At 72.2% G+C, this 56,127-nt stretch carries 61 protein-coding genes and 1 pseudogene (1 of these 62 only partly in view); 34 read left to right on the plus strand and 28 right to left on the minus strand.

Translation table 11 applies throughout. The features are described 5' to 3' along the window. Together AC162C_RS01485 and AC162C_RS01490 are read left to right on the plus strand one after the other, a co-directional pair. Positions 1–894 (plus strand): malate synthase (locus AC162C_RS01485; protein WP_484096005.1); only part of this gene is annotated, 894 nt, incomplete at its 5' end. Further along, a complete protein-coding gene (locus AC162C_RS01490) occupies positions 891–1,568 on the plus strand; it encodes an SDR family oxidoreductase (RefSeq protein ID WP_484096006.1) in 678 nt (225 codons plus the stop codon). The genes AC162C_RS01485 and AC162C_RS01490, both read left to right, overlap by 4 nt. Positions 1,569–1,588: 20 nt before the next feature. Here AC162C_RS01490 and AC162C_RS01495 read toward each other — a convergent pair whose 3' ends face one another. The 11 genes from AC162C_RS01495 to AC162C_RS01545 all read right to left on the minus strand — a co-directional run bounded on the left by AC162C_RS01495 (position 1,589) and on the right by AC162C_RS01545 (position 12,001). After that, on the minus strand, positions 1,589–2,335 hold the full coding sequence (locus AC162C_RS01495) for an alpha/beta fold hydrolase (RefSeq protein ID WP_484096007.1): 747 nt from the start codon (positions 2,333–2,335) through the stop codon (positions 1,589–1,591). Further along, positions 2,326–3,285, minus strand: a complete 960-nt coding sequence (locus tag AC162C_RS01500) for a quinone oxidoreductase family protein (RefSeq protein ID WP_484096008.1) — start codon at positions 3,283–3,285, stop codon at positions 2,326–2,328. Before AC162C_RS01500 ends, AC162C_RS01495 begins: the two co-directional genes overlap by 10 nt. Continuing rightward, positions 3,285–3,686 carry a cupin domain-containing protein gene (locus tag AC162C_RS01505; protein ID WP_484096009.1) on the minus strand — a complete coding sequence of 134 codons (402 nt, stop codon included), beginning with the start codon at positions 3,684–3,686 and terminating at the stop codon, positions 3,285–3,287. Before AC162C_RS01505 ends, AC162C_RS01500 begins: the two co-directional genes overlap by 1 nt. 18 nt (positions 3,687–3,704) lie before the next feature. Continuing rightward, positions 3,705–4,526, minus strand: coding sequence for a phosphoenolpyruvate hydrolase family protein (locus AC162C_RS01510; protein ID WP_462974136.1), 822 nt, complete (start codon positions 4,524–4,526; stop codon positions 3,705–3,707). Positions 4,527–4,590: 64 nt separating this feature from the next. Beyond that, a complete protein-coding gene (locus AC162C_RS01515; protein WP_484096010.1) occupies positions 4,591–5,808 on the minus strand; it encodes a Tm-1-like ATP-binding domain-containing protein in 1,218 nt (405 codons plus the stop codon). Beyond that, entirely contained in the window at positions 5,808–6,722 is a 915-nt protein-coding gene (locus AC162C_RS01520) for a TolB family protein (RefSeq protein WP_484096011.1), read from the minus strand. Before AC162C_RS01520 ends, AC162C_RS01515 begins: the two co-directional genes overlap by 1 nt. 33 nt (positions 6,723–6,755) lie before the next feature. After that, positions 6,756–7,529, minus strand: a complete 774-nt coding sequence (locus tag AC162C_RS01525) for an ABC transporter ATP-binding protein (RefSeq protein ID WP_484096012.1) — start codon at positions 7,527–7,529, stop codon at positions 6,756–6,758. Then, positions 7,522–8,307: an ABC transporter ATP-binding protein gene (locus AC162C_RS01530; protein ID WP_484096013.1), complete on the minus strand. Its 786-nt coding sequence runs from the start codon at positions 8,305–8,307 to the stop codon at positions 7,522–7,524. The genes AC162C_RS01525 and AC162C_RS01530 overlap by 8 nt, the downstream gene beginning before the upstream one ends. Positions 8,308–8,311: 4 nt before the next feature. Beyond that, a complete protein-coding gene (locus tag AC162C_RS01535; protein WP_484096014.1) occupies positions 8,312–9,709 on the minus strand; it encodes an ABC transporter substrate-binding protein in 1,398 nt (465 codons plus the stop codon). 97 nt (positions 9,710–9,806) lie between these two features. Further along, entirely contained in the window at positions 9,807–10,880 is a 1,074-nt protein-coding gene (locus AC162C_RS01540; RefSeq protein ID WP_484096015.1) for a branched-chain amino acid ABC transporter permease, read from the minus strand. Then, positions 10,877–12,001, minus strand: a complete 1,125-nt coding sequence (locus AC162C_RS01545) for a branched-chain amino acid ABC transporter permease (RefSeq protein WP_484096016.1) — start codon at positions 11,999–12,001, stop codon at positions 10,877–10,879. Before AC162C_RS01545 ends, AC162C_RS01540 begins: the two co-directional genes overlap by 4 nt. 149 nt (positions 12,002–12,150) lie before the next feature. Here AC162C_RS01545 and AC162C_RS01550 point away from each other — a divergent pair, with 149 nt between their 5' ends. The 8 genes from AC162C_RS01550 to AC162C_RS01585 all read left to right on the plus strand — a co-directional run bounded on the left by AC162C_RS01550 (position 12,151) and on the right by AC162C_RS01585 (position 20,597). Next, positions 12,151–13,578: a lactate racemase domain-containing protein gene (locus AC162C_RS01550; RefSeq protein WP_484096017.1), complete on the plus strand. Its 1,428-nt coding sequence runs from the start codon at positions 12,151–12,153 to the stop codon at positions 13,576–13,578. Beyond that, a complete protein-coding gene (locus tag AC162C_RS01555; RefSeq protein ID WP_462974145.1) occupies positions 13,575–13,919 on the plus strand; it encodes a hypothetical protein in 345 nt (114 codons plus the stop codon). The genes AC162C_RS01550 and AC162C_RS01555 overlap by 4 nt, the downstream gene beginning before the upstream one ends. 58 nt (positions 13,920–13,977) lie before the next feature. Continuing rightward, on the plus strand, positions 13,978–14,724 hold the full coding sequence (locus tag AC162C_RS01560) for a cupin domain-containing protein (RefSeq protein ID WP_462974146.1): 747 nt from the start codon (positions 13,978–13,980) through the stop codon (positions 14,722–14,724). Between the two features lie 86 nt (positions 14,725–14,810). Next, on the plus strand, positions 14,811–17,147 hold the full coding sequence (locus AC162C_RS01565; RefSeq protein WP_484096018.1) for a xanthine dehydrogenase family protein molybdopterin-binding subunit: 2,337 nt from the start codon (positions 14,811–14,813) through the stop codon (positions 17,145–17,147). Then, complete coding sequence (locus tag AC162C_RS01570; RefSeq protein ID WP_484096019.1) at positions 17,144–17,983, plus strand: FAD binding domain-containing protein; 840 nt, start codon at positions 17,144–17,146, stop codon at positions 17,981–17,983. Before AC162C_RS01565 ends, AC162C_RS01570 begins: the two co-directional genes overlap by 4 nt. Beyond that, the gene (locus AC162C_RS01575) at positions 17,980–18,447 is read left to right on the plus strand and encodes a (2Fe-2S)-binding protein (RefSeq protein ID WP_484096020.1); all 468 of its coding nucleotides are present in this window, start codon (positions 17,980–17,982) and stop codon (positions 18,445–18,447) included. Before AC162C_RS01570 ends, AC162C_RS01575 begins: the two co-directional genes overlap by 4 nt. Next, the gene (locus AC162C_RS01580; RefSeq protein ID WP_484096021.1) at positions 18,444–19,802 is read left to right on the plus strand and encodes a class I adenylate-forming enzyme family protein; all 1,359 of its coding nucleotides are present in this window, start codon (positions 18,444–18,446) and stop codon (positions 19,800–19,802) included. Before AC162C_RS01575 ends, AC162C_RS01580 begins: the two co-directional genes overlap by 4 nt. Positions 19,803–19,826: 24 nt before the next feature. Then, positions 19,827–20,597: an enoyl-CoA hydratase/isomerase family protein gene (locus AC162C_RS01585; RefSeq protein WP_484096022.1), complete on the plus strand. Its 771-nt coding sequence runs from the start codon at positions 19,827–19,829 to the stop codon at positions 20,595–20,597. A 33-nt stretch (positions 20,598–20,630) separates the two neighbouring features. Here AC162C_RS01585 and AC162C_RS01590 read toward each other — a convergent pair whose 3' ends face one another. The 8 genes from AC162C_RS01590 to AC162C_RS01625 all read right to left on the minus strand — a co-directional run bounded on the left by AC162C_RS01590 (position 20,631) and on the right by AC162C_RS01625 (position 27,528). Then, positions 20,631–21,743 carry an amidase gene (locus tag AC162C_RS01590; protein WP_484096023.1) on the minus strand — a complete coding sequence of 371 codons (1,113 nt, stop codon included), beginning with the start codon at positions 21,741–21,743 and terminating at the stop codon, positions 20,631–20,633. Further along, on the minus strand, positions 21,740–22,126 hold the full coding sequence (locus tag AC162C_RS01595; RefSeq protein ID WP_484096024.1) for a RidA family protein: 387 nt from the start codon (positions 22,124–22,126) through the stop codon (positions 21,740–21,742). The genes AC162C_RS01590 and AC162C_RS01595 overlap by 4 nt, the downstream gene beginning before the upstream one ends. Then, the gene (locus AC162C_RS01600; protein WP_484096025.1) at positions 22,123–22,518 is read right to left on the minus strand and encodes a RidA family protein; all 396 of its coding nucleotides are present in this window, start codon (positions 22,516–22,518) and stop codon (positions 22,123–22,125) included. The genes AC162C_RS01595 and AC162C_RS01600 overlap by 4 nt, the downstream gene beginning before the upstream one ends. A gap of 96 nt (positions 22,519–22,614) precedes the next feature. Beyond that, complete coding sequence (locus AC162C_RS01605) at positions 22,615–24,282, minus strand: thiamine pyrophosphate-binding protein (protein WP_484096026.1); 1,668 nt, start codon at positions 24,280–24,282, stop codon at positions 22,615–22,617. Positions 24,283–24,289: 7 nt separating this feature from the next. Next, positions 24,290–24,841 carry a cupin domain-containing protein gene (locus AC162C_RS01610; RefSeq protein WP_462972466.1) on the minus strand — a complete coding sequence of 184 codons (552 nt, stop codon included), beginning with the start codon at positions 24,839–24,841 and terminating at the stop codon, positions 24,290–24,292. A gap of 148 nt (positions 24,842–24,989) precedes the next feature. Then, complete coding sequence (locus AC162C_RS01615) at positions 24,990–25,736, minus strand: SDR family NAD(P)-dependent oxidoreductase (RefSeq protein ID WP_484096027.1); 747 nt, start codon at positions 25,734–25,736, stop codon at positions 24,990–24,992. A gap of 14 nt (positions 25,737–25,750) precedes the next feature. Further along, the gene (locus tag AC162C_RS01620; RefSeq protein WP_462972468.1) at positions 25,751–26,065 is read right to left on the minus strand and encodes an NIPSNAP family protein; all 315 of its coding nucleotides are present in this window, start codon (positions 26,063–26,065) and stop codon (positions 25,751–25,753) included. Further along, entirely contained in the window at positions 26,062–27,528 is a 1,467-nt protein-coding gene (locus AC162C_RS01625) for an NAD-dependent succinate-semialdehyde dehydrogenase (RefSeq protein WP_484096028.1), read from the minus strand. Before AC162C_RS01625 ends, AC162C_RS01620 begins: the two co-directional genes overlap by 4 nt. A gap of 106 nt (positions 27,529–27,634) precedes the next feature. Between AC162C_RS01625 and AC162C_RS01630 the strand changes: the two genes are divergently transcribed. From AC162C_RS01630 to AC162C_RS01645, 4 genes are all read left to right on the plus strand, one after another. After that, positions 27,635–28,006 (plus strand): cupin domain-containing protein, encoded by a 372-nt coding sequence (locus AC162C_RS01630; RefSeq protein WP_462972470.1) that lies wholly within the window; start codon positions 27,635–27,637, stop codon positions 28,004–28,006. Next, positions 28,003–30,282: an acetate--CoA ligase gene (locus tag AC162C_RS01635; RefSeq protein ID WP_484096029.1), complete on the plus strand. Its 2,280-nt coding sequence runs from the start codon at positions 28,003–28,005 to the stop codon at positions 30,280–30,282. Before AC162C_RS01630 ends, AC162C_RS01635 begins: the two co-directional genes overlap by 4 nt. A 70-nt stretch (positions 30,283–30,352) precedes the next feature. Beyond that, positions 30,353–30,625: an ATP-dependent Clp protease adapter ClpS gene (clpS, locus tag AC162C_RS01640; protein ID WP_462972643.1), complete on the plus strand. Its 273-nt coding sequence runs from the start codon at positions 30,353–30,355 to the stop codon at positions 30,623–30,625. A gap of 1 nt (position 30,626) precedes the next feature. Further along, on the plus strand, positions 30,627–31,094 hold the full coding sequence (locus AC162C_RS01645; RefSeq protein ID WP_484096030.1) for a DUF2017 family protein: 468 nt from the start codon (positions 30,627–30,629) through the stop codon (positions 31,092–31,094). 66 nt (positions 31,095–31,160) lie between these two features. On the opposite strand, the gene AC162C_RS01650 is transcribed toward AC162C_RS01645, so the two are convergent. Beyond that, positions 31,161–32,255, minus strand: coding sequence for an alcohol dehydrogenase catalytic domain-containing protein (locus tag AC162C_RS01650; RefSeq protein WP_484096031.1), 1,095 nt, complete (start codon positions 32,253–32,255; stop codon positions 31,161–31,163). 93 nt (positions 32,256–32,348) lie between these two features. After that, a pseudogene (locus AC162C_RS01655) lies at positions 32,349–33,927 on the minus strand (isochorismatase family protein). Between the two features lie 121 nt (positions 33,928–34,048). Here AC162C_RS01655 and AC162C_RS01660 point away from each other — a divergent pair. Both AC162C_RS01660 and AC162C_RS01665 read left to right on the plus strand, forming a co-directional pair. After that, a complete protein-coding gene (locus AC162C_RS01660; RefSeq protein ID WP_484096032.1) occupies positions 34,049–34,774 on the plus strand; it encodes a glycosyltransferase family 2 protein in 726 nt (241 codons plus the stop codon). Beyond that, a complete protein-coding gene (locus AC162C_RS01665; protein ID WP_484096033.1) occupies positions 34,771–35,265 on the plus strand; it encodes a YdcF family protein in 495 nt (164 codons plus the stop codon). Before AC162C_RS01660 ends, AC162C_RS01665 begins: the two co-directional genes overlap by 4 nt. Before the next feature lie 41 nt (positions 35,266–35,306). Here AC162C_RS01665 and AC162C_RS01670 read toward each other — a convergent pair whose 3' ends face one another. The 4 genes from AC162C_RS01670 to AC162C_RS01685 are packed head-to-tail and all read right to left on the minus strand — an operon-like array spanning position 35,307 to position 38,388. Then, complete coding sequence (locus tag AC162C_RS01670) at positions 35,307–36,059, minus strand: XdhC family protein (protein ID WP_484096034.1); 753 nt, start codon at positions 36,057–36,059, stop codon at positions 35,307–35,309. Beyond that, positions 36,056–36,367 (minus strand): XdhC family protein, encoded by a 312-nt coding sequence (locus tag AC162C_RS01675; RefSeq protein WP_462972477.1) that lies wholly within the window; start codon positions 36,365–36,367, stop codon positions 36,056–36,058. Before AC162C_RS01675 ends, AC162C_RS01670 begins: the two co-directional genes overlap by 4 nt. Beyond that, complete coding sequence (locus tag AC162C_RS01680; protein ID WP_484096035.1) at positions 36,364–37,503, minus strand: vWA domain-containing protein; 1,140 nt, start codon at positions 37,501–37,503, stop codon at positions 36,364–36,366. Before AC162C_RS01680 ends, AC162C_RS01675 begins: the two co-directional genes overlap by 4 nt. Before the next feature lie 6 nt (positions 37,504–37,509). Then, a complete protein-coding gene (locus tag AC162C_RS01685; protein WP_462972479.1) occupies positions 37,510–38,388 on the minus strand; it encodes an AAA family ATPase in 879 nt (292 codons plus the stop codon). A gap of 116 nt (positions 38,389–38,504) precedes the next feature. On the opposite strand from AC162C_RS01685, the gene AC162C_RS01690 reads away from it, so the two are divergent. From AC162C_RS01690 to AC162C_RS01745, 12 genes are all read left to right on the plus strand, one after another. Beyond that, on the plus strand, positions 38,505–39,410 hold the full coding sequence (locus AC162C_RS01690) for an MBL fold metallo-hydrolase (protein WP_462972480.1): 906 nt from the start codon (positions 38,505–38,507) through the stop codon (positions 39,408–39,410). A gap of 95 nt (positions 39,411–39,505) precedes the next feature. Beyond that, positions 39,506–40,453 (plus strand): alpha-ketoacid dehydrogenase subunit beta, encoded by a 948-nt coding sequence (locus tag AC162C_RS01695; RefSeq protein WP_484096085.1) that lies wholly within the window; start codon positions 39,506–39,508, stop codon positions 40,451–40,453. A gap of 28 nt (positions 40,454–40,481) precedes the next feature. Beyond that, the gene (locus AC162C_RS01700) at positions 40,482–41,447 is read left to right on the plus strand and encodes a thiamine pyrophosphate-dependent dehydrogenase E1 component subunit alpha (RefSeq protein ID WP_484096036.1); all 966 of its coding nucleotides are present in this window, start codon (positions 40,482–40,484) and stop codon (positions 41,445–41,447) included. 168 nt (positions 41,448–41,615) lie between these two features. Beyond that, positions 41,616–41,798, plus strand: a complete 183-nt coding sequence (locus AC162C_RS01705; RefSeq protein WP_462972482.1) for a tautomerase family protein — start codon at positions 41,616–41,618, stop codon at positions 41,796–41,798. Positions 41,799–42,040: 242 nt separating this feature from the next. After that, positions 42,041–42,799 (plus strand): FAD binding domain-containing protein, encoded by a 759-nt coding sequence (locus tag AC162C_RS01710; RefSeq protein ID WP_484096037.1) that lies wholly within the window; start codon positions 42,041–42,043, stop codon positions 42,797–42,799. Continuing rightward, a complete protein-coding gene (locus AC162C_RS01715) occupies positions 42,796–43,311 on the plus strand; it encodes a (2Fe-2S)-binding protein (RefSeq protein WP_484096038.1) in 516 nt (171 codons plus the stop codon). Before AC162C_RS01710 ends, AC162C_RS01715 begins: the two co-directional genes overlap by 4 nt. Next, a complete protein-coding gene (locus tag AC162C_RS01720) occupies positions 43,308–44,678 on the plus strand; it encodes a xanthine dehydrogenase family protein molybdopterin-binding subunit (RefSeq protein WP_484096039.1) in 1,371 nt (456 codons plus the stop codon). The genes AC162C_RS01715 and AC162C_RS01720 overlap by 4 nt, the downstream gene beginning before the upstream one ends. Beyond that, positions 44,678–45,775 carry a xanthine dehydrogenase family protein molybdopterin-binding subunit gene (locus AC162C_RS01725; protein WP_484096040.1) on the plus strand — a complete coding sequence of 366 codons (1,098 nt, stop codon included), beginning with the start codon at positions 44,678–44,680 and terminating at the stop codon, positions 45,773–45,775. The genes AC162C_RS01720 and AC162C_RS01725 overlap by 1 nt, the downstream gene beginning before the upstream one ends. Before the next feature lie 79 nt (positions 45,776–45,854). Continuing rightward, positions 45,855–46,241 carry a cupin domain-containing protein gene (locus AC162C_RS01730; protein ID WP_484096041.1) on the plus strand — a complete coding sequence of 129 codons (387 nt, stop codon included), beginning with the start codon at positions 45,855–45,857 and terminating at the stop codon, positions 46,239–46,241. Beyond that, on the plus strand, positions 46,241–46,486 hold the full coding sequence (locus tag AC162C_RS01735; protein WP_462972488.1) for a thioredoxin domain-containing protein: 246 nt from the start codon (positions 46,241–46,243) through the stop codon (positions 46,484–46,486). The genes AC162C_RS01730 and AC162C_RS01735 overlap by 1 nt, the downstream gene beginning before the upstream one ends. A 12-nt stretch (positions 46,487–46,498) precedes the next feature. Then, positions 46,499–46,900, plus strand: coding sequence for a peroxiredoxin-like family protein (locus tag AC162C_RS01740; protein ID WP_484096086.1), 402 nt, complete (start codon positions 46,499–46,501; stop codon positions 46,898–46,900). Position 46,901: 1 nt separating this feature from the next. Continuing rightward, positions 46,902–47,597: an SDR family NAD(P)-dependent oxidoreductase gene (locus AC162C_RS01745; protein WP_484096042.1), complete on the plus strand. Its 696-nt coding sequence runs from the start codon at positions 46,902–46,904 to the stop codon at positions 47,595–47,597. Positions 47,598–47,601: 4 nt separating this feature from the next. On the opposite strand, the gene AC162C_RS01750 is transcribed toward AC162C_RS01745, so the two are convergent. Then, a complete protein-coding gene (locus AC162C_RS01750) occupies positions 47,602–47,778 on the minus strand; it encodes a hypothetical protein (protein ID WP_484096043.1) in 177 nt (58 codons plus the stop codon). Between the two features lie 92 nt (positions 47,779–47,870). Between AC162C_RS01750 and AC162C_RS01755 the strand changes: the two genes are divergently transcribed. The 3 genes from AC162C_RS01755 to AC162C_RS01765 are packed head-to-tail and all read left to right on the plus strand — an operon-like array spanning position 47,871 to position 50,908. Then, positions 47,871–48,710, plus strand: a complete 840-nt coding sequence (locus AC162C_RS01755) for a cytochrome c oxidase assembly protein (RefSeq protein ID WP_484096044.1) — start codon at positions 47,871–47,873, stop codon at positions 48,708–48,710. After that, positions 48,710–49,507 (plus strand): cytochrome c oxidase assembly protein, encoded by a 798-nt coding sequence (locus tag AC162C_RS01760; RefSeq protein WP_462972492.1) that lies wholly within the window; start codon positions 48,710–48,712, stop codon positions 49,505–49,507. The genes AC162C_RS01755 and AC162C_RS01760 overlap by 1 nt, the downstream gene beginning before the upstream one ends. Positions 49,508–49,552: 45 nt before the next feature. Beyond that, positions 49,553–50,908, plus strand: coding sequence for a flavin monoamine oxidase family protein (locus AC162C_RS01765; RefSeq protein WP_484096045.1), 1,356 nt, complete (start codon positions 49,553–49,555; stop codon positions 50,906–50,908). A 77-nt stretch (positions 50,909–50,985) separates the two neighbouring features. Here the strand turns inward: AC162C_RS01765 and AC162C_RS01770 are convergent, their stop codons facing one another. Then, positions 50,986–53,247 (minus strand): propanediol/glycerol family dehydratase large subunit, encoded by a 2,262-nt coding sequence (locus AC162C_RS01770; protein ID WP_484096046.1) that lies wholly within the window; start codon positions 53,245–53,247, stop codon positions 50,986–50,988. Beyond that, on the minus strand, positions 53,244–53,651 hold the full coding sequence (locus tag AC162C_RS01775; protein WP_484096047.1) for a diol dehydratase small subunit: 408 nt from the start codon (positions 53,649–53,651) through the stop codon (positions 53,244–53,246). Before AC162C_RS01775 ends, AC162C_RS01770 begins: the two co-directional genes overlap by 4 nt. 58 nt (positions 53,652–53,709) lie before the next feature. Here AC162C_RS01775 and AC162C_RS01780 point away from each other — a divergent pair, with 58 nt between their 5' ends. The 3 genes in view from AC162C_RS01780 to AC162C_RS01790 are tightly spaced (at most 21 nt apart) and all read left to right on the plus strand, a layout consistent with a single transcriptional unit that may run on beyond the window. Then, positions 53,710–54,405 (plus strand): SDR family NAD(P)-dependent oxidoreductase, encoded by a 696-nt coding sequence (locus AC162C_RS01780; RefSeq protein WP_484096048.1) that lies wholly within the window; start codon positions 53,710–53,712, stop codon positions 54,403–54,405. Next, a complete protein-coding gene (locus tag AC162C_RS01785; protein ID WP_484096049.1) occupies positions 54,405–55,277 on the plus strand; it encodes a fumarylacetoacetate hydrolase family protein in 873 nt (290 codons plus the stop codon). Before AC162C_RS01780 ends, AC162C_RS01785 begins: the two co-directional genes overlap by 1 nt. Before the next feature lie 21 nt (positions 55,278–55,298). Next, positions 55,299–56,127, plus strand: partial view of an aldehyde dehydrogenase family protein gene (locus AC162C_RS01790; protein WP_484096050.1) — the 5' portion only. It continues 635 nt past the right edge of the window; 829 of the gene's 1,464 nt are visible here — the first part of the coding sequence; its start codon is at positions 55,299–55,301; its stop codon lies beyond the right edge, outside the window.

Genomic DNA, 56,127 nt, shown 5'->3' on the forward strand with positions numbered 1-56,127 from the left:
TTCACCGAGGACCGCCTCGGCCTCGAACGGGGCACGATCCGGGCCACGGTGCTGATCGAGACGATCCTCGCCGCGTTCGAGATGGACGAGATCCTCCACGAATTGCGCGAGCACTCCGCCGGCCTCAACGCGGGTCGGTGGGACTACATCTTCAGCGTGATCAAGAAGCTCGGGCATCGACCGGAGTTCGTCCTCCCCGACCGCAGCGCCGTCACGATGGCGGTGCCGTTCATGCGCGCCTACTGCGAGCTGCTCGTGAAGACGTGCCACCGCCGCGGCGCGCACGCGATGGGGGGCATGGCCGCGTTCATCCCCTCCCGCCGTGACCCGGACGTCAACCGCATCGCACTCGAGAAGGTGACGGAGGACAAGGAGCGCGAGGCCGCCCAGGGCTTCGACGGCACCTGGGTCGCGCACCCGGATCTCGTCCCGGTCGCCACCGCCGCCTTCGACGCCGTCCTCGGCGACCGGCCGAACCAGATCGACAGGCAACGGGACGACGTGACGCTCTCCGCCGCCGACCTCCTCGACGTCGCCGCGACGCCGGGGGACGTGACGGAGGAGGGGCTGCGCAACAACGTCTCCGTCGGGATCCAGTACCTCGCCGCCTGGCTCGGCGGCAACGGCGCGGTCGCGATCAACAACCTGATGGAGGACGCCGCGACGGCGGAGATCAGCCGCAGCCAGATCTGGCAGTGGCTCCGGCACGGAGCGGTCACGATCGACGACGTCCGGCGGATCGTCGCCGACGAGGCCGACCACCTCGGCCCCGGCTTCGACCGCGCACGGATCCTCTTCGACGAGGTCGCGACCGGGGACGACTACGTCGAGTTCCTCACGGTGCCGGCGTACGACGACCTCGTCGCCCACGAGCCGACCGGGGCGACGGCATGACCCGGGTCGTCGTGATCGGCGGCTCGTCCGGCATCGGGCTCGCGACCGCCCGGCTCTGCGCCGACAAGGGATGGGACGTGATCGTGGCGTCGCGCGACCCCGACCGTGCCGAGGTCGATGCCGAGAAGGTCGTGCTCGAGGTGACGGACGCCGCCGCGAGCCGGGAGCTCTTCGAGCGACTCGGCCCCGTCGACCACCTCGTGTCCTCGACCGTCCTCCGTGTGGGCGGCCCGGTGCGCGAGCTCGACCTCGACCTCGCACGCCGCGCGTTCGAGACGAAGCTCTGGGGGCCGCTCGCCGCGATCCAGGCGGCCGACGTCCGGGAGTCGATCGTCCTCGTGTCGGGCGTCTTCGCCCACACGCCGTCGCCGGGCGGTGCGGCGACCGCCGCGGTCAACGGGGCGACCGAGGCGCTCGTGCGGATCCTCGCCGTCGAGCTCGCCCCGACGCGCGTGAACGCCGTCTGCCCCGGGATCATCGACACGCCCCTCTGGTCGCCGCTCGAGGACGAGGCGCGGGACGCGATGTTCGAGCGGCTCGCGTCCGCCCTGCCCGCCGGTCGGGTCGGTGGGCCAGAGGACGTCGCGCACGCGATCTGGCTGCTGCTCACGAACGGCTTCGTGACCGGGACGGTGCTCGGCGTCGACGGCGGCCACCGGCTCGCTGCGCCGTAGCCTCCGGGGGGCGCCGCCGTTCAGTCGAGGAATCGCGCGACCGCGCCCGCCGTCTCCTCGAAGTCGTCCCAGAGCACGCTGTGCCCGCCCGGCACCGTGACGACCTCCACCGCTGCGCCCGGCGGCACGTCGACGGGCAGCCACGAGCGGGCGCCGATCACGAGGAGCGTCGGGCACGGGGGCCACGGCGGCGCCGGGGCCGCCATCGCCCCGAACGCCGAGATCACGGCCGGTGCGAAGCAGCGCCAGCGCCAGCGCCCGTCGGCGCCCTGGTCGAGGTGGGCCGCCGCCTCGGCCTCGAGCAGGGCCCGCGGCGTCGAGAAGAGCGTCCCGTCGGCCAACCGGGCGTCGATCGCCGCCTCGGCGTCGGCGAACGAGACGTCCTCCCGCAGCAGCTCCGCCCGCTCGCGTGCGACGTCGGGCGCGATGTGCAGGGCGGGGTCGAGCAGCACCGCGCGCTCGACCCGGTCCGGGGCGCGCGCGGCCACCTCGCAGACGAGGCGGCCGCCGAAGCTGTGCCCGAGCCAGGCGCAGCCGCCGAGGCCGAGCGCATCCGCGGTCTCCAGCAGGTCCTCGACGTGCGCGTCGATCCCCCACGGCGGGTCCCACGTCGACGCCCCGTGCCCGCGGAGGTCGACGCCGACGACGCGCAGCCCGGGAAGCGCCCCGGCGAGGTCGCGGAAGCGTCCCCCGTGACCGCCCGCACCGTGCAGGCAGACGAGCGGAGGGCCCGCGGGGTCGCCCCACTCCGTCGTGCTCAGTCGCATGCGAGCAGGAGCTTGCCGAAGTGGTCGCCCTCGAGTCGTCGCAGGGCCGCCGCGGCGTCGGCGAGGGGATGGACGCTGTCGACGACGGGCCGCCAGACGGCGTCGGCCACCATCCGCAGCAGCCCGTCGAAGTCGCGTGGGCTCCCCATCATCGTCCCGAGCAGCGACAGCTGCCCGAAGTAGAGCGGGCGTACCCGCAGCTCGACCTCGGTGCCCCGGGTCGCCCCGAACACGACGACGCGGCCGCCCGGGCGCACGCAGTCGAGCGACTGCTGCCAGGTGGCGCCGACCGAGTCGAGGACGAGGTCGACGGGGCCGAGCTCCCGCACCGCCGCGGGCCAGTCCTCGGTCGTCGCGTAGTTGACCCCGGCCTCGGCGCCGAGCTCGAGCGAGCGGGTGATCTTCTCGTCCGAGGAGGAGGTCACGAGCACCCGCGCGCCGGCCTGCGTGGCGAGCTGCACGGCGAGGGTCGAGACACCGCTCCCCGCGCCGAGCACGAGCACCGTCTCGCCGGACAGCAGGCCGCCTCGCGGAAACAGCGCGCGGTACGCGGTGAGCGCCGCGAGCGGGAACGCCGCCGACTCCTCCCAGCTCCAGCCCGCGGGTCGCGGGTAGAGGTTCTCCTCGGCGATCGCGATCAGCTCGGCGTAGGTCCCGTCGGTCGGGCCCCCGAGCACCTCGAACTCCGGCGCGAACGCGTCCTCGCGATCTCCCCACCGAAGCCCGGGGAGGATCACGACCTCCTCGCCCGTGTCACGACGAACGCCCGCCCCGTCCGAGCCAGGGATCAGCGGCAGCGGGAACGGGTAGACGCCCGTCGTGACGAGGAGGTCACGGCGGTTGAGCCCCGCGCGATGCAGCTCGACCAGCACCTCGCCCGGCCCGGGCACCGGGTCGGGCACCGTCTCGTAGCGGAGCTCCCCGCCGTCGTGGACCCGAACCGCCTGCATCAACCCGACCGCAGGGACGCCCAGGGCTCTTCGCCCGACACGTCGACGAGCTCGTACCCTCCGTCACCCGAGGCCGGCGCGAGGACGACCTGGAGCTCCGCGGGCTCGTCGAAGTCGTTGTACGAGCCGTGGACGACCGCACGGTCGATGTGCACCGAGTCACCGGCGCCGAGCTCGCGGTGGTCGCGGTCGAGCCACTGCACGATGCGCCCGCTCTTGACGATGATCATCTCGTCCTGGTCCGGGTGGTGGTGGAACGCGTGGTAGCCGCCGGGCGCGAGCGTCACGTCCATCACGACGTACGAGTCGCAGCCGGTGGCCGGCGGCGCGGCGCGCATGCCGGCGCTGCCCCAGTCGAACGTCGCGACCTCCACGTCGCCCTGCATCACGAACCTGCTCATGGTGCCTCCCTTCTGCGCTCAGACGGGGATCGCCTTGAAGCGCTTCATGTTCTCGGTCATCGCGACCTCCGTCGGCAGGCGCTCCATCGACGACGCGCCGAAGAACCCCACGACGCCCTCGGTGCGCTCGAGGACGTACGCCGCGTCGTCGGGCTCCGCGATCGGGCCGCCGTGGCAGAGGACGATGATCTCGGGGTTGACGCGCTTCGCGACGTCGTGCATCTCCTGGATCAGCGGGACGCAGTCGTCGAGCGTCTTCGCGGTCTCCGCCCCGATCGCGCCGCCCGTCGTCAGCCCCATGTGCGGGACGAGGACGTCGGCGCCTGCCTCGGCCATCGCCTTCGCCTCGCCCGGGTCGAACACGTAGGGGGCGGTGAGCATGTCCGCCTCGTGCGCGACGCGGATCATGTCCACCTCGAGCCCGTAGCCCATCCCCGTCTCCTCGAGGTTCTGGCGGAACGTCCCGTCGAAGAGGCCGACGGTGGGGAAGTTCTGCACGCCCGAGAAGCCGATCCGCTTCAGCTCCTCGACGAGCACCGGCATCAGCCGGAACGGGTCGGTGCCGCAGACCCCGGCGAGCACGGGCGTCTCCTCGACGATCGGCAGCACCTCCTTCGCCATGTCGACGACGATCTCGTTGGCGTCGCCGTACGGCAGGAGGCCGGAGAGCGAGCCGCGGCCGGCCATCCGGTAGCGCCCCGAGTTGTAGATGATGATCAGGTCGGCGCCTCCCGCCTCCGCGCACTTCGCGGAGAGCCCGGTGCCTGCGCCGGCGCCGATGATCGGCTTCCCGGCGTCGATCTGTGCCCGCAGTCGCGCGAGCGCTTCGTCTCTCGTCATCTCGTCCCTCCACGGACGGTGGCGCGCACCGTCCATCGTCCCACGTTTCGTGTCCCGCGCGCCGTCATCGGGCGGCGTCGATCAGCTCGTGCAGGCGGTTCGCCATCGCAAGGGCGAACGCGGGGTCGTTGACGTCGGTGTCGATCTCGTGCACCTCGACCTTCGACGTGTCGATGCGCTCGCGCAGCGTCGTGAGCAGCGCATCGTCGGCCTCCGGGTCGTGGAACACCTGCCCCTCGACTGCGATCGCCGAGACGCCGCGCAGCGGCACGAAGAGCACCGTCGGCCCGGTCGCGGCGTTGAGCTTGCGCGCGATGATCTCGGCGACCTCCCGACACTCCTCGGGGGTCGTCCGCATCAGCGTGATCGTCGGGTTGTGGACGTACAGGTTCCGGTCGCGGTAGCGCTCCGGCACCGTCTCCATCGGCCCGAAGTTGACCATGTCGAGCGCCCCGAGCGAGACGACCTGCGGAATGCCGAGGCGCCCTGCGGACTCCAGCCGGTCGGGCACGGCGGCGAGCACGCCGCCCGCGACCTCGTCGCAGAACTCGGTCGTCGTCGCGTCGAGCGACCCGGTGATGAACCCGGCCTTGATCAGCTCCTCCATCGAGCCGCCGCCGGCACCGGTCTGGTGGAAGACGAGCACCTCGTAGCCGAGCTCCTCCAGGCGCTCCCGGGCGGTCGTCACGCAGGGCGTCGTGACGCCGAACATCGACGCGACGACGAGCGGCTTCTCCTCGCCCAGGGGAGGCACGGTCGCCTTGGCCATCCCGGCGAGCGCACCGGCCGCGTTCGCCATGATCCGCGCCGAGATCTGGTTGACCCCCGCGATGTCGACGACCGAGTACATCATCGTCACGTCGACGGAGCCGACGTACGGGCTCGTGTCGCCCGACGCGACGGTCGAGACCATCAGCTTCGGCACCCCGATCGGCAGCTGGCGCATCGCGAAGGTCGCGAGCGCGGAGCCGCCCGACCCGCCGAGCGCCCCGGCCGCGTCGAGCCGCCCCTCCTCGTGGAGGCGCTTCACCACCTCCGCGGCCCCGCGCGCCATCGTGTCGACCGCCGCGCCGCGATCACCCGCGGCCGCGAGCGCGGCGACGTCGGCACCGACGGCGGCGGCGACCTCCTCCCTCGCGATGTCCGGCGGAACCTGCGGCTCGCCGACGATTCCGGCATCCACGAGCACGACGTCGACGCCGTGCTCCCGGATGCGGTCGGCGAGGAAGGCGTACTCCCGCCCCTTCGTGTCGAGTGTTCCGACGAGCACGACGGTCGGCATCAGCTCTCCTCCTTCTCGACGTCCGGCCTCGGGTTCCAGGCCGGGCTCGAGTCGTTGTTCTGGGGATCGGTCAACTGCACCTCGTTCCCCCTCTCGTCGACGGTGACGATCGCACCGTCGCGGGAGAACGCGAGGACGCGTCCATCGGGCGTCCAGGCCGGCTCGAACGCGTCGATGCCGGCGGGGGTCACGCGGCGGAGCCCGGTCCCGTCGACGCCGATCGTCCAGATCGCGTAGCGGTTGTCGCCGCGGTCCGCCGAGAAGGCGATGCGCTCGACGTCCGGCGACCAGGCCGGCGCGTAGGCAACGCTGTTGAGCCTCGTCAGGCGGCGCCGCTCCGACCCGTCGGGCCTGACGAGCCAGATCTCCCGGACCTCCGTCCCGGGCTGACGCCGCACATAGGCGATCCACTCGCCGTCGGGCGACCATGCCGGCTCGCTCTCGGGCGCAGCGTCGTCCGTCACGCGACGGGCACCGGTCCCATCCGCGTTCATCACGAAGAGCTGGGTCTCGTCGACGGAGCGCGCGAAGACGATCCGCATGCCGTCCGGAGACCACGACGGCCGGCGGTCGTTCACCTTCGACGTCGTGAGGCGCGTCGTATCCGTGCCGTCCGCGGCCATCACGTAGATGTCGAACGACCCCTCACGGGCGCTCGCGAACGCGATGCGCATGCCGTCGGGAGACCACGCCGGCTCGACCTGGAACTCGATGCCCGCGTTGGTCGACGTGTCGCCGCGCTCGTCCGTCAGGCGGCCCTGGCTCCCCCCGTCTGCATCCATGCCGTAGATCGCATAGTCCCCGTCCCGTGTGCTGACGAAGAGGAGGTCGTTCCCGGGCTCGCCGGAGCCGCCGCAACCGGCGGCGAGCAGGCAGCCCACCACGGTCGCGGCGAGGAGCACCCTCGGGATCACGATGCCTCGCGAGAGGACACGTCGTCCGGGAGCCTAGTGGGCGAGCGGCTCAACACCGAGGTACCGCCGTTGCAGCTCGGTGTCGTTCGCGAGCGTCTCGGCCGTCGTCTCCGCCGCGATGCTGCCGGCGACCATCACGAGCTGACGCTCCGCGAGCGCCGTTGCGACGCCGAGGTTCTGCTCGATGAGAAGGATCGCGAGGCCCTCCTCCTCGAGCTGCCTGAACGTCTCGATCAGGTGCTCGATGATCGCGGGCGCGAGCCCTTCCGAGGGCTCGTCCATGATCAGCAGCGTCGGGTTCGTGACGAGCGCACGACCGATCGCGAGCATCTGCTGCTCACCGCCCGAGAGCTGGGCGCCGCCGTTGCGCTTCCGCTCGGCGAGTCGCGGGAAGAGGTCGTAGACGCGATCCCGAGTCCACTTCGTGTCGCCGGCGCTCGACTCGCCGCGCGAGGCGATCCGAAGGTGCTCGTCGACGGTCAGCGACGGGAACAGGCGCCGCCCCTGCGGCACGTAGCCGATGCCACGCCTGGCGATCTTGTAGGAGTGCCCGCCGACGAGCTCGTGCCCGTCGAAGCGGATCGACCCGTGAGCGCTCGGCGGCGAGATTCCCATGATCGCTTTGCAGAGCGTCGTCTTGCCCATGCCGTTGCGGCCCACGATCGCGATCGACTCCCGCTCCATCCGGAACGTGACGTCCTCGAGCGCCCGGGCACTGCCGTAGAAGGCGCTGAGGCCCTCGACCTCGAGCAGCGCCGTGCCCTCCGCGGCCGGGGCGACGGGGGGCGTCGCGGCCTGCTCACTCATTGCGGAACCCGCGCCCGAGGTAGAGGTCGTGCACCATCTGGTTGGCCCTGATCTCGTCGGGGGTGCCTTCGACGATCACCCGGCCCTCGTGCATCATCGTCACGTTGTCCGCCACGCTGAGCGCGATGTCCATGTCGTGCTCGATGAGGATGAGCGTGATCGAGGGATCGAGCCCGAGGAGCAGCTCGGTCAGCAGGGTGCGCTCACCCCGCGAAAGACCGGATGCGGGCTCGTCGAGCATGAGCACCCGGGGCTCCGCTGCGAGCGCCATCGCGATCGCCACCTGCCGATGCTCACCGTGCGAGAGGTCGCTGACCCGCGCACGAAGCTTGTCGTCGATCGCGACCCGACCCGCGGCGGCCCGCGCGCGCTCCCGCAGCTCCCGGTCGTGGCGGGGCCTGGGCCAGGGACGGAGGCGTCCTCCCTCGACGCCGACGATCGACAGGTAGATGCTCTCCTCGACGGTCAGGCCGAGGAACAGACGCGACTGCTGGTACGTGCGGGCGAGGCCGAGCTTCACGCGCGCCCGGGCCGGTCGCACGGTGACGTCCTCGCCGTAGAACTCGATCGTGCCGGACGAGGCCGGCATGTCGCCACAGATCACGTTGAACAGCGTCGTCTTGCCGGCGCCGTTCGGCCCGAGCACGGCGCGACGCTCGCCCTGCGCGACGTCGAGGTCGACGTCGCTCACCGCGAGCAGGCCGCCGAAGCGCCGGCCGACCCCCCGCAGGCGGAGGGTCGGCACGGCGTGGTCGGCGGATGGTGCTACGGCGGTCACTGCCTCACTTGATCACGGTCTTCGTGACGACGCCGTTCTTCACTTCGCGGATCTTGCCCTGCCACGGCAGCTTCTTCTTCACGCACGGAGGCTGCGTGCGGCCGGGCGGCGGGCTCGTCCGCTTGAACAGGCCACCGAACGACTGGTTGACGTTCGGCACGTAGCCCGTCAGCGTGACGGCGGGGCCACCGTCGGGGCCCCTGATGATCTGCACGGGCCACTGATCCTGGATCGCCTGGCGGTTCCGGTCCAGCTTGACCTGGCCCTTGTCGGAGAGCTCGAACGGAGCCGAGAGCGAGCGCGGCATCGCCGCCTGCAGCTTGGCACCGACCGCTCCGCCGGACTTGTTCAGGGCCTCGATCAGAGCCTTCGTGCCCTGGTAGTAGTTGTAGAAGAACCCGTCGTCGGCGGGCTGTCCCGGGTACGTCTTGTTGACGAACGCCCGGTACTGGTTCGCGGCCCTGCTCTTGAGGCCGGGAGCCGTGCCGAATCCGCCGACGTACGCGCCGATCATGCGCGGAGCGACGTCGTCCTTCCCGGTCAGGAACCAGAGGAACAGGTTCCCGGAGTGCTGCTTCGCGTCGATGGGGCCGTAGGCCTGCTCGAACGCCTTCAGCGCCGGCCCTGTGCCGGTGCCGCCGACGACCCAGAAGTACCCGTCCACCTGACCCGGTGGGGGCAGCTGACGGACGTACGACGAGTAGTCGGTCGTGTTCAGCGGCGGGAACACGCGCTTCGTGATCTTGCCGCCGATGGCGCAGAAGTCGGCGATGATGCCGGCCCCGGACGTCCACCCGAACGAGTAGTCGTCCATGATGATCGCGGCGTTGCGCCAGCCGAGCTTCTTGTAGACGATCTCGCCGATGCCGGCGTTCCACTGGGCGCCGTCGCCGTGGTAGCGGAACACGTTCTTCGGCGCGATCTGCAGCGTCGGGTCCTGCGACCCGGCCGTGCCGATGATCACGGTCTTGGCCGGCCGCGGCTTCGCCCAGTTCGCGATCGCGACGGCCTCGTCACCCGACAGCGGCCCGACCATCACGTCGGCCTTGAGCTGCTGCATCAGGCGGCGCGTCTCTTTCAGCGCCGTCGCCGGCGTGTCGTCACCGCAGCCGTAGCCGACGATGTTGACGTTCTTGCCACCGGCCTTGATGCCCGTCATCCCTGCCGACGGCTTCTTCTTGTTCTTGACCTTTCCGCCCGCGAACTGCGCGAACGCCGTCTGCGAGCCGCCGATGTCGAGCTCGTAGGCGAAGCCGAAGGCGCCCTTGCAGTCAGCCATGATCGCCACGCGGACCTCGTTCGCCGGTGCTGCTGACGATGCCGAGGTGATCGCGGCGATACCGGCCACGAGCAGCCCGACCGAGGCCAGGAGGCGGATGACCCGCCCCTGTGGTCGTCTCATTGCTCGTCCCTCCTTACGTTGGTTGCACAAGACTTTCTCAGGTTCCGTTCCGGTCGTCATCGATGCCGTCGTCAACCTCCTTTCTCGCCTCCCCGTTTCACCTCGCCACGCCCGCCTCGGTCGCCTCGGTCGCCGGCCCCTTGGGCCCACGGAGGCGCGCGAGACCCCACATCCGATCCCAGAGCCCCATCAGCCCGTCCGGCGACACGATCACGATCGCGAGGAAGACGAAGCCGATGACCGTGTTGAAGCTTCCGCCGATCCACGGCAACCCCTCCGACGGAATCCTGTTCGTCACCTCGTTGTTGATCACGATGAACGCGAATGCGCCGAGCCAGGCGCCTTCGATGCGGGTCAGCCCCCCGATCACGGCGATCACGAGCAACTCGATCGTCGTCTGGAGGCCGATGTTCGACGGGGACATCTGGCCCGACCACCACGCGAAGAGGACACCGCCGACCGCGGCGACGAGCGCCCCGATGCCGAAGGCGAGCGTCCGATGCAGCGCGACGTTGTACCCGAGCGATGCCATGCGGGTCGGCTCGTCCCGGATTCCCTGGAGCGAGACCCCGAACGGCGTTCGCACGAGGTAGCGGATCAGGACGTAGACGACGACGGCGACGCCGAGGGTGACGTAGTAGAGCCGCTCCCGGTCGGTCACGACGTTGCCCATGAAGCCCGGCGTGTACACGTCGATGTTGGAGATCGGCGAGAAGCCGCCGACCTGGGTCACCTGGCTCACGAACAGGTACGCGATCACCGAGTAGGTGAGCGTCAGCATCAGGAAGTAGATCCCGAAGCTCCGCGACGCGACCGCGCCGAAGACGAGGCCGATCCCGGTGGCGACCAGGATCGCGAGGATCACGGAGAGCGTCGGGTCCCAGCCGAGGAGGAGCCCCTTCGTCTCCCCCCCCTCGACGGACTGCTGGGTGACCATGTTCCCGAGGGCGTACCCCGCGATGCCCATCATCCCCGCCTGCGCCAGGGAGATCATCCCGCCGTAGGCCGAGAGGAAGATGAGGCTCGCGGCGCCGATGCCGAGGATCAACGTCTGGGTGAGCACCGTGTCCAGCCAGAAGTCGGAGACGAGCGACGGCCCGAGCACCGCCAGCACGAGCACCCCCACTCCGATCACCCGCTCGACGAGCGTCTTCGTGGCCGCGGCGCTCACGCTTCCCTCCCGAACAGCCCCTGCGGCCGGAACGCGAGGACGAGCGCCATCAGCACGAACGTCAGCACCGGGGAGTACTGCGTGCAGCAGTCGGTCCCGGCGACGGGGAGGTACGTGATCGAGAACGCCGTGACGAGCCCGAAGAGGAGCGATCCCGCGACGGCACCGAGCAAGGACCCCATGCCGCCGATGATGACGACGACGAGGGAGTTCAGCAGCCAGATGCCGTCCTGCCCCTGCGAGATGTTGCCCTGCGAGCTCTGGACGACAGCGCCCATCGCGACGAGGGCCGCGCCCACGGCGAACGCGATGGCGAACGTGATCTGGATGTTGATGCCGAGGGCCGAGGTCATCTGCCGGTCGTCGACGCCGGCGCGGATCACCATGCCCGTCTTCGTCCGGTAGAGCCAGAGCCAGAGCGCGATCCCCACGGCCACGCCCAGCGAGAGCATGACCAGCCGTGCCAACGAGTACTGCACGCTCCAGACGTGGAGATCGACGAGGCGGTTCGTCCAGCCGGGCCACCCGAGGCTGACGGCGTTGCCGCCGAACTTCTGCGAGCCCTCGTACACGTGCCGCGGGAAGTGGGCGATCACCTGGTCGGCGACGATCACGGAGACGGCGATCGTGATCAGGGCCTGCCGCAGGTCCTGGCCCTGGTTCCAGCGCAGCAGGAGCTGCTGGATCACGACTCCGAAGAGCGCGATCGAGCCCATCGCCACGACGAGCGGGAGCACCCACTCCCATGTGTTGACGTCGGCCGGCTGCACCGAGAAGCCCAGGCCCGTCATCTCCTGCTGGATCTCGTAGGCGATGTAGCCGCCGAGGAGGTAGAACGAGCCGTGCGCCATGTTGACGACGCGCATCAGGCCGAAGATCAGGGAGAACCCGCTCGCGACGATGAAGAGGAGCCCGGCGAACGTGACTCCGTCGAGGACCGTGTAGAGGAAGGTTCCGGGATTGTCGATCGCCGAGCCGAAGTTCGTCGTGCGCCAGTTGCCAACGTCGGTCAACGGATCGGCGATCACGACGACGTAGAGGACGGCGAAGACGACGACGGCCCCGGCGACCGCGAGCGGGACCACCCGCCACAGACTCAGGTGTCGAAGACGCTCGTTCACCCGCTTGCGAACGTACCAAGCCGCTTTCCGGGTTTCAATGCGAACCGTCGATGATCGATTATCGGGAATGCGGTAGAACCCGCTTGACCGGGGCCGCACCCGACCCTAGCCTCACAATCGACACCCAAACGCGCGAGATCGGAGACGAGATGAGCGACACGACCCGCGTTGTCATCCCCTACGAGTCGATGGACCCGCTCGCGATCGGCGCCACCGACGACGAGTCCAAGAAGCATCGCGACACGCTCGAGCTCGACGTGCCGGCGGCGAACCTCGTCGCAGACGTCAGGCCGGACGAGCCGGCCCCGGTCGCCGACGCCACGGCCGCCGCGCGCGACGCGCTCGCGAGCCCCGTCGACGGGCCGACGTTTGCCGAGTTGCTCGCGGGCGCGGGCAGCGTTGCGGTGATCATCGACAACCAGTTCCGGCCGACCCCTTCGTCGAAGCTGCTTCCTGCTGTCTTCGACGCCGTCGAGGCGGCAGGAGTTGGCGACGTGCGCGTCTGCTGCGCGAACGGCAAGGTGTTTCCGATGTCCGAGTCGGACACCGAGCAGAAGGTCGGCCCCCAGAACCTGGCACGGATGGAGGCGAACGGCTGGTCGTTCCACCAGAACGACCCGCAGAACGTCGACGCCTACACGTTCGTCGGGGTGTCGTCGGGCGGCACGCCCGTCTGGCTGCTGAACGAGGTGGCCTCGGCCGACCTGAAGATCACGATCGGCCAGGCGCAGGCCAATCACTGGGGGGCGGGCGGCGGCGGCAAGCTGATCCTCCCCGGCGTCGTCTCCGACGAGACGATCGAGTCCAACCACTGCGCCTTCGTGACCTCGCCCCAGACGCACTACGGCGCCTACTGCGGCCCGATGCGCTCCGACATCGACGAGGTCGCGTCCATGTGCGGGCTCGACTGCACGATGAACGTCATCCTCGACACGCACGGCCGCGTCGTGGACGTGGTCTTCGGGTCGCACCCCGAGGCGCACCAGGAGGCGATCCGGCGCTTCAACGCGATCTACGCGTACGACAGCTTCGTCCCGGAGCACGGGCAGGTGGACATCGCGATCTGCGGCGTCTTCGCCCCGACCGACCACCTCTTCTTCCACACCGGGTGGGGCTGCATGTCGGCCGACCTGGTGGTCAAGGACGGCGGGACGATCATCTACACGAGCCCGTCGCCGGGCGTGTCGACCGCGATCGGCGACTTCCCCGGGCTCGCGCTCATGGACCTGATGAAGCCGTACATGCCGCCCACGCCCGAGAACTACCAGCGCGTTCTGCGCGACATCCATGCCCGCGAGATCCAGATGTGGGCGGGGTGCATCTGGGTGCCGATCTACGAGGTGATGACGCGGAAGCACCTGTCGATCGTCACCCTCGAGGAGAACCTCGAGATGGCGACCGACATCGGGCTCGACGCGACCACCTCGCTCGACGAGGCGTTCGCGGCGGCGATGGACAGGCACGGCGCCGACGCGAAGGTGGCGGTCCTCCCGTTCGCGCGCTACCAGCTGCCCCGCAACGCGGTGCGCATGACGGGAGCCGACGCGCACGTCTTCGCGTACTCCGGGCACTCGTGACGGCCTCGCACACCGGCGCGACGCGGTCGATCCCCGGCCTCGTCGCGCCCGGTGTGCACGTCGACGACGACGTCGGCGCGGACATCACCGGGTCGACGACCGTGCTCGAGGTGCTGCGGATGTTCCCCGACGGGCGCGCCGCGCGCCTGATGGCGGACATCTACTTCCCGTGCGCCCACTGCGGCGGAGCCGTCCGCGAGCCGCTGACGCTCGCGGCCCGGCGGCACAAGCGCGATGCGCGGGCCGTGCTCGACGCCTTCCGCGCCCTGCGCGACGGCTACCCGGACGCGGAGCTCGTCGCCCGCGCAGCCGAACGGCACCCCGAGCGCTGGAAGCGCTGAGAGCCGACGGCCAGCTCTTCGGCGGACGTCGGGCTGGCCGTCGTGCGATGCTGCCGGCGTGGGACGCGTCACGGCCGAGTCGACCAGCGAGAGCACGCTCCGCGACGAGGGGGTCGAGGAGTTCGTGCTCGTCCCCCCGCAGACCGGCTCCGCACTCGCGCTCGCGACGCTGAAGCTCGGATCTGCCGCCGCCACCGCGGTCGGCCCCGAGCACGACGAGACGATGCTGTTCGTCGCGGGCGGCTCCGGCCAGCTCGCAGTCGACCGCGAGCACCACGCGCTCGCCCGCGGCACTGCGGCCCTCGTCCCCGCCGGGGGCGCGGCGCAGCTGACCGCAGGCCCCGAGGGCCTGGTCTGCCTGTCCCTGCGCGTCGGCGGTGACGTCGATCACCACGCTCCTCTCGGCCCGCCGGAGCCGGTGGTGCAACTCGACGACGTGCCGGCGGGGCAGGCGACGGGGAGCCGGTCCTTCCAGGTCCTCTACGGCCCGCACAACGGGTGCACGAGGGCGACGCTGTTCATGGGCTACATCCCGCCGGGGAGGGCCCCCTGGCACTACCACCTGTACGACGAGATCGTCTGGGTCTTCCGGGGCAACGGCGCACTGCACCTCGGTGAGACGGCCGAGGACCTCGCCGCGGGGTCGGCGTTCCGGCTCACGCCGCGCGAGGTGCACATCGTCGAGAACCGCCAGGAGCACGCCGAGCTCGCCGTGCTCGGACTCTTCACCCCGGCGGGCAGCCCGTCGGCCGCCTACCTCCCCCCGGGCACGGCGGGCGCCTACGCGTTCGCCGGCACCGACTGAGTCCCGCACGCCGCGTAGTCGCCGCCGCTGCGCGGTGCCCCCGGCCGGCCGACGCGCACGCGACGAGGTGGAGTAGATTCGACCACGTGGGCATCGCGGCGGCGCGGGACACCTGGGTCGGGCAGTCGGTGCCCCGCTTCGAGGACGAGCAGCTGCTGCGGGGCAAGGGTCGCTTCATCGACGACCTCGCCCCGGTGCCGCACGCCTACCACGCCGCGATCGTGCGCTCGCAGCTCGCGCACGCGCGCATCGCCGTCGATGCCGCCGCGGCGGCGGAGGCGCCGGGCGTCGTCGGCGTGGTCACGGGCGCCGAGGTGAAGGCGCTCTCGCGACCGTTCCCCGCCGGCATCCCCTCCCCCGTCCCCTTCTACGCGGCCGCCATCGACGTCGCACGCTACGCCGGCGAGCCGCTCGCCGTCGTCGTCGCGCGCAGCCGCTACGAGGCGGAGGACGCCGCCGAGCTCGTCGCGGTCGACTACGACCCGCTCGACCCCGTGCTCGACCCGGCCGCGGCCGCCGGCACGGACGCCTGCATCCACGACCGGACGTTCCACTACGGGGACGCCGACGACGCACTGGCCGCCGCCGACCTCGTCGTGCGGGAGACGTTCCGCTTCCCCCGCTTCAGCTGCACGCCGCTCGAGTGCTACGGCGTCGTCGCCGAATGGGACGAGGGGTCCGGGACGCTCACCGCCTGGGCGAACTTCCAGGGGCCGTTCACGCTCCACGGCGTCGCCGCGTCGGCGCTCGGCCTGCGCGGCTCGCAGCTCCGCCTGCTCACGCCGCCCGACTCGGGCGGCTCGTTCGGGATCAAGTCGTCGATCTTCACCTACGTCGTGCTGATGGGGATCGCGGCGCGGGCGCTCGGCGTGCCGGTTCGCTGGACCGAGGACCGGATCGAGCACCTCGCGGGCAGCGCGGCGTCGACCCACCGTGTGACCACGGTCGAGGCCGGGTTCTCGCACGACGGCGAGCTGCTCGGCCTGCGCTACGACGCGATCGAGGACGTCGGGGCGTACGTGCGCGCGCCCGAGCCCGCGACGCTGTACCGGATGCACGGCTCGCTCTCCGGCGCCTACCGCGTTCGGAACGTCGCCGCCCGCTACCGCGTCGTGCTCACGAACACGTTGCCCTCGGGCCTCAACCGGGGATTCGGCGGCCCCCAGCTCTACCTGCCGCTCGAGCGCACGATGGCGATCGCCGCCCGGCGGCTCGGTCTCGACCCGGCCGCTCTCGCGCGCCGCAACCTCGTCCCGGAGGACGCGATGCCGTACCGCACGCCGTCCGGCGCCCTCTACGACTCCGGGGACTACACCGCCTGCCTCGACCAGGCACTCGAGCTCGCCGCCTACGAAGAGCGACGCGTCGAGGCCGAGCGCGCACGGGCCGACGGCCGTCTCGTCGGCGTCGGGATCGCCTGTGTGGTCGAGCCGTCGATCTCGAACATGGGGTACATCACGCTCGCCCAGACCGCGGTCGAACGGGCCGAGACGCTGCCCAAGTCCGGCAACGCCGAGGGCGCGCTCGTCACGATCGACCCGCTCGGGGGCGTCTCGGTCCGCCTCGCCAGCACGCCCCAGGGCCAGGGGCACCGGACGGTCTGCGCCCAGGTCGTCGCCGACGAGCTGGGGATCGAGCCGGAGCAGGTGACGGTGCTCTCCGAGATGGACACCCAGACCGTGCCCTGGACCGTCTCCTCCGGGAACTACTCCTCCCGCTTCTCCGGTGTCGCGGTGGGGGCGGTGCAGCGGGCGGCGCGCAGCCTGCGCGAGAAGGTGGACGCGATCCGGGACCACCTCGGCGACCCCGACCTCCCGCTGCGCCGCGTCGCCGGGGCGGCGCACTGGAACCCGGAGGGGCTCCCCGAGGGCATGGAGCCGGGGCTCGCGTGCGTCGCGTACTGGGCGGCGCCGAACCTCGACCCACCCGACGCCGACGACCGGGTCGCCTCGTCCGCCGCACACGGGTTCATCGCAGACGTCTGCGTCGTCGAGGTCGTGCGCGACACCGGGGAGGTCCGCGTGCTCGACTACGTCACCGTCCACGACGCCGGCCACCTGCTCCACCCCGCGCTCGCGGACGGCCAGGTGCTCGGGGGCTTCGCGCACGGCGCCGGCGCCGCGCTCTTCGAGCACCACGTCGTCGACGAGCTCGGCAACCTGATGACCGCGTCGTTCGTCGACTACGTGACGCCCACCGCACCGGACCTCCCCGCGGTGCGCATCGGGCATCGCGCCACGCCGTCGCCGTTCACCGCGCTCGGCGCGAAGGGGGTCGGCGAGGGCACGACGATGAGCGCGCCGGCCGCGATCGCGAACGCGGTGGCCGACGCGCTCGGACGCGACGACGTGGAGCTGCCGCTGACGCCGCCGCGCGTCTGGGAGCTGCTGCAGCGACCGCCGGGCTCCGGGGTGGGCCGGTGAAGCCCGCGCCGTTCCGCTACGTCGCCGCCCGGTCGCTCGACGAGGCCGTCGCCGCGCTCGCCGAGGGCGGCGAGGACGCGAAGCCGCTCGCCGGCGGGCAGAGCCTCGTCCCCGCCCTCAACCTCCGCCTCCTCCGTCCGGAGCTGCTGGTCGACCTCAACCGCGCCGGGCTCGACGGCATCGCAGGCGAGGACGGGCGCGTGCGCGTCGGGGCGACGACCCGTCAGGCCGTGCTCGAGCGGTCACCGCACGTGCATCCGCTCGTCCGAGAGGCGCTCCCCTTCGTCGGCCACGTCGTGACGCGCAACCGCGGCACGGTCGGCGGCTCGATCGCCCACGCGGACGGCGCAGCGGAGCTGCCGCTCTGCCTCGTCGCGCTCGGCGGGGAGGTCGTCGCCGCGAGCACGGCCGGCCGCCGCACCTTCCCCGCCGAGGAGCTCTTCGTGACGCACTACACGACGACGCTGCGGCCCGGCGAGCTGCTCGTCGAGACGGTCTGGCCGGCACCGGGGGACGGCCGACACGTCGCCTTCGAGGAGCTGGCGCTGCGCGCCGGCGACTACGCGCTGTCGATGGTCGCCGTGGTGCTCCGGGTCGACGACGCGATCGTGCGCGAGGCCCGCGTCGCCGTCGGCGCGGTGACCGCCCGCCCGACGGTGCTCGCCGAGGTGGGCGCCCTGCTCGAGGGGAACGCCGTCACGGAGGAGGTCGCCCGCGAGGCAGGGGCACTCGCGGCGACCCTGGTCGACCCGCCGGGGGGGATCCACGCGTCGCCCGCGTACCTCCGCCACCTCACCGGCGTCCTCGTGGAGCGGGCGGTCCGGAGGGCGCGATGACCGAGATCGACGTCGTCGTCAACGGCCGCAGGCACCGGGAGTGGGTCGAGCCGCGGCTCCTGCTCACCGACTTCCTGCGCCATCGCCTCGGTCTCACGGGGACGCACGTCGGCTGCGAGCACGGCGTGTGCGGATGCTGCACCGTCCGGCTCGACGGCGTCTCCGTCCGCGCGTGCCTGCTGCTCGCCGTCCAGGTCGACGGCTGCGAGGTACAGACCGTCGAGGGCCTGGCCGGCGCGGGCCCGCTGACCGCGCTCCAGGAGGCCTTCAGGCGCCACTTCGCGCTCCAGTGCGGCTTCTGCACGCCGGGGATCCTGCTCGCCGCGGACGACCTGCTGTCCCGGGGCACGCCGTCGCGCGAGGAGATCGTCGACATGCTGTCGGGTCACCTCTGCCGTTGCACGGGGTACGCGCCGATCGTCGCTGCGATCGAGGACGCCGCACACCGGCGGGGTGCATCGTGAACCTCGCCCAGAGCCTGCTCGCCGCGTGCGAGCGGCATCCCGAGCTCGAGTCCTTCCCGGGCCTCACCTACGGCGAGCTGCTGCCGAGGATCCGACGGATCGCCGGCGGGCTCGACGCCGAGCCCGGCTCGCGCGTCGCCGTCGTCCTCGACAACCGGCTCGAGACGGCGCTGCTCTACTGGGCCGCACAGTGGGCGGGCGTCGTGTTCGTCCCGCTCTCGTGGCGGCTCTCCGAGGAGGAACTCGACTACTGCGTCACGGACTGCGGAGCGGCACTCGTCCTCCGCGACGGTGACGCCCTGCCCGACGGCCCGGAGCACCCGGGGGCGCTGAGCCGGGGCGACGGAGAGACCTCCCTGATGCTCTACACGTCGGGGACGACCGGGCGGCCGAAGGGCGTGCCGCGATCGCATCGCGCCGATCGGGCAGGCGGCTGGTCGCAGGCCCTGCAGCACGGCTACCAGTGGGGCGACCGCACGCTCGGCGTGATGCCCCTCTACCACACGATGGGCATCCACTCGCTCCTGGCGATGCACCTCGTGGGCGGCTGCTTCGTGCCGCAGGCGCGCTGGGACCCCGACGACGCGCTCCGTTTGATCGAGGAGCAGCGGATCACGTCCCTCTACCTGGCGCCGACGCTGTTCCACGACCTCGTCGCGCGCCTCGACGGGAGCGGGCGCGACGCCTCGTCGGTCCGCGCCCTCGGCTACGCCGGTGCCGCGATGACCTCGACGATGGTGCGGCGATGCGCCGAGGCCTTCGCTCCCGAGGTGTTCGTCAACCACTACGGGTCGACGGAGATCTACACGTTCACGATCGGCCGAGAGCAGCTACGGAAGCCGGGATGTGCCGGACGGCCCGCCGTGAACACGCGCCTGCGCCTCACGGAAGACGGCGAGATCTGCGTGCACCTCTCGTCGGAGGAGGCCTTCTCGAGCTACTGGCAGCGCCCCGACGCGGACGCGAAGGCGATCGCCGACGGCTGGTACCACACCGGTGACACCGGGCACCTCGACGACGAGGGCGACCTCTGGATCGACGGCCGGGTCGACGACATGATCATCTCGGGGGGCGAGAACATCCATCCGCTCGAGGTCGAGGACGTGCTCGCGAGCCATCCCGGCGTGCACGAGGTGGCGGTGATCGGGGCGGCGGACGACCGCTGGGGGCAACGCGTCGTCGCCGTGGTCGTCGGCGACGCGAGCGCCGAGGCGCTCGACGCCCACTGTCTCGCGTCGCCGCTCGCGCGGTTCAAGCGGCCCCGCGAGTACCGACACGTCGACGCGCTCCCGAAGAGCGCGTCTGGGAAGATCCTGCGACGAGTCCTGCGGGAGACGGACGCGGCGTCGGGCTGACGCCGCCCTGAGGAGAGGAGCGACGTGAGCGAGTACGACGGGTTCCGGGTCGAGCGAGCGGGCGACGTGGCGACGATCACGCTCGACGTGCCGGGAAAGTTCAACCGCGTGTCGATGCCGGCCCGCGACCAGCTCTCCCGGGTGTTCACGGAGCTCGACGGCGACGAGTCGATCCGCTTCGTCGTGCTCACCGGCGCCGGCGGGGCGTTCACCGCAGGTGGCGACATCGCGGGGTTCCTGGAGAAGTCCCCGTGGGTCGTGTCGCAGCTGGCGAGGAACGTCGCGGCGCCCGAGCGCTGCTCCAAGCCCGTGATCGCGCGGCTCCAGGGCTACGTGTTCGGCGTCGGCCTCGAGCTCGCGCTCGCGTGCGACTTCCGGATCGCCGCCGACGACGTGCAGCTCGCCCTGCCCGAGGCGACGATCGGGATGATCCCCGGCTCCGGCGGGACACAGCGCCTGGCCCGCATGGTCGGGCTCGGGCGCGCGAAGGACATGATCATGCGCGGCCGCCGCGTCCACGCCGACGAGGCGCTCGCGCTCGGGCTCGTCGGCGAGGTCGTCGAGGCCGACGCACTCGACGCGGCCGTGACGGCGCTCGTCGACGAGCTCCGACGGCACTCCCCGCTCGCGCTCGCGATGGCGAAGCGCGTGCTCAACGCCGCCTACGACGGGCCGCTGCACCTCGGGCTGGAGCTCGAGGGGCTCGCGTACGGGCTCCTCCAGCAGACGCACGACTTCCGCGAAGGTGTCGGCGCGTTCGTCGAGAAGCGCCGCCCGGAGTTCACCGGCGAGTAGCGCACCCGACGGCGGCAGACGCCAGCAGGGCCGTTACCGGCGTTCCCAGGCGAGCCCGGCGGCGAGCGCGACCTCGTCCCGGGGAGCGACGAGCTGCATGTTCCCGATCGCCAGCCCGGCCCAGCCGATGAGGTTCACCCACCGCATGAAGGACGTCAGCGGCATCCGCACCTCGAGCTCGTCGGCGTCCTCGGGCGGGAGGTCGACCGCGTAGCACGGGCTGACGTAGAGGTCGACCTCGGGCTCGTACCGGCGCCACTCCTCGACGGCCCGCAGCCCGGCGGCGATCGCGTCGTCCTCGGCGAGCCAGGCGGCGTCGAGCTTCACCTGCATCAGGTGGCCGTAGTCCTCGGCCCGCGACGGATAGGTCGCTCGATGCGACTCGCGCGCCTGCTGCTGGAAGAACGGCCAGGTGTCGGCGGTGGCCGCGGGCACCCGGGCCTCGACGACCCGCGCCCCGAGTCGCTCGAGCTCGGGCACCCACTGCTCGGCCGCGTCGCTCGTCTCGGTCGGTCGACCGTCGCCGATCTCCGGGGGCTGTCGGAGCAGCCCCACCGTCAGGCCGTGCAGTGCCGGCTCGGGCACCGGGCGCTGCGCGAGCACCGACCAGAGCGTCGCGACGTCCTCGACGGACCGGCCCATCGGCCCTGCCGTGTCGAGCAGCGGGCAGAGCGGGAAGATCCCGGTCGTCGGGATCACCCCCCACTGCGACTTCAGGCCGACGACGTCGCACGCCGCCGCCGGGAGCCGGACCGAGCAGCCCGTGTCGGTGCCGATCCCGAGATCGCACAGCCCTGCCGCCAGCGCCGCGCCGTTGCCGCTCGACGAGCCGCCGGTCGTCAGCCCGGGGCGTACCGGGTTGTGCACGACCCCGTACCACTGATTCGTGCCGAGCACGCCCCAGGCGAACTCGGCGAGGTTCGCCTTGCCGATCACCGCCGCCCCCGCGTCGAGCGCCCGCTGGACGACGGTCGCGTGGCGGTCGGGGACGTGATCGGCGTACACCTTCGACCCGTACGTCGTGCGAATGCCGGCGGTGTCGATCAGGTCCTTGACGAGGAGCGTCCGGCCTGCGAGCGGCCCGTCGTCGCGTACCCGGAGCGGCTCGTCGAGGGCCGTGATGATCGCGTTGTACGGGTCGTTCACGGGATCACCGCCACCGCATCGACCTCGATCCGCGCCCCCGGCACGGCGAGCGCCGACACCTCGACGAGCGTCGACGCGGGGCGCGCGTCACCGAAGAGCCGCTGTCGAACCGGGTTGATCCGCGGACGGTCGGCGACGTCGGTCAGGAACACGTTCACCTTCACCACGTCGCCGAGCCTACAGCCGCCGACCTCGAGGATCAGGCCGAGCTCGCCGAACACGTGCTCCGCCTGGGCGAGGACGTCGTCGCCCCCGACGAGCCCGCCCGCCCCGTCGACGGGGAGGACCCCGGAGACGAAGAGCAGGCCACCGCCGCGGACGGCGTCGGCCGCGTGCGAGAGCACCGGCCGGCCGGGGACGCGGATCTCCTCGCGTCGCGTCACGGCTCGGGGATCAGCGCGACCGCCTCGACCTCGATCTTGGCGCCCGGGATCACGAGGGCCGGGACCTCGACGAGCGTCGACGCGGGACGGGTCTCCCCGAACACCTCCTCGCGCACCGGGTTGACGAGCGGACGGTCGGCGACGTCGGTGAGGAACAGCGTGACCTTGACGACGTCCGCGAACGTGCAGCCGGCGGCCGCGAGCACGTCGCGCATGTTCTCGAACACCTTGCGGGCCTGCGCGACGACGTCGTCTCCTCCCACGAGCTCGCGCCGCTCGTCGACGGGCACGATGCCGCTCACGAACAGGAGCTGGCCCGCCTGCACCGCATCGGTGAAGTGCGAGATCGGCTCGGCCTGCCCCGGCACCCGGAACTCCCGGCGCTCCATCATGTCCCGACCTCCTGCGCGTCCGCGCGGCCGACCTCCGCGGTCGTGCGCGAGCCGGGCTGTCTTGCGGTGTGTCTTCCGAGCACCTCTCTCCTCCCTTCAGCGCCGTGGACGACCCGACCCCGCCTCACGGATCTCCGTCAGCGTGCGACGCGGCGTGATCGCCTCGGCGTCCGTGAGCAGGTGGAGCACCGCCGGGACGCCGGAGGCGACCGCTCGCTCGAACGCCGGCGCGAAGTCCTCGGTGCGCTCGACACGCTCGCCGTGGCCGCCGTACGCCCGCGCCAGCGCCGCGAAGTCCGGGTTGCGGAGCTCGGTCCCGCTGACGCGGCCCGGGAACTGCAGCTCCTGGTGCATCCGGATCGTGCCGTACATCCCGTTGTCGGCGACGATCACGACGACCGGGAGCGCGTACTGCACTGCCGTCGCGAGCTCCTGCACGGTCATCAGGAAGTCGCCGTCGCCCGCGAGGCAGACGGCGAGCCGCCCCGGGTGCGCGACCTTGGCCGCGATCGCCGCCGGCAGGCCGTACCCCATGGCGCCGCTGATCGGGGCGAGCTGCGTGCGATAGCGACGGAACTCGTAGAACCGATGGGCCCAGACGGTGAAGTTGCCGGCGCCGTTCGTGAGGATCGCGTCGTCGGGGAGGAGCTCCCGCAGGGACGCGAGGACCTCGCCGAGATCGACGCCCCCGGCCCTCGGCGTGTGGCGGAGGTTGTCCACGTAGTCGGCGCGTGCCGCCTCCGTCCAGCCGCGCCAGCGCGACGGCTCGAGCGGCTCGACGTGCCGCAGGGCGTCCGCGAACTGCGGGCCTCCGGCGAGGATCGGCAGCGTCGGCTGGTACACGCGCCCCAGCTCCTCCGGGGACGGATGGACGTGGACGAGCGCCCCGGGGGTCGTCGGCACCGCGAGCTGCGCGTACCCCCCGGTCTCGACGTCGCCGAGCCGCGCGCCGACGACGAGCAGCACGTCGGCCTCGTGCAGCCGCGCCGCCAGCCGCGGGTCGGGACCGAGCCCGAGGTGCCCGACGTAGACGGGGAGGGTGTTGTCGACGTAGTCCTGGCACCGCCAGGCCGAGGCGACCGGCAACGCGCTCTCCCCGCACCAGGCGCCGAGCACGTCGTGCGCGTCCTCCGTCCACGGCTGCCCGCCGACGACCACGAGCGGCCGCTCGGCCGCCTGCAGCAGGTCGCGCATCCGCTGGAGGTCGTCGTCGCCGGGGTGGCCCTGTGTCACGGTGTAGCGGGCGGCGTCCGGGGCGTCCGACTCCTCGACGAGCACGTCCTCCGGGAGCGCGAGCACGACCGGCCCCGGCCGGCCGGACGTCGCGACCGCGAAGGCCCGGGCGAGGAGCTCGGGGATGCGGTCTGCGTGGTCGACCTGGGCCACCCACTTCGCGAGCGGCCCGAACATCCGGCGGTAGTCGATCTCCTGGAAGGCCTCGCGCTCGAGCGCGCGACGGGCGACCTGGCCGATCAGGAGCAGGAGCGGCGTCGAGTCCTGGAACGCGGTGTGCACGCCGCAGGACGCGTGCGTCGCCCCGGGCCCGCGCGTGACCATGCACACGCCGGGCCTCCCCGTGAGCTTCCCGTACGCCTCGGCCATGTTCGCCGCCCCGACCTCGTGCCGGCACGTCACGTACTCGATCGGCGAGTCGACGAGCGCGTCGAGGATCGCGATGTAGCTCTCGCCGGGGACACCGAACGCGACGTCGACGCCGTGGAGGGCGAGCTGGTCGACGAGGAGCCGCCCGCCGCTGCGCGTCATCGCCGCCTCACCGTGGGACGGCGAACGGGTGGTCGAACAGGATCGACGCCCGTTGCAGCTTCGGAAGGTCGTCGTCCGCCGGGTCGACGTAGCGGATCGTGCGCTTCCCCGTCCACTCGGCGGGGAGCACCATCACCCGCACGAAGGAGGTCTCCAGGTGCGGGGACGCATCGGCGCGCACCGGGTCGGGGCCTCGCTCGAACCAGGCGCCGCCGGGCCCGTAGAAGGTCGACCGGCCCTCCGTCGTGATCTCGAGCTCCCCGCGGAGCAGGTAGCGGATCCCCGGACCCGGGTGGGTGTGCAGGTACGCGACGCCCCCCTTCGGGAAGTCAACCCGGTCGCAGCGGACGATCCAGTCGGCGAACGGGTCGAGCTCGACCGCACGCGACACGAGGGCGCCCTCGGCGTCCTCGGCGTCGTGGTCGAGCTGCCAGACGAGCGCGTGCCCGTCCACCGAGGCGGCGCCGAACCAGGCCTCGTCGGCCGTCACGTCGTAGACGACGCGGTTCCCGCCGATCGTCTCGACGCCCGTCCCGAACTCGTACAACGAGAGGCGCACGGTGCGAGCGTATCGCGGTCGCGGGGCGCCGTGGAGGCGAGCCGTCGACCGGCGCGAGCGGGCCGGCCCGATGCCGCCGGCCGCAGCGGAGAGCCCGCCGCTGCGGGCGGCGTGCGACCGGGATGCGCCTCCCGGCGGGACGGCAGGATCAGTGGAAGTACTGCCCCCCGTCGATCACGATCGTCTGCCCGGTGACGAAGGCGGCCGCCGGCCCGGCCAGGTAGACGACGGCGCCGACGACGTCCTCCGGAACCTGGTCGCGCTGGATCGTGCGCGCCGCGACCGAGACGTCCCGGAGCTTCTCGATCACCTCCGGGTGCTCACGCACGCCGTCCGACATCGTGAAGCCGGGGGCGACGCAGTTGACGCGGATGTCGTCCTTGCCGAGCTCCTTCGCGAGCGCGCGCGTGAACGCGACGATCGCCCCCTTGCTCGTCACGTAGTGGAGGAGGAAGGGGACGCCGCGGAACGGCGTTCCGGACGAGATGTTGACGATCGCGCCGCCGCCCTGCTCGCGCATCACCGGCACCGCGGCGCGGCACGTGAGGAACATCGAGGCGACGTTGACGTCCATCACGCGCCGCCACTCCTCGAGCGGGATCTCCGTGAAGGGGCGCATCGCGAGCGACGCGTAGAGACCGGCGTTGTTGACGAGCACGTCGAGGCGCCCGCAGCGATCGACGGTCGCCTCGACCATGCCGGCGACGGCGCCCTCGTCGGCCACGTCGACCGTCAGCCCGACCCCGTCCGGATACCCGGCGGCGGCGTCCTCGGCACCCTTCAGGTCGGCGACGACGATCCGGGCGCCGGCAGCGGCGAGGCCGTCCGCGAGGGCCTTGCCGATCCCCTGCGCGGCACCGGTGACGACCGCGACCTTCCCCTCGAGCGAGTTCATCGACCTCCTCCTTCCTACGCCAGCGGCGAGAACGACGTCGGCACGAGGATGCGGTTTCGCTGCGTGTGGATCAGGGGCTGGATCTTGGCGAGGAACGCCTTCCAGTCGTCCCGCGCCTGGAGCGCGGCCCGCCGCTCCTCGCGCTCCGCATAGCTCTCGTAGCGCCAGAGGTGCGTGTACGTGGAGAGTGCACCGACGTCGGTGGTGAAGGCGCCGACGAACCCGCCGAGCACCTCTCGCTGGATCGGGATCCCCTCCGTCTCGTACAGGCGCAGCAACTCCGGCAGCTTGCCGGTGACGACGTGGTAGTCGCGCTGCTCGAGGATCACGAGTCGAGCCCCGCCATCGTGAAGTACTTCAGCTCCAGCCACTCGTCGATGCCGTACTTCGACCCCTCGCGCCCGATGCCCGACTCCTTCACCCCGCCGAACGGCGCGACCTCGGTCGAGACGAAGCCGGTGTTGAGCGCGACGATCCCGGTCTCGAGCGCTTCGCCGACGCGCCACGCCCGTCCGAGGTCACGGGTGAAGAAGTACGCGGCGAGGCCGTAGGGCGTGTCGTTCGCGAGCGCGACCGCCTCCTCCTCGCTCGTGAAGGGGATCAGCCCGACGACGGGCCCGAAGGTCTCCTCGCACGACATCCGTGCGTCTGCGGTGACGCCGGTCATCACCGTCGGCTCGAAGAACGTCCCACCGAGTGCGTGGCGGTGGCCGCCGACGACGACGTCGGCCCCGCGGTCGACGGCGTCCGCCACGTGCCGCTCGACCTTCTCGAGCCCGGCGTCGTCGATCAGCGGGCCGATCTGCGCACCGTCGTCGAGCCCGGACGCGACCTTGAGCCCGCGGGCCATGCTCGTGAGGCGCTCGACGACGTCGTCGAAGATCCCGCGCTGGACGAGCACCCGGTTGGCCGAGATGCACGTCTGGCCGGAGTTCCGGAACTTGCAGGTGGTGAACGCGTCCATCACGACGTCGAGGTCGGCGTCGTCGAAGACCAGGAACGGCGCGTTCCCCCCGAGCTCGAGCGACACCTTCTTCACCGTGGCCGCGGCCTGGGCCATGAGCAGCTTCCCGACCTCGGTCGAGCCCGTGAAGCCGAGCTTGCGCACGGTCTCGCTGGACGTCAGTTCGCCGCCGATCACCGGCGCGTCCTCGGCGTCGCCGGTGACGACGCTGAACACGCCCGGAGGGATCCCGACGCGCTCGGCGAGGTCGGCGATCGCGAGCGCGGAGAGCGGCGTCTGCTCGGCGGGCTTCACGACCATCGCGCACCCGGCGGCGAGCGCGGGCCCCGCCTTGCGCGTGATCATCGCGGAGGGGAAGTTCCACGGCGTGATCCCGGCGGTCACGCCGACAGGCTGCTTGAGCACGACGATCCTCCGGCCCGGCAGCGGGCTCGGGATCGTGTCGCCGTAGACGCGCTTCGCCTCCTCGCCGAACCATTCGAAGAAGGACGCCGCGTACGCGATCTCCGCGTACGACTCGGCGAGCGGCTTGCCCTGCTCGAGCGTGAGGATGCGCGCGAGGTCGTCCGCGTGCGCGAGCATCGCGTCCGCGAGGCCGCGGAGCAGGCGGGAGCGCTCCTTCGCGAGCAGCGCCGCCCAGCCCGGCTGCGCCCGCGCGGCGGCGTCGATCGCGCGGCGAGTCTCGTCCGCCCCGAGTCGCGGCACCTCGGCGACCGTCGCCCCGGTCGCAGGGTTCCGCACCGGGAACGTCGCACCCGAGTCCGCGTCGACCCACTGCCCGGCGACGTACGCCTGCGACTTGAGGAGATCCGTCTCGACCGCGGTCACCACGAGCACGATACCGTCCGATCGGCTCTGCCACGCCGCTCGCCGTCGTGGTGCCCGACACGGACGCCGTCTGGCGTGCCCGGTGAGCCGCTGCGATACTCGGTACATGGAGCCCCGGTTCGTCCGTTTCGAGAACGTGGCCCCGCTCGAGCTCGTCGAGGGCGTCACGGGGCGCCCGCTGTTCGGCGAGGGCACGATGCTGAACGTGATCGACTTCGAGCCCGGCGCGACCGTGCCCGCGCACAGTCACCCGCACGAGCAGCTGGGGATCGTCCTGCGCGGCATGCAGGCGCTCGTGATCGACGGTGTGGCGCACGAGCTCGGTCCCATGGAGGGCTACGTCCTCCCCGGCGGCGTCGAGCACTCGGCCTACTGCGGCCCGGAGGGGGCGTTCGTGATCGACGTCTTCCACCCCGTCCGCGAGGACTACCGGGAACGGTGGGAACGCGAGAGGACGAGCGGAGCGGACGGGGAATGAGCGCGGCGGAGTTCCGCTGGGACGTCCCGGAGCAGTTCAACTTCACGCGGGACGTCGTCGAGCGCCTGGCCGAGGACCCGAATCGACGCGCCCTGACCGCGGTGGACGCGGAGGGCATCATCACGAGGAAGACGTTCGCCGAGCTCGCGCTCGACGCGACCCGGTGGGCGCACCTGATCCGCGGGCGCGGCACCGGGCCGGGGGACCGCGTCGTCGTCGTGGTCGGCAAGGTGCCCGACTGGCTCGGGATCATGCTGGGCGCGATCAAGGCGGGGCTGATCGCGATCCCGTGCGCGGACATGCTGCGGGCCCGCGACCTCGCCTTCCGCGTCGAGCACTCCGGCGCGTCCGTCGTGATCGCCGACCGGTCGGCGCAGGCCGAGATCGACGGCATGCGAGGGCTCCTCGACACCCCTGTCGACATCGTCTACCGGGACGACGCGCAGCTGCTGCTCGAGCGCCAGCCGACGACGGCGCCGACGGAGGACACGCGGTCGTCGGACTATGCACTGATCCTCTACACGTCCGGGACGACGCGGCAGCCGAAGGGCGTCACCCACACCCACGGGTACACCTTCGCCTCGCGCATGCAGGCGGAGCACTGGCTGGGCGCGCGCCCGGGCGACCTCGTCTGGTGCACCGCGGCCACCGGCTGGGCGAAGGCGATCTGGAACGTGCTGCTCGGGCCGTGGTCTCGCGGAGCGGAGATCGTGCTCCACGAGGGCCCGTTCGACCCCCGGGAGCGCTTCGACATCATCGACCGCCTCGGCGTGACCATCCTCTGCCAGTCCCCGACCGAGTACCGGCTGATGGCGAAGCTCGACGACCTCGAGCGATACCCGCTCTCGCGCCTGCGGCACGCAGTCTCGGCGGGCGAGCCGCTGAACCCGGAGGTGATCGCCCGCTTCCGGGAGGCGTTCGGCATCACGATCCACGACGGGTACGGGCAGACCGAGAACACGCTCCTCGTGGCGAACACGCGGAGCGCCGAGGTCAGGCCCGGCTCGATGGGCCTCCCGACGCCCGGGCACGACGTGGACGTGATCGACCACGAAGGCCGGCCGGCCGCCCCGGGCGCGGAAGGCGACATCGCCCTGCGCGGCCGTCCGCCGTCCCTCTTCGCCCGGTACTGGAACGATCGAGACGAGACCGCGGCCGTGTTCTGGGGAGACTGGTACGTCACCGGCGATCGTGCGGTGCGCGACGAGGACGGGTACTTCTGGTTCACCGGTCGGGCCGACGACGTGATCACCTCCGCGGGGTACCGCATCGGGCCCTTCGAGGTCGAGAGCGCGTTGCTCGAGCACGCAGCGGTCGCCGAGAGCGCCGCGATCGGCAAGCCGGATCCCGACCGGGGGGAGATCGTGAAGGCGTTCGTGGTCCTCCGCCCCGGCATCGAGCCCTCCGACGAGCTCGCCCACGAGCTGCAGGAGCACGCGAAGGCCGTCACGTCGCCGCACAAGTACCCGCGCGAGGTGGAGTTCGTCGACGGGCTGCCGAAGACCCGGAGCGGGAAGATCCGGCGCGTCGAGCTCCGGGAGCTCGAGCGCCGGCGCCTGGCCGAGGAGCGAGAGGGTCCGATCGCCGACGGGCCGGGTGCCGAGCCCCCCGTCACCGTCACCCGGACGGAGACCGCAGCTGCACGGCGCGAGGCCGAGGAGCGCGAGGCCGCCCGGCGCGCCGCAGCGGACGACGCCGAACGACGCCGACAGGAGGAGGACGAGCGCCGACGCGAGCGGGAACGCCGCGAGCAGGAGGAGGCGGCGGCTGCGGCGGCTGCGGCGGCTGCTGCTGCGGCCGCGGCCGTCCGGTCGGATGCCGACGACGCCGCCTCGGCACCCGAGGACGTCTACCACGAGATCGTCCTCGAGCCCGCACCACCACGCCTCTCGTGGCGCGAGCGCCGGGCGCAGGCGAAGCGCGAGCGCCGGGAGCATCGGGCATTCGAGGAGGCCGAACGCCCCGTCGAGCGGACGACGGACGAGCAGGAGGCCGAGAGCGAGGCGGTCGAGCAGGCGACGACCGCCGACACGGAACCGCCCCGCACCGACTCGCCGCCTGCGGCGGCGGCGCCACCGCAGGCTCGTCAGGAGCCCGATCGCGCCGAGGGAGACGAGGCCGCAGCGGACGACGAGGGGCTGAGCCCGGAGGTCCTCTCCCGGTTCGAGGCGTACCGCATGACGCCGTCCACCGCGCCGGCACAGGAGCCCTCGACCGAAGCCGGAGGGCAGGAGATCGACGAGACCGACACCGACGAGGACGGGGTCGCTTCATGAGCGGCTCGGCGGGGCCGCCGACGCGCCACGACGTGGGAGCGAGGGCGTGAGTCAGGTCGTCGAGGCGCCGATCGAGGTCCGCGAGCCCCGCGGTGACGAGTCGCACGAGCTGGGCCGACCGTGGATCGTGATCGTCTGGAACGACCCGATCAACCTCATGAGCTACGTGACCTTCGTGCTCCGGAAGCTGTTCGGCTACTCCGAGGCCAAGGCGACCCGGCTCATGCTCCAGGTGCACAACGAGGGGAAGGCGGTCGTCTCGGCCGGCACGCGCGAGAAGGCAGAGCTCGACGTCTCCCGCCTCCACCAGCACGGTCTCTGGGCGACACTGCGTCAGGACTGAGATGACGCGTCACGGGATCAGCCGCGCGCGCGACGGCACCGTCAGCGTGCGCCTCGGCCCGGAGGAGCGCCTGCTCCTGGCGTCGCTCCCGGCCCAGGTCGAGGGAGCGCTCGGTTCCGACGACCCGAGCCTGCGTCGCCTCTCCCCTCCCGCCTACCCGGACGACGAGGACGCCGAGGCCGAGTACCGTCGACTCGTCCACTCGGGACTGTTCGACACCCGGCGCCGGGCACTCCAGACCCTCGAGCGGACGGCACACGCCGAGGCCCTGACGCCGGACGAGCTCGAGGCATGGCTCGGCGCGCTCGAGACGCTCCGGCTCGTCCTCGGCACGCAACTCGACGTCCACGAGGAGGTCGGCCTCGCCCCGATCGACGAGGGCGACCCCAACGCCGCACGCCTCGCGCTGTACCAGTGGCTCAGCTGGCTGCAGGAGGACGTCGTGCAGGCGCTCGCCCAGGCCCTCTAGCGTCGGCGGCCGCCGCACGCTCCGCCGACGAGCGTGCCGTCCTCCCGAGCGCATCCTCCCCGGCGGTCAGGGCACGACGAGAACGCGTCCCGGGGCTCCGGCGAGGCTCGCCTCGATCGCGTCGTTCACGTCCTCCAGGGAGTAGACGGGACCGAGCATCGACGCGAGCTCGAGCCGCCCTTCACGCACGTGCTCGATGAGCACGGGGAGCGCGGTCGCGGGATCCGCCGAGCCGTACAGCGTCCCCGCCAGCCACTTCTCCTTCCGGATGAGCTCGATCGGGTCGAGGTCGAGCCGCCTCCCGGCCGCCGGCAGCCCGACGATCATCGTCGTCGACCCGCTCCCCGCGTTCCGCAGGGCGACGAGCGTCGTCTCGGGGTCGCCGACGGCGTCGAACGCGACGTCGGCGCCGTCGGGCGCGACCCGCTTCACCGTCTCCCTGAGCTCGTCCGGGTGGACGGCGTGCGTCGCCCCGAGCTGGACCGCCTGCTCGCGACGGGCGGGGACGGGATCTGCGACGACGACGGTCTCGGCGCCGGCGATCCGGCATCCCTGCACGACGAACTGCCCCACGCCGCCCGCGCCGACGACGACCACCGTCGCGCCCGGCTGCACGCGGGCCGCGAACAGCACGGCGCCGACGCCCGTGAGCGCGGCGCACCCGAGCAGGGCGGCCTCCAGCAGCGGGATCGCGCCGCCGGTGGGCAGCGCGACCCGCTCGGACACGACGACGTGCTCGGCGAGGCACCCCGTCGCCGTCGCCCGGTACACGGTCTCGCCGTCGCGGGAGAGCCCGGTCGTGCCGTCGGGAAGCGTCGCGGCCGCGATCGCCCGGTTCAGGGCGACGCACCGGGCGGGACGGCCGGCCCGGCAGTCCGCACACGCACCGCACGACGGTGCCCACGAGAGGACGACCTCGTCGCCGGGCGCGACGAGTGTCACGTCGTCACCGACGGCCTCGACGACCCCGGAGCCCTCGTGACCGAGCACGATCGGCGTCGGCCGCTGGAACTCCCCCTTCACCTGGTGCAGGTCGGTGCCGCAGATGCCGACCGCGGCCATCCGGACGACGACGTCGTCGGGGCCGGGGTCGGCGACGTCGAGCTCGGCGACCTCGAACGGCTCGCCGACGGCGTGGAAGATGGCTGCCCGGGTCTTCACGGCACGGCGGCGAGGCCTGCTCGCGCGGCCCTCGCCCAGGTCGAGCGCCTCACGGCACCGGCGGCGCCGTCGGCCCGCCCCTCAGATGGCACGTCACCCTCCGAGCGCCTCCTTCACCTCGGCGCACGTCGTGACCGTGGACACGTTCTGCAGCGCGTAGTTGATCGATGCGTTGTGCCAGTCGGCGTTCATCGTCGAGCAGCCGTCCTCGGGGACGACCATGTAGTACCCCTTGTCCGCGCCGGTGCGGGACGTGTGCTCGATCGACATGTTCGTCCAGGCGCCGGTGACGATGATCGTGTCGCGCCCGAGCCCTGCGAGCATGTTCTCGAGCTTCGTCCCCTGCCAGGCGCTCATGCGCATCTTCTCGACGATGAAGTCGCCGTCGACCGCCTCGAGCCCGTCGGCCGGCGCGGCGCCCCAGGTACCGCGGACGAGGGCTTCGCCGTCCTTCACGCCGTTGAACAGCGGCGCGTTCAGCTTCAGCCCGGGGGCGCCCGGCTCGACGATGTACCAGACGTGGATCACCGGGATCCCCTTCGCGCGGCAGAACGCGGCGAGGCCCTTGACGTTCTCGACGACGTTCTGCTCCTTCGCGTGCTCCGGCGAGCCGGACTCGGCGAAGGCGCCGCCCTCGATGATCACGTCGTTCTGGAGATCCTGGACGAGGAGTGCGCAGCGTCCGGGATCGAGTGCGAAATCGGCCATCAGAACCTCCTCTCGAGACGAGCGTCGGCTCGTCGGGCGGGCATCGGTCTCCTCACCCCATGTACGGCTCGCGGTGCGGGCCGACGATCGTGCGGATGGTGTACAGCGACGTCGAGGACGGCATGAAGAGCGTGTGCCAGTCGTCGCCTCCCCACGTCAGGTTGCCGACGTTCTCGGGAACCTCGATCACGCCGAGGTGCTCGCCGGCCGCGCTGATCACCCACACGCCGCCGGGCCCCGTGACCCAGATGTTCCCGCGCTCGTCGCACTTCATCCCGTCGGGGATGCCGTTCTCGATCACGCCGTCACCGACGTCGCTGAAGAACCGGCGCCGGTTCGAGAGCGAGCCGTCGACGTTGACGTCGTACACGTCGATGAACGCCCCCGGCGTGTCGTTGATGTAGAGGAGCGACTCGTCCGGCGAGAAGCAGACGCCGTTCGGCTGCTCGTACGCGTCCTTGTCCACGACGAGCTCCGCGGCACCACCGCCGGGCGGGATCCGGAAGACGCCCTGCCAGCCGAGGGCACGCTCGCGCTCCTCGCCGAACACCGGCATGCGGCCGTACCACGGGTCGGAGAAGTAGATCGAGCCGTCGCTGCGGACGCAGACGTCGTTCGGGGAGTTGAGCTCCACACCCTCGAAGTGCGACGCCACCGTCTCACGCGTGCCGTCCGGCGCCTCGCGGACGAGCGAGCTCGTCACGTGCTCGCAGACGAGGAGGTTGAGGTCGGCGTCGTACGTCATGCCGTTGCACTTGTTCGACGGCCGCATCACCTCGACGACGGTGCCGTCGGGCGTGTACTTGCGCCGGACGTCGCCGGGCATGTCCGAGAACAGGAGGTACTGGTCCCGCGGGTGCCAGATCGGCCCCTCGGTGAACGTGAACCCGCCCGCGACCTTCTCCACCGACGAGCCTTCTTCCACCAGCTCGTAGATCGCAGGCGACTTGGCATCGATACCCACGGCGGTCCCCTTTCGTGTCGGAGCTACCGCCTCGACTCTACAACGGCGGCGGGGCCGATGATCGATGATCGATCGGCGCGCCCGGCCACGGGGACGCAAGGGAAGCCACTACGCTTCGGCCGTGCCCGAGCACGACACCGTCGTCTTCGTCCCGGCCTGGAACGAGGAGCAGAACCTGCCCGCCGTTCTCGACGAGCTCGCGGCCGGCCTGCCCGACGCCGACGTGCTCGTGATCGACGACGGCTCGACCGACGGCACGGCCGACGTCGCCCGGGCGCACGGCGCCGACGTCGTCTCGTTCGGCGAGAACCGCGGCCTTCGCGCCGGGATCGCGGCCGGCTACCGCGAGGCGCACGAGCGCGGCTACGCGCTCTGCGGTCGTGTCGACGCCGACGGCCAGCACCCCGTCGAGGAGCTGTGCCGGCTCCTCGAGCTCGTCCGCTCGGATGCCTGCGACGTCGCCGTGGGATCACGGTTCGCGACGGGGGACGGGCTCCATCCAGACCGCTACGAGCCGTCCGCCTCGCGCAAGCTCGGCATCGGGCTCCTGCAGAAGGCGATGCACGTGCGCCTGGGGCGCCCCTTCCACGACCCGACGAGCGGGATGGCAGCGGTGAACAGGTCGGCGATGCCGGTGATGGCGGAGCCCTACGCGAGCGGCGCCCCCGAGGTGGAGGCGCTGCTGCGGCTCGAGGCGGCCGGCCTCCGCGTCGAGGAGGTCGCGGTGCACATGCGCGAGCGTGCCGGCGGGCACTCGAAGCTCCGCGGCTCGAAGGCCGTCAAGCTCGTGCTGACGGTCGTCGGGACGCTCCTCTTCTTCGGCTGGCTGCGCCGGCGCCGCCCGTGAGCGTCCGGGCGGAGCGCGTCGTCGTCGTCCTCGGCTACTCCGACGACGGCGAGGGGGTGCTGCACCCGGTGTGCGCCGCCCGGCTGGAGACGGCCGCGTCGATCGTCTCCGGGGCCGACGTCGTCGTGCTGAGCGGCTGGGCGCGCGCGGGTGGCGCCCGGTCGGAGGCGGAGCTGATGGCGGAGGCGTGGCACACGCCCGTCGCGGAGCTCGTCGTCGACCCCGATGCGCGCACGACGGTCGGCAACGCCGTGAACGCGTTGAACGACGTGCTCCGCGTGGGCGCGAAGGAGGTCATCGTCGTCACCTCCTCGTGGCACGCCCCGCGCGCGAAGGCGGCGTTCCGATGGCTCCTCCGCCACACCGGCGTCCGCGTCCGTTCCGTGTCGCCGCCCGGTGCCTCGGCGAGGGCGTCGGCGCGCGAGCTCGCGCTGTGGCCGCTGCTCCCGCTCCAGCTCTGGCGTGCCCAGCGCAGGAGCTGGGCGATCTGAGCAGCGGGCCCGATGCCGCGGCGCCGGCCGCGGCGGGCCGCCTACTCGACCTCGACGTGGATCCGCTGGGTGGCGCTCCTGAGCTGGCCACCCGGGCGCCCCGCCCGCACGGCGAGCACCTCGGCGAGGATCGAGAGCGCCGTCTCCTCCTGCGTGTCGGCGCCGATGTCGAGGCCGCACGGCCCCTGAATCCGCTCGAGCGACTCCGCGGGGACGCCCGCCTCGAGCAGCCGCTCGCGGCGTCGCTCCTGGTTCCGACGCGATCCGAGCGCGCCGACGTAGAACGCCTCCGTCTCGAGAGCGCCGATCAGCGCGGGCTCGTCGAACTTGTCGTCGTGGGTGAGGACGACGATCGCCGTCTGGTGGTCGGGGGCCACCTCGTCCAGGGCCTCCTGGGGCCACTTCGCGATCAGCGCGTCGGCCGAGGGGATGCGCTCGGGGGTCAGGAACGTGCCGCGGGCGTCGGCGACGATCGCCGTCCAGCCGAGCAGCTTGGCGCCTCTGCACAGCGCCTCGGCCGTGTCGACCGCCCCGTACACGACGAGGCGCGGCGGCGGCCCGTACCACTCGGTGAAGACGCGCGTCCCGTCCTCGAGCGTGAGCAGGCGATTCCGACCGCCGCGCACGAGCTCGTCGAACCGCGCGAGCGCCTCGTCGGGGACGCCGCCTCCGACGGTGTCACCGCCCTCGACGACGAGGGCCTTCCCGCCGACGCCCTCGCCCTCGACGACGGTGAAGAGGACGCCCCGCCCCTCGGACTGGCGCAGCTCGTGGAGGCGATGGACGAGCGTCAATCGACCTTCTCCACGAAGACGTCGATCTCGCCGCCGCAGGGCAGCCCGACGCTCCATGCCAGGTCGTCCGTGATCCCGTAGTGGAGCAGCTTCGGCTCGCCGGTCGCGAGCACCTCCATCGCGTTCTCGAACACGTCGCTCTCGACGCAGCCGCCGGAGACCGATCCGCACATCTTCCCCGACTCCGAGATCGCGAGGCTCGCGCCGACCGGCCGCGGCGCCGAGCGCCTGGTGGCGACGACGGTCGCGACGACCACCTGCTCGCCCTCCTCCCGCCAGCGCTCCACGTCGTCCAGGATCTCCTTCACGCCGCATGCCTCCTTTCGATGCCGGCGAGCACCGCCGCCAGTTCCTCGAGACTCCTCAGATTATGGCCGGGCAGGAACCGGTCGACGAAGGGAAGCGCCGCGCGCATCCCCCCGGCGAGCGGCTGGTACTCCGGGTTCCCCTTCAGCGGGTTGACCCAGACGACCGCGTACGCGGCGCGCGCGAGCCGGGCCATCTCTCTCCCGACGAGGTCCGGGTCGTCGCGCTCCCACCCGTCGGAGACGACGACGACGATCGCGCCCCGCGTCAGCGCGCGGCGGCCGTAGACGTTGTTGAACTCCTTCAGCGACGCACCGATCCGCGTCCCCGAGCCCCAGTCGACGACGGCTTCCGTGCAGCGGTCGATCGCCGCCTCGGGGTCGCGCGTCGCGAGATCGGGTGTGAGCCGGGACAGCCGGGTGCCGAACGCGAACGCCTCGACGCCGGGCCCCGATCCGACGACGGCGTGCAGGAACAGGAGCAGCGCCCGGGAGTACGCGTCCATCGAGCCGGAGACGTCGCAGAGCACGACGAGCTTCCGCGGCACCTCCTTCCGCGAGCGGTACGCCCGCTCGACGGGCTCGCCGCCGGTGCGGAGCGAGCGGCGCATCAGACGGCGCATGTCGAGCAGCTCGCCGCGCGGGTCGGCCTGGCGGCGCCGCGACGAGCGACGCGGCCGCGTGCGGGCGATCACCTGCATCAGCTGCCGCAGGCGGCGGAACTCGTCCGGCGTCATCTCCGCGAAGTCCTTCTCGCGCAGCAGCTCGTGGGCGGACGCGCCGAGCTCGGCCGGCTCTCCCTCCGGCTCCTCGTCCCCCTCACCGCGGAGGCGGTCGACCGGCGCGGCGGCGGCCCGCGCCGCCGGCTGCACGAGGCCCGTCTGGCGGGCCGGCGGCAGCACGGGCGCACGCAGGAACCACGCGAGGAACGCCCGGTCGAAGAGGTCGAGCTCGTCCTGGCGGGAGACGAGCGTCTGCCGTAGGGCGAAGTAGACGTCCTCCTGGCGCGTGAGGTCGACGACGTCGAGGGCGCGCAGCGCGTCGATCGTGCGGCCGGGGCCGACCTCGAGGCCGACCTCGCGGAGCACCCGCCCGAACGTCACGACGTGGCGGACGATCGCGTCGCCGGGATCGGCCATGCCGTCCTACGGGGTCGACGCCTTGGCGGAGTCGACCAGCTCCCGGAGCGTCTCGTCGCGCACGGCCTCGATGTCCTCGCGGTACTTGAGCACCGAGCCGAGCGTCTGCTCCACGACCTCCGCGTCGATCTCCTGCCGCCCCAGCGCGTTCAGCGCCATCGCCCAGTCGATCGTCTCGGCGACGCCCGGCGGCTTCGCGAGGTCGAGGCCCCGGAGCTCGCGGACGAAGGCCGCCGCCTCCGACGCCAGGCGCTCCGGGATCCCCGGGACGCGGAGCTTGACGATCTCGATCTCCCGCTCGATCGACGGATGCCCGATCCAGTGGAACAGCGCGCGCCGCTTCAGCGCGTCGTGCAGCTCGCGCGTCCGGTTCGAGGTGAGGACGACGGCGGGGCGGCGGCGGGCGCGGATCGTCCCCAGCTCGGGGATCGTGATCTGGAAGTCCGAGAGCACCTCGAGCAGGAAGGCCTCGAACTCCTCGTCGGCGCGGTCGATCTCGTCGATCAGGAGCACGACCGGCTCCTCGGAGTCGATCGCCTCGAGCAGAGGCCGCCGGATCAGGAACTCCGGCCCGAAGAGCTCGTCCTCCGAGACGGTGCCCTCCTGCGCGGCGCGGATGTGCAGGAGCTGGCGCGAGTAGTTCCACTCGTAGACGGCATGGGCGACATCGAGCCCCTCGTAGCACTGCAGGCGGATCAGCCGCGCCCCGAGGGCGGTCGCGAGCGACTTCGCCGCCTCCGTCTTGCCCACCCCGGCCTCTCCCTCCAGCAGCAGCGGCTTCTCGAGGGCGAGCGCGAGGAACAGCGCCGTCGAGAGGCCACGGTCGGGCAGGTAGTCGGCACCCCGCAGCGCCTCCTCCAACTCGTCGATCGTGCGAAAGCTCATGCGCGGAGCGTAGCCCGCGCGGTGCGTCCTCGGCGCGACCGTCCGCCGGACGCCTCCGTGTTGACGGGGAGGCCCATCTCTGGACCAATGCACGTACACCCAAGAAGGAGGGCGTCATGGCCTACGAGATCAAGATGCTCGACCTGATCGACATCGAGCTGGAGGCGAGCTTCCTCGTGCTCGGTCGCGGGATGGGGACGACCGCGCGCGTCAAGACGTGGGGGTACCTGATCATGGGCCCCGACACCGATCCGATCCTCGTCGACACCGGCGCATCCCATCCGGAGATCATGGAGCGCCTGGGGATGAAGGGGATCGTCACGAAGGAGATGACGATCCGCCGCCAGCTCGGGCGGTTCGGCGTCAAGATCAACGACGTCCGCTGGATCCTGCACACCCACCATCACATCGACCACGCGGGGCAGGACGCGCAGTTCTCGTTCAAGCAGACGGTGATCACGAACCGGCGCGAGCTCGAGTACTCGGCCTCCGGGATCATGGGCGGCCAGTACCCGCCCGAGTACGTCAAGCACCACATCGACCGCCTGCACCGGCCGGGCGCGATGCGACTGCTCGACCTCGAGCTGTCGGGCCCCGAGGAGATCGCGCCCGGGATCGTGTGCGAGGCGGCCGGCGGGCACACCGAGGGGTCGATGAACATCCTCGTCGAGACGGCCGAGGGCACGGCCTGCATCTGTGGCGACGTGATCTACGACATCCAGAACCAGATCGTGGATCCGATCTACCAGGTGCTCGACTACGAGCCGCAGCCGACCGGCAATCACGGGACGTCGAAGCGCCAGGAGAAGGCCGCGATCAGGAAGGCGCTGAACTCCGGCGTCTTCTGCCTCCCGATCCACGACTGGCCGGCGCGGGTCGAGAACGAGCGCGTGGTGTCCCGGTTCGTCGGTGACTCGGTGCCGGGCCCCGAGGTCCCGGTCGAGCACCGGACGACGAACGAGACGCAGAAGCCGGGTGCCGGCGCGGAGATGTGGAGGCCTCCGCTCGCTGCCGCACCATGACCACCCGACGCTCGCGCGCGGTGGGCGGCGACGCAGGGCGGCCGCCCGTCGCGCGCGGGGCGCTCTAGAGTCCCGCCATCAGCGAGATCACCTACCTGGAGGCCGTTCGGCAGGCGCTCGCGGACGCGCTCCGCGACGACGAGCGCGTCTTCCTGCTCGGTGAGGACATCGGCCACTTCGGCGGTGCGTTCGGCGTCACCAAGGGCCTGAGCGACGAGTTCGGCCAGCATCGCGTCCTCGACACGCCGATCTCGGAGGAGGGCTTCGTCGGCGCCGCCCTCGGCGCCGCGTGGATGGGGGAGCGGCCGGTCGTCGAGCTCCAGTTCGCCGACTTCGTCACGTGCCCGTTCGACACGATCGTCACCGTCGGCGCCAAGACCCACTGGCGGAGCGGGCAGCCGCTCCCGGTCGTGATCCGCATGCCCTCGGGGGGCGGGGTGCGCGGAGGGCCGTTCCACGCGGGCTCGCCGGAGGGGTGGTTCGTCGGCCAGCCCGGCCTGAAGGTGGTCTGCCCGGGCACCGTCGAGGACGCGTACGGGCTGCTCCGCGCCGCGATCGACGACCCCGACCCGGTGCTCGTGTTCGAGCACAAGCGCCTCTACCGATCGCTGAAGGCGTCCCCGCCGACCCCGGGGTCGCGCACCCCGCTCGGTCGGGCCCGGGTCGTCCGCCCGGGAGCCGATGCCACGATCGTCACCTACGGCTCGGGCGTGCAGACCGCGCTCGCAGCGGTCGACACGCTCGGTGCGGACGCCGAGGTCGTCGACCTGCGCACGATCTGGCCGCTCGACGAGACGACGATCCTGGCCTCGCTCGAGAAGACCTCCCGCGTGCTCGTGCTCCAGGAGGCGGCCCGCTCGACCGGTGTCGCGGGCCTCGTGCTCTCGCTCGTCGGCCGACGGGGGTTCGAGCTGCTCGACGCACCACCGGCGCTCCACGCGCCCCCGGACACCCCGGTCCCGTTCGCGCCCGTGCTCGAGGACGCATACCTGCCGTCGCCGGGCTCGACCGCCCGCGCACTCGAGGAGCTCCTTGCCTACTAGCGCCCATCCGTGCATCGACGAACCGGCCGTGACCGCCGAGCAGCGGCTGGGCCTGTACCGGCTCGTCCTCCTCCAGCGCCTGTTCGAGGAGCGGGCGCTCGCCCTCTACCGCCAGGGCCGGATCGCGGGCTCGTTCTACGACGGCCGCGGCCAGGAGGCGGTCGCGGCGGCCGCGGGGCTCGCCCTCGGCCCGGAGGACGTCGTGTGCCCGCTCAACCGCGAGCTCGCCACGCACTTCGCCAAGGGGGTCACGGTCACCGAGGCGTTCCGCAACTTCCTCGGCACGGGCGACTCCCCGACCCGCGGTCGGGACGGGAACATGCACTTCGGGGCGCCCGAGCGCGGGGTCTTCCCGCTCGTGTCGATGCTCGGCGACCTCGTCCCGGTCACCGTCGGCGCCGCGCGCGCGTTCAAGCGGCGCGGCGAGCGCCGTGTCGCGCTGACGTTCGTCGGCGAGGGGGCGTTCTCGGTCGGCGACACGCACGAGGGGCTCAACCTCGCGGGCGTCTGGCAGGTGCCCGCGGTCTTCGTCCTCCAGCGCAACCACTTCGCCTACTCGACCCCGACCCTCGGCGAGATGGTGAACACGCGCATGGCGGAGCGCGTCTACGGCGGCTGGTCGATCCCGTGCGAGACCGTGGACGGGACCGACGCCGTGGCGACGTTCGACACCGTCCGCGCCGCCGTCGAGCGGGCCCGCGCCGGCCTCGGCCCGCAGGCGGTGGAGGCCCTCACCCTCCGCATCCACGGCCACGCCGCGCACGACGACGGCGCGTACGTCTCCCATGAGCTCCGTGACGCCTACGCCGACCGCGACCCCGTCGACCGCCTCGCGGCGCGTCTCGCGCTCGACGGCGCGTCCACGACCCAGCTCGAGGAGCTGCGCACGGAGGCCGCGGCCGCGATCGCCTGGGGGCTCGACGAGGCGGAGGCGTCCCCCGCCCCCGACCCGTCCACCCTCGAGGACGGCGTCTGGGCCGACCCGCTCCACTAGCGGTGCGACGCGGGCGACCGGGAGCGCCCACGTCACGGCGGAGCACCGCCGGCCTCGCGACCCGCGAGCGTGCCCGCCGAGGGCAGGAACGGCCACCGACGCCTCGTCGCCGGGAGCGCGCCCGACCGTGCAAGACTCGACCTTCAGCCAACGTCCGAAGGAGGAGTCATGCCGCTGATCGAGGTCAAGCTCTACGACCGCCGGGTCACGGATGAGTCGGTGCCGAAGATGATCTCCGCGCTCACCGACGCGCTCGCCGAGTCAAGCGGCGCAGCGAAGGAGCACATCCAGGTCGTGATCCACGGCGTCGAGCCGCGCCTCTGGGGCATCGCCGGCGAGCCGCAGGGCTAGCGACTGCGCCGCACCGTCGGCGAGCGTCCCGCAGGCGACGGCACGCGCGGCCCGGGACGGCGTCCGCCGGGCCGTCGCGATGCTCGCGGTCGGGGAGCGCGAGGCGGGCACCTCGCGCTCCCGGGACGCGACAGGCGGAGCGGGATCACCGATCATCGATTGTTCTCGCGCCCGGTGCACCAGCGGGGTTTAGACTCGGTGGCGCATCGCTGTGACGCAACGAGCTCAGGGAAGGACGGTCCATGACGCAAGCGACTGAGGTCCTCGTCCCGACCTCGCCGGACGAGGCGGCCGCCGCCTTCGGAGACGGGTCGGGCGTAACGGTGGTCGGAGGGGGCACGATCGTGATGCCCGAGATCACCTACGGGCGCCTGAAGGTCGACAAGGCGCTCCTGCTCGGCAAGGCCGGGCTCGCCGGCGTCACGCGCGACGGCTCGCGGATCACGATCGGCGCGGCGACACCGGTCGCCGACCTCGTCGACCTCCCCGCGCCGCTCGGCCCGTGCGCCGCGAACGTGGCTGACGGCGAGATCCGCCGCCAGGCGACCCTGGGAGGCAACATCTGCGCCGGCCCGGGGCCCGATGCGCCGCGCGGCGACCTGCAGGGCCCGCTGCTCGCGCTCGACGCAACCGCCCGCTCGACGGGGCCGGGAGGCGAGCGCAGCGAGCCTCTCGAGAGCTTCCTCGACGATCGGGCCGGTCGACTGCTCCTCGACGTGTCGTTCGACGAGCCCGCGGCGGGCTCGTTCGCGACGATCGACTACCCGCACACCCACGAGTACACGGTGCTCGCGGTCTCCGCCGCCCGCACGAGCGGCGGCGACGTCCGCCTTGCGGCGACGGGGCTCGCCGATCATGCCCGGATGCTCTCCGGCGACGCCGACGCGGCCGCCTCCGAGGTTCGCCTCGGCGACGACGCGCTCGCGTCCGCGTGGTACCGGGAGCAGACCCTGCCGGTGCTCGTGCGCCGCGTGCTCGCCGACCTCGGGGAGGGGACATGATCGGCATCACCGTCAACGGCGTCGCCCACGAGATCGAGAGCCCGCCGCTCACGACGTTGCTCGACGTGCTCCGCGAGGAGCTCGCGATCACGAGCCCGAAGGCGGGGTGCGAGCAGGGCGGCTGCGGAGCCTGCACCGTGCTCGTCGACGGCGTCGCCCGTCGGTCGTGCCTGACCCCGGTCGCGTCCGTCGAGGGCGCCGAGGTGACGACCGTCGAAGGCCTCGGGACGCCCGACGACCTCTCACCGCTCCAGCAGGCGTTCACGCACCACTACGCAGCGCAGTGCGGCTTCTGCACGTCCGGGATGATGCTCGCCGCGGCGTCGTACATCGACGCGGGCGGCAGCGACGACCCGGAGGCGATCAAGGAGGCGATCGCCGGTCACGTCTGCCGGTGCACGGGCTACGTGAAGATCATCGACGCGATCGCCGCGGCCGCCCGCGGCGACGCGTTCGACCTCACCGTGACGGCGCCGAGCGCCGACATGGTCAACCTGGGAGGTGCGGCATGAAGGCGGTCGGCGCACGTCTCCCCCGCTACGACGGCGTCGCCCACGTGACGGGACGGACGGTGTTCGTGGACGACATCCGCGTCCCCGGCACCCTCTGGGTGAAGGCGCTCCGCTCGCCGGTGCACCACGCCGTGATCACGGGCCTCGACACGTCGGCGGCGGAGGCGATGAAGGGCGTGCACGCAGTGGTCACGTCGGAGGACGTCCCGCTCCTCGAGTACGGCCACCTGTCCGCTCTCGGCATCCCCGCCGACGAGCCGCTGCTCGCGAAGGACACGGTCCGGTACAAGGGCCAGCCGATCGCGGTCGTCGCCGCGGAGCACGAGGAGACGGCGATGGCGGCGGTCGAGGCGATCGTGCTCGACCTCGAGGAGAAGCCCGCACTGTTCGACGTCCGCAAGGCGTTCGACGCGGACGCGCCGGTCGTCCACCAGTGGGGCAACTGGTACCCGCACTTCGAGGCGGAGATGGACCGGCGCCAGATCCGCAAGGGCGACATCGACAGGGCGTTCGACCAGGCGGACGTGATCGTGCAGGGGGTCTACCGGCCCGCCGCGATCGAGCACGTGCCCGTCGAGACGCAGTCGTGCCAGGTCGTGCCGGAGGCGAACGGCCGGCTCACGATCTACTCGTGCACGCAGGCCCTCTACTTCTCGCTCGGCGTCGTCGCCGCGCACCTCCAGGTACCGCTCAACCGGTTGAAGGTCGTGGGCGGCACCGTCGGTGGAGGCTTCGGCGGCAAGGTCGACACCGCGACCGAGACCATGTGCTGCCTGCTCGCTCAGAAGTCGGGTCGGCCGGTGCGCTGGCGCTGGACGCGCGAGGAGGAGTTCCTCTGCTCGTCGACGCGGGCGCCGTGGCACATGGAGATCGCGGATGCGGTGACGAAGGACGGCTGGATCCTGGGTCGCAAGATGCTCACGCTCCACGACTCGGGCGCGTACGCACGCTTCTCGCCGTACGGTCTCACGAAGCACTCGTTCCACCACACGGGCGCGTACACGATCCCGAACCTGCACTTCGACGGCTACGTCGTGTTCACGAACCGGGTGCCGACGACGGCGATGCGCGGGTTCGGCGTGACGTCGATCTCGTTCGCGACGGAGACCCACGTCAGCCGCGTGGCCGAGGTGATCGGCATCGACCCGTGGGAGCTGCGGCTGAAGAACGCGAACCGGATCGGCGACACGTCGCCGAACGGCATCACCTACACCGACCCGTCCACGGTGCCGGTCGTCAAGGCCCTCGCCGGCGGCATGGGCGCGGAGCTCGCACCCGGGCTCGAGGCGATGACCCCCGCGATGCGCGAGGGCGACCTGCTACCGGAGCACCTGGTGGCGCAAATGGGCAACCCGGAGGACCACTGATGGCAGTCCACAGGGGCCGCGGCATCGCGGCGATCGAGTACCCGACCGGCATGAACCAGAACGGCGACCCGTCACAGGCGTGGATCAAGGTGAAGCCGGACGGCCGTGTCGACGTCTTCGCCGGCACGTCGGACATCGGCAACGGCTCGAAGACGATCCAGTCGCAGATCGTGGCCGAGACGATCGGCGTTCCCTACGACTGGGTCACGTACGACAACTCGAACACCGACTCGTCGCCGGTCTGCACCGGGACGTTCGCGTCGCGGGCGACGTTCGTCGCGGGCAAGGCGGTGGAGAAGGCGGCGCTGAAGGTGCGCGAGAAGATCCTCGAGATCGCGGGCAAGGAGCTCGAGATCGACCCCTCCGACCTCGAGATCGTGGACGGCGAGGTGGTGGCGAAGGGCGCGCCGCAGACGAAGATCGGCGTTCCCGACGTTGCCGCAGCCGCGACCTGGGGCCATGGCGAGCTGATCACCGGCACCGGCGCGCAGCTGAAGCCGTACGCGACGATCGTCGACCCGGAGACGGGCCGCGTCGACCTCCCGCCGCACTCCGCCATCTCGTACGCGTCGTGCGCGGCCGAGGTGGAAGTGGACGACGAGACAGGCGTGGTCACCGTGCTCCGGCTCTGGCAGTGCTACGACGTCGGCCGCGCGATCAACCCCACGCTCGTGGAGGGCCAGATCGAAGGCGGTGCGGTGCAGGGGCTCGGGCTCGGCGTGCTCGAGAACTGCTACCCGTACTACCCGTCGGCCGAGCATCGCGGCGGGCAGTTCGGCTCGTACCTCGCGCCGGGCGCGGAGAACCTGCCGAAGATCGACACCATCATCATCGAGAACCCGTCCGCCGACGGCCCGTACGGCGCGAAGGGGATCGGCGAGATGGCGAACAACGGCCAGCCGCCGGCGATCGCGGCCGCGGTCTACGACGCCGTCGGCGTGTGGATCACGGAGCTGCCGATCACGCCGGAGAAGGTGCTGAGGGCGCTCGCCGCCAAGGCGGAGCCGCGGCGCGAGGGCAAGCTCGTCGCGTTCGACGAGGAGCTGTCGGTGAACGCGGTCTCCGACGGCAGCCTGCGCTTCGAGGTCCCGGCGTGAACGCGGGGCCGGACGAGCCGCGCCGCGCGGCGACCGGATCACGGGGTGAGGCGGAGGCCTCACCCCGCACGGAGCGCGCATGAGCGTCTTCCGGACGTGGAAGGACGTCGAGCCGTGGCGGATCTTCCCCACTGTCGACCTGCACGCGATCGCGGGCGATCAGGTGTTCCTCGGGCGGGTCACCTACGAGCCGGGGACGACCGTGCAGCGGCACAGCCACGAGCACACGGAGCAGGTGATGCTGGTCCTCGACGGGTCGGTGCTCGTGACGATCGGCGACGAGATGCGGGAGATGGGGCCCGGCGACGTGTGCGTCGTGAACCGAGGCGTCGAGCACGAGCTGCACTCGGCGATCGGCGTCACGTTCATCGAGGCGCTCGCGCCCGTCCCCCTCGACCACATCCCCGACCGGGATCGCGATCTCGTCCTCGGCGACCTCGGCGGCTCGCTGCACGTCGAGCGCTGATGGGCCTCGGCGACGAGCTGCGCGCACAGCGGGCGCGGTCGGCCGAGCGCTACGGGCCGGCGGGCATGGCCGTGATCGAGGGCGCGCTCGCCGAGCTCCGGGCCGCGGGGACGGGCGGCGTGCGTCGCGTCGGCGACCCGGCCCCCGGCTTCACCCTCCCGTCCGCGCGCGGTGGGGCGATCTCGCTGGGCGACGTGCTCGGGCGCGGCGCAGCGGTCCTCGCCTTCTACCGCGGCGGCTGGTGACCGTACTGCAACCTGCAGTTGCGGGCCTACCAGGACGTCCTCCCAGAGATCCGCGCCGCGGGCGCCGAGCTCGTCGCGGTCTCGCCGCAGCTGCCCGACGGGTCGCTGACGTTCGCCGAGACGAACGCCCTCGGCTTCGAGGTGCTGAGCGACCTCGACAACCGCGTCGCCCGGGAGTACGGGCTCGTGTGGCGGCTCCCGCCGCCGCTCGTCGAGCTCTACCGGGGGCGCGGGATCGACCTCACGGAGGCGAACGGGAACGACGCCTGGGAGCTGCCGATCCCGGCGACGTTCGTCGTCGACCGCCCGGGCGTGATCCGTCTCGCGAGCGTCGACGTCGACTACCGCAACCGTCTCGAGCCGTCCGCGCTGCTCGCCGCCGTCCACGGGCTCGCGGGCGACGCGGAGCCGTGACGTGACACCGCCGGAGGCCGTCGAGGATGAGGCCGAGCGTGTCGCGCTCGTCACCGGCGCCAGCCGCGGGATCGGCGCGGCGACGGCCGCACGGCTCCGCCGCGACGGGTGGGTCGTGGAGACGGCCGAGCGGTCGACCGGCGTCGACCTGGCCGACCCCGACCAGGCCCGTTCCGCCGTCGACCGCCTCGACCGCCTCGACGCCCTCGTCGCCAACGCGGGGACGATCCACCGCCAGGGCGCCCTCGAGACGTCGCTGGAGGACTGGCGCCGCGTCGTCGACCTGAACCTCACGTCGGCGTTCGTGCTCGCACAGGCAGCGGCGCGACGCATGGTCGACCAGCCGACGGGCGGGTCGATCGTGTTGCTCGCCTCGATGCTCTCGTTCACCGGGGGCGTCAACGCCTCGGCCTACGCCGCATCGAAGGGCGGCGTCGCACAGCTGACGAAGGCGCTCTCCAACGAGCTCGCCGGGCGCGGTGTCCGCGTCAACGCGGTCGCCCCCGGGTACGTCGCGACGGACATGACCGCGAGCCTCGAGGAGTGGCGTCGGCGCGAGATCGAGGCGCGCATCCCGATCGGACGGTTCGGTGAGCCGGGTGAGATCGCCGACGTGATCGCCTTCCTCCTCTCCGACGACGCACGCTACGTGACCGGCGCCGTGCTCCCCGTCGACGGCGGCTTCTCCGCTCGGTGAGCGCTCAGCCCGCTCGGTCGCGCCGAAGGAACGCCACGCCGACGACGACGGCGAGCACGGCGAGCCCGACGTCGACGAGCGCACGCCTCGAGTCGGCGGCGAGGACGTCGACGATGCCGAGGAACCCGAGGACCACCCCGAGCAGGATCAGCGCCGCCCCCCGTGTCCTGTACGACCGCATCGCATGCATCATCGCTCCCCGCGAGGCTCCCGTCCCGCCGAGCGGCGGCCCTCGGGCCCTGACGTCGTGGGGTCCTCGTCTAGCCTGACCGCGTGACCGCGATCGCCGAGACGACACCGTGGCTGAGCTGGTCGTTCTCGCCCCTCGTGCTGGCCGGCGCGACGGTCGCGATCGCGTTCTTCTTCCACGGCTTCCGGCGGCTCCGACGCCGCGGAAGAGCGGACCTCGCGCCGTGGAGCCGCGCGGCGCTGTTCGTGACGGGTGTCGGGATCACCGTCTTCGCCCTCGTCGGCCCGATCGACACGGTCGGCGAGGAGTACCTGCAGTCGGTGCACATGCTCCAGCACGTGCTCGTCGCCGACCTCGGGATCGCGCTGACGCTCGTCGCAGTGCGCGGGCCGCTCGCCGTGTTCTTCCTCCCGCGCGGCCTGCTCGTGCCGCTCGCGCACACCCGGTGGCTGCGCCGCGCCCTCGCGTTCGTCCTCCGGCCCTCGGTCAGCTACCTCGTGTGGGTGGGCACGGTCGTCGTGTGGCACGTTCCGGCCGCGTACGAGGGCGCCCTGACGAGCCCTGTCGTCCACTCGCTCGAGCACGTGAGCTTCGTCGTCGCCGGCCTGCTCGTCTGGACGCAGATCGTCGACCCGACCGGGCACCACAGGCTGACCGTCGGCGAGCGCGCCGGGTACGTCGCCCTGCTCTTCTGGACCGGCCAGATCCTCGCCTACGTGATCGCGTTCGCGGCCGAGCCGCTCTACGACACCTACGCCGACCAGGCCGAGCGGCTGCTCGGCCTGTCCGCGATCACCGACCAGAAGCTCTCGGCGGTGGTGATGATCGTCGAGCAGACGCTGACGCTCGGAGTCGCGTTCGTCCTGCTCTACCGGCAGGCGAGCGCACGACGGGCCCCGGGGAGCCCGGAGCACGTCGGCTGATGCCCTCCCCGTGGTCCTTCACGTTCGAGCCGCTGTTCGTGGCGCTGGGGGCCGTCGCCGTCTGGCTCTACGCCCGTGCGTGGAGGAAGAGCGCGCCCCGGCCGCCGGCGTGGCGTGCCTGGCTCTTCGGGCTCGGCGTGGCGCTCGTCGTGCTCTCCCTCAACTCGCCGCTCGAGACGATCGCGGTCGAGTACCTGCTCCTCTTCCACCTGCTGCAGAACGTCGTGATCGCCGACTGGGCGCCACCGCTCCTCCTGCTCGGGCTCACGCCGGCGATGCGACTCGGGGTCGCCGACCGCCTCGGCGCGTGGTTCGCGCTGGCCACGCGGCCGGTGGTCGCGCTGCCCGTATGGCTCGTCGGCTGGTACGCCATCCACCTCGGTCCCCTCTACGACGCGTTCCTGCGCGAGCCGATCCTGCTGAACGTCGAGCACGCGATCCTCATCGCGATCGGCCTCCTCTTCTGGTGGCCGGTGCTCTGCGACCCGCCGCACAGCGTCCCGACGCTCGGCCGGATCGCGTACGTGTTCGCAGCCTTCGTCGGGTCGGCGTTCCTCGGGCTCGCGCTGACGTTCTCGCCGCCCGTCTACGGGTACTACGAGGGCCTGCCGGAGCGCCTGTGGGGGATCTCCGCGGAGGCCGACCAGAACCTCGGTGGGATCCTGATGTCGACCGAGCAGGCGCTCGTCTTCCTCGCCGCGATCGTCTGGCTGCTGCTCCGCCTGTTCCGCGAGGAGGAGGAGGCAGAGCGGCGGCTCGCCCAAGAGCAGCGGGCCGCCGGCCTCCGCAAGTGGTGACGAGCCGCCCGGCCCGTCACCACGGGGTGTGAGAGGATCGGACCGGTGGCAGGGACGCGTGATGCGGACGTCGTCGTCGTCGGCGCGGGGATCGCAGGCCTCTGCGCCGCACGGGCGCTCCGCGCCGCCGGGAACGAGGTGATCGTCCTCGAGGCACGTGACCGCGTCGGCGGCCGGGTGTGGAACACGGAGGTCATGGGTCAGCCGCAGGAGCTCGGCGGACAGTGGATCGCGCCCTACCAGACCGAGATGCACGCGCTCCTCGCCGAGCTCGGGCTCGAGCTCTTCCACGCGTACCGGGAGGGCGACCGCGTGTTCGTCGACGCGGACGGCACCGCCCACCGCTACGTCGGCCACGACGCCCCACTGGGCTCGGCGGCCGAGCGGTCGTACGCGTCTGCGGCGGCGGCCCTCGACGCGCTCGCCGCGGAGATCGACCCGGAGGCACCGTGGGATCACCCTCGCGCCGCCGAGCTCGACGCGATCGGCTTCGAGGCGTGGCTGCACGTCGAGGTCGAGGACGACCTCGCCCGCGACCTGCTTCGCGCGTACCTCTCGGGCGGGTACATGACGAAGCCGTCGCACACGTTCTCCCTCCTCGGGGGGCTGTGGACGATCGCCGGCGCGGGCGGTGTCGAGAACCTGTTCGAGCCGGACCTCTGCCTGCACTCGCGCGTCGTCGGGGGCTCGCAGCTGCTCCCGATCCGCATCGCCGAGGCGCTCGGGCACCGCGTCGTCCTCGGCGCGCCGGTGCGCTCGATCCGCTGGAGCCAGGACGGGGTCACCGTCGCGACGGCGGGCGCGCGCATGCACGCAGGCCAGGCCGTGATCGCGATCCCACCCAACCTCACCGGCGCCATCCGCTTCGACCCGCCGCTGCCGCCGTGGCGCCTCCGGGCCGAGCAGGGGATCTCCCAGGGAAGCGTGATCAAGGTGCTCGCCGTCTACGAGCGCCCGTTCTGGCGCGAGGAGGGCCTCTCGGGCGAGGGCTTCGCCCCGTACGGGTTCGTGCGCGAGGTGTACGACAACTCGCCCCCGGGTGGGGAACCGGGCGTCCTCGTCTCGTTCCTCGCCGCCGAGCGGTGCGAGCAGGCGGAGCGGATGAGCCCCGATGCGCGCCGCGACGCGATCCTCGACGGGCTCGCTCGGCTCGTCGGCGACCGGGCCCGATCGCCGGTCGACGTCCTCGAGGTGGACTGGTCGGCCGAGGAGTGGACGCGCGGGGCGTACTCGGCGACGTTCGAGATCGGCGGGCTGACGCGGTTCGGCGCCGACCTGCGACGGCGGATCGGGCCGCTCCACTGGGCCTGCACCGACATCTCCGGGGTCGGCAACATGCACATGGAGGGCGCGATCCGCTCCGGGAAGGCGGCCGCGGCCGCCGTCGCCGACACGCTCTGAGCCGGGTCACACCGGAGGGGATCGCCGGGCGGCGCGGCGCGCGCGGTGATCCACGTCGCGCGTCACGCCGTCCGGCGTCACGCGACCGGTGCGGCGGCGAGCGAGAGCTCGACCGGCTCGGCGCCGGGCACGACGGCCCGCGTCTCCCGCGCGTGGAGCAGCGTCGTGAGCACGATCAGCTTCGCCCGCGCGTAGTTGTCGAGCTCCGTGGGCACCGGCCCGACGCGTCGCCCGAGCGCGTAGCCGGCTGCGTTCCGACCCATCGCCCGGTAGCTCTCGAGCGTGTAGAGCGGCGACATCCCGAACAGCTCGAGGTTGTCGAGGGGCTGGAGGTCGGCGCGGTGGATGACGGCCGTCCCCTTGGACTGCAGCCCGAGCGCGATTCCGGAGCCGGACAGCCGCGCACCGTCGTGGGCGATGAAGGCCGCATCGGCCGAGCGCCGGACGCGGACGAGGCGTGGCGCCCCACCCGCCTCGCGGATCCCGTCGCAGACCGCCGCGAGGACGTCGAGGTGGTCGAGCGCGTTGATCGTCTCGCCGATCTCCGCCGCGAACGCGGGCCCGACGGCGACCACGACCTCCGCGGGATCGTCGCCGCGCACGGCCACGCGCCCCGTGTCGAGCGAGACACCGCCCGGTGCCGCCTCGTCGCCGGGGCCGAGGTGGCCGAGCGCCCGCGGGTCGTCGACGTACGGGAGCGCCTGCAGCAGCTCCCAGCGCTCGCCCTCGAGCCGGTAGCCAGTGCCCGGCCCGGCGTACCGGTTCGGGTCGTTCACCGCCGAGTGGACGAGCCCGTCCTCGTCGATCACGGCCGAGGTCTGCAGGTAGTCGGCGGCGACGCGCTGTCGCTGCATGCCGAGGACGGCCCGAGCGACGTCCGGGAACCCGCTCCGGTCGAGCGCGAGTGCGACGTCGAGCCCCGAGGTCCCGCGCTCGAGGAGGTCGTCGGCAGCCTCCACGTCGGCCGCACGGTCACGGTCGGGGACGTCGTCCGAGTCGTAGCCCGTGGTCGCCGCCTCGACCTCGGCGTCGGTGATCGCCGGCAGCCCGAGCTCGGAGAAGACGGCCTGGATCGCGCGCGCACCGCGCTCGCGGACACGCATCACCTCGGCGTCCGCGACGGGCTCGATCCCGGCGTCCACCTGCCAGTCGCGCTGGATCGTCAGCCATTCGTCGAGGTCGTCGGCGTCGTAGTTCCCGCCGCCGAACGTGTTGTCGTGCCGCGGCATCACCGAGTAGCCGGAGGTCACGAAGTCCGTCCCCGGCAGGAACTGCCCCATCAGCTTCGCGGTCTTGCGGATCGCCGAGTGCGAGGCGATCGCGTCGTTCCCCGACGCGACCTCGAGGTCGAGCCAGGCGGCGAGGACGTTCTCGGCGAGGATCGCCCGCGTGCCACCCGGCACCGAGAGGACGAGGGCGACGCACGAGATGGATCCGTTCTGCACGCCCTGCGCACCGGCCGCGCGGACGACCGAGACGCAGCGGGCCTCGAGGTACAGCATCGAGAGCCCCTGGGCGTACCCCATCAGCGCCTCCGAGCCGGTGCCCGACGTGAAGCGGACCTTGACCCCGCGCGAGGCGTACGCAGCGCCGAGGAAGGCCTTCGACCAGGGCGTGTCGTCGCCGTCGACGAACACCGGCTCGGTGCCGTACACCGACAGCGTCTCGGCGTAGGTGACGAGGCCGCGGATGGCCAGCTCGAGGTTACGCCGCTCCTCCACTGCGCACTGGGTCATCACGCCCGGTCGTCCCGTCTGCGAGCCGACGAGCAGGGCGAGGGCGTTCAGCGGCGCGTACCGCGCGACGCCGACGGTCGTCTCCATCTCCGCGAACCCGCGGCGTGCGGCCTCGGCCGCGTCGGCGGCGAGGAGGGCGGGGCTCTCCTTGAGGTTCGTCACGTGGGCCTGGTTGCCGGGGACGCGTCGCGCACGCAACTTCTTGAGGGCGAACATCAGCTCGACGGCGTCGAGCAGCCCGACGACGCGGGCCAGCTTGGCGGGGGTGAGCCCACGCGCGAGTCGGACGAGCTCGTCGCGCGGGACGTCGACGTCGACGAGCCGGCGCGCGAGCTCCCGATCGTCGAGCGCCATCGCCTCGGCCGCGACCTCGAGGTCGAGGCCGTGCGCGACGAGGTAGCGGTCGATGACGTCGAACGCGGGCGCCTCGCGCCCGTCGAGGCGCGTCACCCGACCGTCCTCGACCGTGAGCCCGGGCTCGGGATCGCCCGGCCCGTTCGCGGCGACGAGACCGAGCTCGGGCCAGGGCGAGATCAGGAGCTCGCGCCGGAGCTCCTTCGCCGCACGCGACGCATGCCGCCCCGAGACGGGTCGGCGGCTCACGCGAGCAGCCCCCGCTCCCGATACGCCGCGGCCGCCTCGCGGACGAAGGCCGCCGTGCGGTGGGCACCGTGCTCCTCGAGTCGCGCCGCCCACTGCGCGAGCTCGGCGCCCGTCGAGCGACCGGGCCGCAGGGCCGTGTAGACGGCGAGCACCTCGCCGTCGGGAACGGCGGTGAGCTCGGCCGCCCGCTCGAGGTTCTCCGCGAGCTGCGTGCGGCCGGCGGCACGCGCCACCTCCGCCTGTCGCAGGAGCGTCTCGGGCGTCGCCCGGAGCTCGTCGCGAGCGAGCGTGCCGTCACGCGCCGCCTCCAGTGTCACCCGCTCGAGCGGCGTTCCCGACGGCGTCGTGACAAGATCGGGTCGACGGGTGCCGAGCGGGTAGTCGCGCGTCGGATCGAAACCCACTTCGAGACTATAGGGTCTGGTCGAACGAATGATCAACGATCATCGATTCTCTGGGAGGGTGGCGCTCGTCACCGGCGCCGCCAGCGGCATCGGCGCAGCCGTCGCGAGCCGACTCGCGGGCGAGGGGGCCCGCGTCGCCGGGTTCGACCTGAGTGACGCGGTCGGCGACGAGGTGCTCGCGGTCACCGGAGACGTCGCCGCCTCGGCCGACGCCGAGGCGGCGGTCGAGCGGGTCACGCGCGAGCTCGGGCCGATCGACGTGCTCGTCTGCGCCGCCGGGATCCCCGGTCGGTCGCTGCGGACGGTCGACGTCGACGACGCCGAATGGCGCCGGGTGATGGCGGTCAACGCCGACGGTGTCTTCTTCTGCAACCGCGCGGTGATCCCGGGCATGGTGGAGCGCGGGTACGGGCGGATCGTCAACGTCGCATCGATCGCGGGGAAGGAGGGCAACCCGATGGCCGCCGCCTACTCGGCGTCGAAGGCGGCCGTGATCGCCCTCACGAAGGCGATCGGGAAAGACCTCGCCCGGACGGGCGTCGTCGTGAACTGCGTCGCGCCGGCCGTGATCGAGACGCCGATCCTCGCGGGCCTCTCCGACGAGCACATCGGCTACATGGTCGAGCGGATCCCGATGGGCCGGATGGGGACGGCCGACGAGGTCGCCGCCCTCGTCGCCTGGCTCGCGAGCGGCGAGTGCTCGTTCTCGACCGGCGCCACCTACGACATCTCCGGCGGTCGGGCGGTCTACTGATGCGCCTCGTCCGCACCCGTGCGCCGGACGGCTCGCTCACGATCGCCGTCGAGGAGGTCGCGCACGGCGGCGAGGGCGCGCTGCGGTTCGTGCGGGCCGGGGAGCAGGACGTGGTGGACGTCCTCTCCTCCGGATGGAGCCCCAGGCGTGGCGTCGTCGAGACGGATCCCGACGTGACGAGCGCGTCGGGCGGGCACGAGCTCCTCCGGCCGCTCGACCCACCCGAGGTGTGGTGTGCCGGCGTCACCTACGAGCGGAGCCGCGACGCCCGCGTCGACGAAGCAGCCGTGAAGGACGTCTACACGATGGTCTACGACGCGCACCGACCGGAGCTCTTCCTCAAGGACGCGGGCTGCAGGAGGACGGTCGGGCCGGGTGAGCCGATCGGTGTCCGCAGCGACTCGACGTGGAACGTGCCGGAGCCGGAGATCGGGCTCGTGCTCGGCGAGGGCGGCACGATCCTCGGCTACACGATCGGCAACGACGTCTCGTCGCGCGACATCGAGGGCGCCAACCCCCTCTACCTGCCCCAGGCGAAGGTGTACGCGGGAGCGTGCGCGATCGGGCCCGCGATCCTCGTCCCCACCGCGGCGACCGCGCCCTTCGAGATCACGATGCGGATCGAGGACGACACCGGGACGACCGTCTTCGTCGGGAGCACCACCACCGCGAGCATGCGGCGCAGCTTCCCCGACCTCGTCGGCTGGCTCGTGCGCGACAACCCGGTGCCGGCCGGGAGCATTCTCCTCACCGGCACGGGGCTCGTGCCCCCGGACGACTTCACCCTCCTGCCCGGGCACACGGTCGAGATCGCGGTGCCGGGCATCGGGACGCTCGTCAACCCCGTGGTCCCCGCCTCGACGCTGCTGTAGCGGAACGAAAGGAGCCTCCTGATGACCGACACGCTGACCGAGACCCCGGCGCGGAACTACGTGGGCGGAGAATGGCGCGACAGCGCCTCGGGCGAGACCTACGAGAAGCGGAACCCGTTTCGGCCGTCCGAGGTGACCGGTGTCTACCAGGCCTCCGACGCCGCCGACGCGCGTGCCGCGGTCGAGACCGCCCGCGACGCGTTTCCCGGATGGGCGGGACTCCCGGCCGGGCAGCGGGCCGCGGTCTTCCACCGCGCCGCGGACGCGATCGAGGCACGAGCGGAGCGCATCGCCGTGGACATGACGGCGGAGATGGGCAAGCCGCTCCGCGAGTCGCGGGTGGAGGCGATGCGCGCGGCCGCCGTCCTGCGCTTCTCGGCGGGCGAGGCGTGGCGCCCGATCGGCGACGTCTTCGAGGCGTCCGTCCCGGATCAGCGCCTGTTCACGCTCCGGCGCCCGCTGGGGGTCGTCGGGCTGATCACGCCGTGGAACTTCCCGGTCGCGATCCCGATCTGGAAGCTCGCGCCCGCTCTCGTCTACGGCAACACGGTCGTTCTCAAGCTCGGGTACGAGGCCCCGCGCACCGGATTGCACATCGCCGAGTGCTTCGCGGAGGCGGGCGTACCGGCAGGGGTGTTCAACGTCCTCACCGGGGCCGGCTCGAAGGTCGGCGCCGAGCTCGTCGCCAACACCGAGGTCCGGGCGATCTCCTTCACCGGCTCCGTCCCCGTCGGGCACAACGTGCGGAACGAGGCCACGAAGCGCGACTGCCGTGTCCAGCTCGAGCTCGGAGGGCACAACCCCCTGATCGCGACCGCCGATGCCGAGCTCGACCGCGCAGTGGAGGCGG

Source organism: Gaiella sp., assembly GCF_057140465.1.

Bases quoted from the DNA above. Each gene is read 5' to 3' on its own strand.
- AC162C_RS01490 (WP_484096006.1), top strand. From the start codon at position 891: ATGACCCGGGTCGTCGTGATCGGCGGCTCGTCCGGCATCGGGCTCGCG.
- AC162C_RS01495 (WP_484096007.1), bottom strand. From the start codon at position 2,335: ATGCGACTGAGCACGACGGAGTGGGGCGACCCCGCGGGCCCTCCGCTC.
- AC162C_RS01500 (WP_484096008.1), bottom strand. From the start codon at position 3,285: ATGCAGGCGGTTCGGGTCCACGACGGCGGGGAGCTCCGCTACGAGACG.
- AC162C_RS01505 (WP_484096009.1), bottom strand. From the start codon at position 3,686: ATGAGCAGGTTCGTGATGCAGGGCGACGTGGAGGTCGCGACGTTCGAC.
- AC162C_RS01510 (WP_462974136.1), bottom strand. From the start codon at position 4,526: ATGACGAGAGACGAAGCGCTCGCGCGACTGCGGGCACAGATCGACGCC.
- AC162C_RS01515 (WP_484096010.1), bottom strand. From the start codon at position 5,808: ATGCCGACCGTCGTGCTCGTCGGAACACTCGACACGAAGGGGCGGGAG.
- AC162C_RS01525 (WP_484096012.1), bottom strand. From the start codon at position 7,529: ATGAGTGAGCAGGCCGCGACGCCCCCCGTCGCCCCGGCCGCGGAGGGC.
- AC162C_RS01535 (WP_484096014.1), bottom strand. From the start codon at position 9,709: ATGAGACGACCACAGGGGCGGGTCATCCGCCTCCTGGCCTCGGTCGGG.
- AC162C_RS01550 (WP_484096017.1), top strand. From the start codon at position 12,151: ATGAGCGACACGACCCGCGTTGTCATCCCCTACGAGTCGATGGACCCG.
- AC162C_RS01575 (WP_484096020.1), top strand. From the start codon at position 17,980: ATGACCGAGATCGACGTCGTCGTCAACGGCCGCAGGCACCGGGAGTGG.
- AC162C_RS01600 (WP_484096025.1), bottom strand. From the start codon at position 22,518: ATGATGGAGCGCCGGGAGTTCCGGGTGCCGGGGCAGGCCGAGCCGATC.
- AC162C_RS01605 (WP_484096026.1), bottom strand. From the start codon at position 24,282: ATGACGCGCAGCGGCGGGCGGCTCCTCGTCGACCAGCTCGCCCTCCAC.
- AC162C_RS01615 (WP_484096027.1), bottom strand. From the start codon at position 25,736: ATGAACTCGCTCGAGGGGAAGGTCGCGGTCGTCACCGGTGCCGCGCAG.
- AC162C_RS01630 (WP_462972470.1), top strand. From the start codon at position 27,635: ATGGAGCCCCGGTTCGTCCGTTTCGAGAACGTGGCCCCGCTCGAGCTC.
- AC162C_RS01635 (WP_484096029.1), top strand. From the start codon at position 28,003: ATGAGCGCGGCGGAGTTCCGCTGGGACGTCCCGGAGCAGTTCAACTTC.
- AC162C_RS01645 (WP_484096030.1), top strand. From the start codon at position 30,627: ATGACGCGTCACGGGATCAGCCGCGCGCGCGACGGCACCGTCAGCGTG.
- AC162C_RS01680 (WP_484096035.1), bottom strand. From the start codon at position 37,503: ATGGCCGATCCCGGCGACGCGATCGTCCGCCACGTCGTGACGTTCGGG.
- AC162C_RS01685 (WP_462972479.1), bottom strand. From the start codon at position 38,388: ATGAGCTTTCGCACGATCGACGAGTTGGAGGAGGCGCTGCGGGGTGCC.
- AC162C_RS01690 (WP_462972480.1), top strand. From the start codon at position 38,505: ATGGCCTACGAGATCAAGATGCTCGACCTGATCGACATCGAGCTGGAG.
- AC162C_RS01705 (WP_462972482.1), top strand. From the start codon at position 41,616: ATGCCGCTGATCGAGGTCAAGCTCTACGACCGCCGGGTCACGGATGAG.
- AC162C_RS01710 (WP_484096037.1), top strand. From the start codon at position 42,041: ATGACGCAAGCGACTGAGGTCCTCGTCCCGACCTCGCCGGACGAGGCG.
- AC162C_RS01715 (WP_484096038.1), top strand. From the start codon at position 42,796: ATGATCGGCATCACCGTCAACGGCGTCGCCCACGAGATCGAGAGCCCG.
- AC162C_RS01720 (WP_484096039.1), top strand. From the start codon at position 43,308: ATGAAGGCGGTCGGCGCACGTCTCCCCCGCTACGACGGCGTCGCCCAC.
- AC162C_RS01725 (WP_484096040.1), top strand. From the start codon at position 44,678: ATGGCAGTCCACAGGGGCCGCGGCATCGCGGCGATCGAGTACCCGACC.
- AC162C_RS01730 (WP_484096041.1), top strand. From the start codon at position 45,855: ATGAGCGTCTTCCGGACGTGGAAGGACGTCGAGCCGTGGCGGATCTTC.
- AC162C_RS01735 (WP_462972488.1), top strand. From the start codon at position 46,241: ATGGGCCTCGGCGACGAGCTGCGCGCACAGCGGGCGCGGTCGGCCGAG.
- AC162C_RS01750 (WP_484096043.1), bottom strand. From the start codon at position 47,778: ATGCGGTCGTACAGGACACGGGGGGCGGCGCTGATCCTGCTCGGGGTG.
- AC162C_RS01760 (WP_462972492.1), top strand. From the start codon at position 48,710: ATGCCCTCCCCGTGGTCCTTCACGTTCGAGCCGCTGTTCGTGGCGCTG.
- AC162C_RS01785 (WP_484096049.1), top strand. From the start codon at position 54,405: ATGCGCCTCGTCCGCACCCGTGCGCCGGACGGCTCGCTCACGATCGCC.